Annotated in this window: 51 protein-coding genes (2 of these 51 running past the window's edge); 24 read left to right on the top strand and 27 right to left on the bottom strand. The window is 62.5% G+C overall.

The genetic code is table 11. The features are described from left to right. Together QMO80_RS16130 and QMO80_RS16135 are read right to left on the bottom strand one after the other, a co-directional pair. On the bottom strand, positions 1–376 hold the start of the coding sequence (locus tag QMO80_RS16130) for a CHAD domain-containing protein (RefSeq protein ID WP_283197453.1). 533 nt of this gene lie to the left of the window's left edge; only the first 376 of its 909 coding nucleotides appear in the window; it begins with the start codon at positions 374–376; its stop codon lies beyond the left edge, outside the window. Next, positions 354–842, bottom strand: coding sequence for a CYTH domain-containing protein (locus QMO80_RS16135; RefSeq protein ID WP_283197454.1), 489 nt, complete (start codon positions 840–842; stop codon positions 354–356). Before QMO80_RS16135 ends, QMO80_RS16130 begins: the two co-directional genes overlap by 23 nt. Before the next feature lie 165 nt (positions 843–1,007). On the opposite strand from QMO80_RS16135, the gene QMO80_RS16140 reads away from it, so the two are divergent. From QMO80_RS16140 to QMO80_RS16155, 4 genes are all read left to right on the top strand, one after another. Further along, a complete protein-coding gene (locus QMO80_RS16140; protein WP_054184188.1) occupies positions 1,008–1,646 on the top strand; it encodes a 2-dehydro-3-deoxy-phosphogluconate aldolase in 639 nt (212 codons plus the stop codon). Between the two features lie 113 nt (positions 1,647–1,759). Next, positions 1,760–2,479, top strand: a complete 720-nt coding sequence (locus tag QMO80_RS16145) for a tellurite resistance TerB family protein (protein WP_283197455.1) — start codon at positions 1,760–1,762, stop codon at positions 2,477–2,479. Positions 2,480–2,543: 64 nt separating this feature from the next. Further along, complete coding sequence (locus QMO80_RS16150; protein WP_283197456.1) at positions 2,544–3,239, top strand: GNAT family N-acetyltransferase; 696 nt, start codon at positions 2,544–2,546, stop codon at positions 3,237–3,239. Further along, entirely contained in the window at positions 3,236–3,442 is a 207-nt protein-coding gene (locus QMO80_RS16155) for a hypothetical protein (protein WP_071091066.1), read from the top strand. Before QMO80_RS16150 ends, QMO80_RS16155 begins: the two co-directional genes overlap by 4 nt. Before the next feature lies 1 nt (position 3,443). Here QMO80_RS16155 and QMO80_RS16160 read toward each other — a convergent pair whose 3' ends face one another. From QMO80_RS16160 to QMO80_RS16170, 3 genes are all read right to left on the bottom strand, one after another. After that, a complete protein-coding gene (locus QMO80_RS16160; RefSeq protein WP_283197457.1) occupies positions 3,444–4,520 on the bottom strand; it encodes a nickel/cobalt transporter in 1,077 nt (358 codons plus the stop codon). Beyond that, entirely contained in the window at positions 4,514–5,155 is a 642-nt protein-coding gene (locus tag QMO80_RS16165; protein WP_131711054.1) for a DUF1007 family protein, read from the bottom strand. Before QMO80_RS16165 ends, QMO80_RS16160 begins: the two co-directional genes overlap by 7 nt. 131 nt (positions 5,156–5,286) lie before the next feature. Then, the gene (locus tag QMO80_RS16170; protein WP_283197458.1) at positions 5,287–6,180 is read right to left on the bottom strand and encodes a LysR family transcriptional regulator; all 894 of its coding nucleotides are present in this window, start codon (positions 6,178–6,180) and stop codon (positions 5,287–5,289) included. Positions 6,181–6,709: 529 nt separating this feature from the next. Between QMO80_RS16170 and odc2 the strand changes: the two genes are divergently transcribed. From odc2 to QMO80_RS16190, 4 genes are all read left to right on the top strand, one after another. Beyond that, positions 6,710–7,843: an ornithine/lysine decarboxylase gene (gene odc2, locus QMO80_RS16175; protein ID WP_038691369.1), complete on the top strand. Its 1,134-nt coding sequence runs from the start codon at positions 6,710–6,712 to the stop codon at positions 7,841–7,843. A 94-nt stretch (positions 7,844–7,937) separates the two neighbouring features. Beyond that, entirely contained in the window at positions 7,938–8,528 is a 591-nt protein-coding gene (locus QMO80_RS16180; protein WP_283197459.1) for a GNAT family N-acetyltransferase, read from the top strand. Between the two features lie 226 nt (positions 8,529–8,754). After that, a complete protein-coding gene (locus tag QMO80_RS16185) occupies positions 8,755–9,783 on the top strand; it encodes a serine hydrolase (RefSeq protein WP_283200203.1) in 1,029 nt (342 codons plus the stop codon). 91 nt (positions 9,784–9,874) lie between these two features. After that, complete coding sequence (locus QMO80_RS16190) at positions 9,875–11,032, top strand: GGDEF domain-containing protein (RefSeq protein WP_283197460.1); 1,158 nt, start codon at positions 9,875–9,877, stop codon at positions 11,030–11,032. Positions 11,033–11,062: 30 nt separating this feature from the next. Here QMO80_RS16190 and cysE read toward each other — a convergent pair whose 3' ends face one another. The 5 genes from cysE to QMO80_RS16215 all read right to left on the bottom strand — a co-directional run bounded on the left by cysE (position 11,063) and on the right by QMO80_RS16215 (position 15,609). Then, a complete protein-coding gene (cysE, locus tag QMO80_RS16195; RefSeq protein ID WP_283197461.1) occupies positions 11,063–11,881 on the bottom strand; it encodes a serine O-acetyltransferase in 819 nt (272 codons plus the stop codon). An 86-nt stretch (positions 11,882–11,967) separates the two neighbouring features. Next, positions 11,968–12,414, bottom strand: coding sequence for a GNAT family N-acetyltransferase (locus QMO80_RS16200; protein WP_283200204.1), 447 nt, complete (start codon positions 12,412–12,414; stop codon positions 11,968–11,970). Between the two features lie 179 nt (positions 12,415–12,593). After that, on the bottom strand, positions 12,594–13,583 hold the full coding sequence (locus QMO80_RS16205; protein ID WP_283197462.1) for a WD40 repeat domain-containing protein: 990 nt from the start codon (positions 13,581–13,583) through the stop codon (positions 12,594–12,596). After that, entirely contained in the window at positions 13,583–14,674 is a 1,092-nt protein-coding gene (locus QMO80_RS16210; protein WP_283197463.1) for a GTP-binding protein, read from the bottom strand. Before QMO80_RS16210 ends, QMO80_RS16205 begins: the two co-directional genes overlap by 1 nt. A 146-nt stretch (positions 14,675–14,820) precedes the next feature. After that, complete coding sequence (locus tag QMO80_RS16215) at positions 14,821–15,609, bottom strand: creatininase family protein (protein ID WP_283197464.1); 789 nt, start codon at positions 15,607–15,609, stop codon at positions 14,821–14,823. Between the two features lie 85 nt (positions 15,610–15,694). Here QMO80_RS16215 and QMO80_RS16220 point away from each other — a divergent pair, with 85 nt between their 5' ends. From QMO80_RS16220 to QMO80_RS16230, 3 genes are all read left to right on the top strand, one after another. After that, a complete protein-coding gene (locus QMO80_RS16220; RefSeq protein ID WP_283200205.1) occupies positions 15,695–16,207 on the top strand; it encodes a MarR family winged helix-turn-helix transcriptional regulator in 513 nt (170 codons plus the stop codon). 118 nt (positions 16,208–16,325) lie between these two features. Next, positions 16,326–17,348 carry a LacI family DNA-binding transcriptional regulator gene (locus tag QMO80_RS16225; protein WP_003590238.1) on the top strand — a complete coding sequence of 341 codons (1,023 nt, stop codon included), beginning with the start codon at positions 16,326–16,328 and terminating at the stop codon, positions 17,346–17,348. 27 nt (positions 17,349–17,375) lie between these two features. Then, entirely contained in the window at positions 17,376–18,332 is a 957-nt protein-coding gene (locus QMO80_RS16230; RefSeq protein ID WP_283197465.1) for a 2-hydroxyacid dehydrogenase, read from the top strand. A gap of 35 nt (positions 18,333–18,367) precedes the next feature. Here the strand turns inward: QMO80_RS16230 and QMO80_RS16235 are convergent, their stop codons facing one another. Further along, positions 18,368–19,147 carry a gamma-glutamyl-gamma-aminobutyrate hydrolase family protein gene (locus tag QMO80_RS16235; RefSeq protein ID WP_283197466.1) on the bottom strand — a complete coding sequence of 260 codons (780 nt, stop codon included), beginning with the start codon at positions 19,145–19,147 and terminating at the stop codon, positions 18,368–18,370. Positions 19,148–19,440: 293 nt separating this feature from the next. Here QMO80_RS16235 and QMO80_RS16240 point away from each other — a divergent pair, with 293 nt between their 5' ends. Continuing rightward, positions 19,441–20,547 carry a TRAP transporter substrate-binding protein gene (locus QMO80_RS16240; protein WP_007631767.1) on the top strand — a complete coding sequence of 369 codons (1,107 nt, stop codon included), beginning with the start codon at positions 19,441–19,443 and terminating at the stop codon, positions 20,545–20,547. 88 nt (positions 20,548–20,635) lie between these two features. On the opposite strand, the gene QMO80_RS16245 is transcribed toward QMO80_RS16240, so the two are convergent. Both QMO80_RS16245 and QMO80_RS16250 read right to left on the bottom strand, forming a co-directional pair. Further along, the gene (locus QMO80_RS16245; protein ID WP_283197467.1) at positions 20,636–22,126 is read right to left on the bottom strand and encodes a TRAP transporter large permease subunit; all 1,491 of its coding nucleotides are present in this window, start codon (positions 22,124–22,126) and stop codon (positions 20,636–20,638) included. Between the two features lie 21 nt (positions 22,127–22,147). Continuing rightward, on the bottom strand, positions 22,148–22,687 hold the full coding sequence (locus QMO80_RS16250) for a TRAP transporter small permease subunit (protein ID WP_283197468.1): 540 nt from the start codon (positions 22,685–22,687) through the stop codon (positions 22,148–22,150). 327 nt (positions 22,688–23,014) lie between these two features. Here QMO80_RS16250 and QMO80_RS16255 point away from each other — a divergent pair, with 327 nt between their 5' ends. The 6 genes from QMO80_RS16255 (at position 23,015) to QMO80_RS16280 (ending at position 29,775) form a co-directional block, all read left to right on the top strand. Beyond that, on the top strand, positions 23,015–25,318 hold the full coding sequence (locus QMO80_RS16255; RefSeq protein WP_283197469.1) for a bifunctional diguanylate cyclase/phosphodiesterase: 2,304 nt from the start codon (positions 23,015–23,017) through the stop codon (positions 25,316–25,318). A 143-nt stretch (positions 25,319–25,461) separates the two neighbouring features. After that, on the top strand, positions 25,462–26,214 hold the full coding sequence (locus QMO80_RS16260; protein WP_007631761.1) for a hypothetical protein: 753 nt from the start codon (positions 25,462–25,464) through the stop codon (positions 26,212–26,214). A 181-nt stretch (positions 26,215–26,395) separates the two neighbouring features. After that, positions 26,396–26,620: an aa3-type cytochrome c oxidase subunit IV gene (locus tag QMO80_RS16265; protein ID WP_283197470.1), complete on the top strand. Its 225-nt coding sequence runs from the start codon at positions 26,396–26,398 to the stop codon at positions 26,618–26,620. 203 nt (positions 26,621–26,823) lie between these two features. Next, positions 26,824–27,972: a Re/Si-specific NAD(P)(+) transhydrogenase subunit alpha gene (locus tag QMO80_RS16270; RefSeq protein ID WP_283197471.1), complete on the top strand. Its 1,149-nt coding sequence runs from the start codon at positions 26,824–26,826 to the stop codon at positions 27,970–27,972. After that, complete coding sequence (locus QMO80_RS16275; RefSeq protein WP_007631757.1) at positions 27,972–28,370, top strand: proton-translocating transhydrogenase family protein; 399 nt, start codon at positions 27,972–27,974, stop codon at positions 28,368–28,370. The genes QMO80_RS16270 and QMO80_RS16275 overlap by 1 nt, the downstream gene beginning before the upstream one ends. Positions 28,371–28,377: 7 nt before the next feature. Next, complete coding sequence (locus tag QMO80_RS16280; protein WP_283197472.1) at positions 28,378–29,775, top strand: NAD(P)(+) transhydrogenase (Re/Si-specific) subunit beta; 1,398 nt, start codon at positions 28,378–28,380, stop codon at positions 29,773–29,775. Positions 29,776–29,832: 57 nt separating this feature from the next. Here the strand turns inward: QMO80_RS16280 and QMO80_RS16285 are convergent, their stop codons facing one another. From QMO80_RS16285 to QMO80_RS16305, 5 genes are all read right to left on the bottom strand, one after another. Continuing rightward, positions 29,833–30,315, bottom strand: a complete 483-nt coding sequence (locus QMO80_RS16285) for a DUF992 domain-containing protein (RefSeq protein WP_283197473.1) — start codon at positions 30,313–30,315, stop codon at positions 29,833–29,835. Positions 30,316–30,374: 59 nt separating this feature from the next. After that, a complete protein-coding gene (locus QMO80_RS16290; RefSeq protein WP_283197474.1) occupies positions 30,375–32,027 on the bottom strand; it encodes a sensor histidine kinase in 1,653 nt (550 codons plus the stop codon). 364 nt (positions 32,028–32,391) lie between these two features. Beyond that, entirely contained in the window at positions 32,392–33,261 is an 870-nt protein-coding gene (locus tag QMO80_RS16295) for a tetratricopeptide repeat protein (RefSeq protein ID WP_283197475.1), read from the bottom strand. Positions 33,262–33,396: 135 nt separating this feature from the next. Beyond that, positions 33,397–33,609, bottom strand: coding sequence for a 30S ribosomal protein S21 (gene rpsU, locus QMO80_RS16300; protein ID WP_003585885.1), 213 nt, complete (start codon positions 33,607–33,609; stop codon positions 33,397–33,399). A 174-nt stretch (positions 33,610–33,783) separates the two neighbouring features. After that, positions 33,784–35,403, bottom strand: coding sequence for an adenylate/guanylate cyclase domain-containing protein (locus tag QMO80_RS16305; protein ID WP_283197476.1), 1,620 nt, complete (start codon positions 35,401–35,403; stop codon positions 33,784–33,786). 219 nt (positions 35,404–35,622) lie between these two features. On the opposite strand from QMO80_RS16305, the gene QMO80_RS16310 reads away from it, so the two are divergent. Continuing rightward, positions 35,623–37,794 carry a CHASE2 domain-containing protein gene (locus QMO80_RS16310; RefSeq protein ID WP_283197477.1) on the top strand — a complete coding sequence of 724 codons (2,172 nt, stop codon included), beginning with the start codon at positions 35,623–35,625 and terminating at the stop codon, positions 37,792–37,794. Between the two features lie 6 nt (positions 37,795–37,800). Here the strand turns inward: QMO80_RS16310 and QMO80_RS16315 are convergent, their stop codons facing one another. Next, a complete protein-coding gene (locus QMO80_RS16315) occupies positions 37,801–38,796 on the bottom strand; it encodes a FecR domain-containing protein (RefSeq protein WP_283197478.1) in 996 nt (331 codons plus the stop codon). A 297-nt stretch (positions 38,797–39,093) separates the two neighbouring features. On the opposite strand from QMO80_RS16315, the gene QMO80_RS16320 reads away from it, so the two are divergent. From QMO80_RS16320 to QMO80_RS16340, 5 genes are all read left to right on the top strand, one after another. Then, positions 39,094–40,347 (top strand): sarcosine oxidase subunit beta family protein, encoded by a 1,254-nt coding sequence (locus tag QMO80_RS16320; RefSeq protein WP_049734738.1) that lies wholly within the window; start codon positions 39,094–39,096, stop codon positions 40,345–40,347. Positions 40,348–40,453: 106 nt separating this feature from the next. Next, entirely contained in the window at positions 40,454–40,795 is a 342-nt protein-coding gene (locus tag QMO80_RS16325) for a sarcosine oxidase subunit delta (RefSeq protein ID WP_049734737.1), read from the top strand. Then, the gene (locus QMO80_RS16330; protein ID WP_283197479.1) at positions 40,792–43,785 is read left to right on the top strand and encodes a sarcosine oxidase subunit alpha; all 2,994 of its coding nucleotides are present in this window, start codon (positions 40,792–40,794) and stop codon (positions 43,783–43,785) included. Before QMO80_RS16325 ends, QMO80_RS16330 begins: the two co-directional genes overlap by 4 nt. Then, the gene (locus QMO80_RS16335) at positions 43,778–44,326 is read left to right on the top strand and encodes a sarcosine oxidase subunit gamma (RefSeq protein ID WP_283197480.1); all 549 of its coding nucleotides are present in this window, start codon (positions 43,778–43,780) and stop codon (positions 44,324–44,326) included. The genes QMO80_RS16330 and QMO80_RS16335 overlap by 8 nt, the downstream gene beginning before the upstream one ends. Positions 44,327–44,373: 47 nt before the next feature. Beyond that, on the top strand, positions 44,374–44,772 hold the full coding sequence (locus QMO80_RS16340; protein WP_283197481.1) for a VOC family protein: 399 nt from the start codon (positions 44,374–44,376) through the stop codon (positions 44,770–44,772). 15 nt (positions 44,773–44,787) lie between these two features. On the opposite strand, the gene QMO80_RS16345 is transcribed toward QMO80_RS16340, so the two are convergent. The 8 genes from QMO80_RS16345 to QMO80_RS16380 all read right to left on the bottom strand — a co-directional run. Then, positions 44,788–45,276, bottom strand: coding sequence for a MaoC family dehydratase (locus QMO80_RS16345; protein WP_283197482.1), 489 nt, complete (start codon positions 45,274–45,276; stop codon positions 44,788–44,790). Between the two features lie 89 nt (positions 45,277–45,365). Next, positions 45,366–47,345, bottom strand: a complete 1,980-nt coding sequence (gene glgX / locus QMO80_RS16350) for a glycogen debranching protein GlgX (protein WP_283197483.1) — start codon at positions 47,343–47,345, stop codon at positions 45,366–45,368. 12 nt (positions 47,346–47,357) lie between these two features. Further along, positions 47,358–48,989: an alpha-D-glucose phosphate-specific phosphoglucomutase gene (locus QMO80_RS16355; protein ID WP_283197484.1), complete on the bottom strand. Its 1,632-nt coding sequence runs from the start codon at positions 48,987–48,989 to the stop codon at positions 47,358–47,360. A gap of 6 nt (positions 48,990–48,995) precedes the next feature. Further along, positions 48,996–50,438 carry a glycogen synthase GlgA gene (gene glgA, locus QMO80_RS16360; protein ID WP_283197485.1) on the bottom strand — a complete coding sequence of 481 codons (1,443 nt, stop codon included), beginning with the start codon at positions 50,436–50,438 and terminating at the stop codon, positions 48,996–48,998. 3 nt (positions 50,439–50,441) lie between these two features. After that, on the bottom strand, positions 50,442–51,704 hold the full coding sequence (gene glgC, locus QMO80_RS16365; RefSeq protein ID WP_183609494.1) for a glucose-1-phosphate adenylyltransferase: 1,263 nt from the start codon (positions 51,702–51,704) through the stop codon (positions 50,442–50,444). A gap of 18 nt (positions 51,705–51,722) precedes the next feature. Continuing rightward, positions 51,723–53,930 carry a 1,4-alpha-glucan branching protein GlgB gene (gene glgB / locus QMO80_RS16370; protein WP_049734728.1) on the bottom strand — a complete coding sequence of 736 codons (2,208 nt, stop codon included), beginning with the start codon at positions 53,928–53,930 and terminating at the stop codon, positions 51,723–51,725. Continuing rightward, positions 53,927–56,389 (bottom strand): glycogen/starch/alpha-glucan phosphorylase, encoded by a 2,463-nt coding sequence (locus QMO80_RS16375; protein ID WP_283197486.1) that lies wholly within the window; start codon positions 56,387–56,389, stop codon positions 53,927–53,929. Before QMO80_RS16375 ends, glgB begins: the two co-directional genes overlap by 4 nt. 272 nt (positions 56,390–56,661) lie before the next feature. Beyond that, positions 56,662–57,127, bottom strand: the final stretch of a protein-coding gene (locus QMO80_RS16380) for a pilus assembly protein (RefSeq protein WP_283197487.1). 737 nt of this gene lie beyond the right edge of the window; only the last 466 of its 1,203 coding nucleotides appear in the window; the start codon falls outside the window, past its right edge — the gene reads right to left on this strand; its stop codon occupies positions 56,662–56,664.

The raw sequence follows: 57,127 nt of genomic DNA on the forward strand, positions 1-57,127 counted from the left end.
CTTCCGCCATCCAGTCACGGCGGCCTTCGAGAATGGCGACGATACGTCCGAGCGCCTCGCTCTCCTCCGGGCCGCGGGCCGATTGCTGCAGATATTGCGCGGTGCCGATCAGGGCATTGGCGTCGCGGATCGCCGAAAGCGAACGTGCGACATCGCGCAGCCTGGCATTTTCGCGATCCTGGAAATCCGGCGCCTCGCGAGCCACGAGCCGGTAGAGTGAGCGCAATCGTTTCAAATTCTTGCGGAAGGAATGGATCGCCTCATGCGCGCCGTCCGGCTGCTCCTCGATCAGCGCAATGGCGTCGTCCAGCTGCTCTCTCGCGGCGCTGCGGAACTCGCTGGTGAAATCGGCCTTAGGCCGAATGCGATAGGCCATGCCTGTCGTGCCCGTATTCGGTGGCAAGGGCTTGGTTGGAGTAGCGGAAATCGCCGGTCACTTCGCGGCCCAGCCAGGCGGGCAGGGCCGGATCGTCGGTTTCCGCCGTCATCTCGACTTCGGCAATCACCAGCCCGCGATGCTCGCCGGCGAAGACGTCGACCTCCCAGACGAAACCTTCATGCGGAACACGGTAGCGCGTCTTCTCGATGACGATGCCGATCGCGTTCTGCAACAGTTCCTCGGCATCGGCGACAGGGATGTCGTATTCGAATTCGTCGCGGGTGATGGCGCTGCGGCCGATCTTGATCGTCAGTCTCGCTTTCCTGCCGTCGAGGATGCGCACCCGGACGGAACGATCGTCCATCGAGGCGATGTAGCCCTGTCTCAGGACAGACTTCGTCTCGACGGCAGAACGCCATCCATCGCTGCGTACGAGAAACTTCCGCTCGATCTCTTTCGCCATATCGGTGAACCTTTTGTGACGATCGAGGCACGGTAGCCCAATTTCCACGGATTTCCTACCCATCTTGTCATGTGAATTGGTTTTGCCTCGACAAGGTTCCGCCGGGGCGTTATTCGGGACCAATTCAATCGTTTCAAACAATCGTTTCAAGGAGGTCGCGCGACCATGGGCGAGAAAACAGAGAAGCTCCTTTCCATCCTGAAACTCCAGCCGGTCGTTCCGGTTCTGATCGTCGATGATGCCAAGTCGGCCGTGCTGCTCGCCCGTGCGCTTGTGGCGGGCGGCCTGAAGGCGATCGAGATCACCATGCGCACGCCGGCGGCGCTCGATGCCGTGCGCGCCGTCGCCGCCGAGGTCGAGGGCGCCGAAGTCGGCGCCGGCACGATCCTGAATGCCGCCCATTGGGAAGCCGCCGTCGAAGCCGGTTCGAAGTTTATCGTCAGCCCGGGCACCACGCAGGAACTGCTCGATGCCGCCGCCGATTCCGATGTGCCGCTGCTTCCCGGCGCTGCGACCGCCAGCGAAGTCATGGCTTTGCGCGAGGAAGGCTACCAGGTGCTGAAGTTTTTCCCGGCGGAGCAGGCCGGTGGCGCGGCTCTTCTCAAGGCGCTCTCCTCGCCGCTTGCCGGCACGCTGTTCTGCCCGACCGGCGGCATTTCGCTGAAAAACGCCAATGATTATCTGTCGCTGCCGAACGTCATCTGCGTCGGCGGCTCCTGGGTGGCGCCGAAGGAACTGGTCGCAGCCGGCGACTGGGCAGGGATCACCCGGCTGGCGGCGGAGGCTGCGGCGCTGAAGGCCTGAGTTTCGGCAGGGAGAGGGGTGAGCCTCACGGCACAATTCCCTCGCCCCTATTTGTATTCCAACCGTCGCAAACCTATGTACTCCTCCAGCTTCAAACAGGGAGATGACAAGGAATGTTCGACGCAAAGAAGCTTCTCGACCAGTTCTTGGGTTCGCAGGTGCCGGGTCTCGGCGGTTCGGTTCGCGACAGGGCGGGCGAGGCCATGCAGACGGCAAAGAACAATCCGATGAAGACCGGTGCGATTGCCGCCGCGCTTCTCGGTACCAAGACCGGCCGGAGTATTGCCGGCAACGCCCTGGCGATCGGCGGTCTCGCCGCCATCGCAGGTCTTGGCTACCAGGCCTACAAGAATTACCAGGCGGGGCAAGCGCCCGCCGCTCCCTCGGATGCACCCTCGGCAAACAATCCGGTTCTCCTGCCGCCGCCTGTCGAATCCGGCTTCGGGCCGGCGTCGCCGGCCGGCAGCAATGAGTTCGTGCTGGTGCTGATCCGCGCGATGATCGCCGCCGCCAAGGCCGACGGCCATATCGACGATGCCGAACGCGCGCTGATCATGGACAAGGTCAAGGCCGCCGATGTCAGCGGCGAGGCTGCGGCTTTCATCGAGCGCGAACTCGCGTCGCCGACGGATATCGATGCGCTCGTCGCCGCGGCGGTCACGGAAGAACAGCGCGTCGAACTCTACACCGCCTCGCGGCTCACCATCGAGCCGGATTCGCGCGCCGAGCGCGGTTATCTCGATCTGCTCGCCGGCAGGCTCGGCCTTGCCGACCAGCTGGTCGATCATATCGAGGCGACGGTGTCGTCCGCCAAGACGACCTTGTCACAGTAACATCTCGGCCGGTTGCCTTTGTCGGGCGGCTGGCCTATCCACTCCTCAGAACAGGGGAGTGAACATGCGCGATCTTGCAAATTTCAAGGGTTGCCCGGCGCCGAAGCCGGTGACGCTGAAGGGCCGCTTCGTCACCGTCGAACCTTATCGGCGCGCCGAACATCTCGAGGCGTTGTGGGACGGGCTCGGCGGCATGGGCATCAACCCGCTGCTGCTCTATTTCGCGCAGGACGATTTTTCCGGGATCGAGGATTTCGCCAGCTGGCTTGAGGCCGCCTACACCAAGTCCGGCTGGCTCACCCATATCTTCCGCGACAACGCCACCGGCAAGATTGTCGGCATGGCGAACTATATGCGTGCCGACCCGGCAAACGGCGTCGTCGAGATCGGCGGGGTGGCGCATGGCGCCGAGATGAAGCGGTCGCCGCTGTCGACCGAAGCGCATTATCTGATGGCCAAGCATGTCTTCGAGGCGCTCGGCTATCGCCGCTACGAGTGGAAATGCGACAATAAGAACGAGGCGAGCAAGACGACGGCTGCGCGTTACGGCTTCAGCTTCGAGGGCGTCTTTCGCCAGCACATGATTTCCAAACACCGCAACCGCGACACCGCCTGGTTCTCGATGATCGACAGTGAATGGCCTCTGCTCAACGATGCATTCGAGGCCTGGCTTTCGCCGGAGAATTTCGACGCGGCCGGCAACCAGATCCGCCGTCTGCAGGATATTCGCGCCGATCTCGAGAAGGAAAGGCTCGCGTGAGCCCCGAGAGCCGCTCGCAGGCAACAGCCGCCGCCATCATCCTGCTCGGCGCCGGACTCGTCCTCTATTTCCTGCCGACCATCGTTCTGTGGATCGGCAATTTCTCGCCGACGCTGGCGATCTTCGTCGGCGTCTGCTTGATCATGGCATTTTTCGCGGTCTTCTGGCTGCGGGCGCGTTATCAGCGCGGTAGAGAAAAATAGTCTACCCCTGCAGCGACGCCCCGAGCAGCAGGGCGCCCATCAGGATAACGAGCACGGCGCCGAGGATTTCGATGGCGTTGCCGATCCAGACCGAGGCGGCCGAGCCGCGCCCGGAGAGACGGACGGCGGCACTCTTGGCGGTGACGGCCAGTGTGGCGAGCAGGGAAACGGTGATCGCCGTGCCGAGGGACATGGCGGCGACCGACAGCACGCCGCCGAGATAGAGCCCGTTCAGCAGCGAGAAGGTCATAACAAGCAAAGCGCCGGAGCAGGGGCGAAGGCCGACCGCAACGATCGCCGACCAGGCCTCGCGGACGCTGAACCTGTCGCCGGCGAGCAGGGCGGGATCGGGCACATGGGCATTGCCGCAGGTCTCGCAGGCCATGCCGGGAACGAAGGTATGGCCGGCTTCGACGGACTGCGCCTTGCCGTTGAAGGCATAGGCCTGGCGTTCGGCGGCATTGTCCTTCCAGTCGAGCATCATGCTGACCGGACCGGCTGACGTCGCCATCAGCCGGCGGCGCGGCATGTTGCCCACCATCGTGCGCAGTTTGCGGAACAATAGCCAGCCGCCGAAGAGGATGACCATGACGAAGCTTGCGATCTCCATCGCATGGGTCGCCGCCGTCAGCGTGATGCCGGTGCCGCGCAGCACCAGCCAGGCGCCGCCGACCAGCGCCACGGCCACAACGCCCTGGATGAAAGCCGAAATGAAGGAGATCACCACGCCGCGCTTCAGCTCGACCTCGTTGGCGATCATGTAGGAGGAGATGACCGCCTTGCCGTGACCGGGGCCGGCGGCATGGAAGACGCCATAGGCGAAGGAGAGGCCGATCAGCGAGGCCAGCTGCCATGGATCCTGGCGCATCGCCTTCAAGGCATCGGTCAGCGCCCGGTAGAAGGCCTGCTGCTCATAGTTCACATAGAGCAAAAGCGGCGCGAGCGGCCCGCCGGTCGGCTGGAAGCTCGGTTCCGCCGTGCCGATGCCGAGCGGCGATTGCGCATGGGCGAGGCTTGCCGCCGCCAGAAGCGCCAAGACCGAAGCGGCAAGGATGAACGGCAGACGTTTCGTCAGCATGTGACCTCCAGCCGGGTGGCGAAGAGTTTGGACATGTTGGTGCCGGTGGGATCATTGAAGAAGGCGTCGGTCAGCGACTGCTTGTTCTGCGAGATCACCTGGTCGGCATCCGGCCGCACCACCTGATGCTTGCAGGCCTTGAAGCCGTCGCCGACGATTGCCAGTTCGTTGTCGGTGGGAAAGTCGATCGAGGTATAAAGCGTCGGGTCGTAGACGCCGAAGCTGAGCCTGCCTTTCAGCGGCATCTTTTCCACCGGCTTGACCGCGAAGAACATCAGCAACTGGCCATCCTTGTAATCGACATGGATGATGTCGGGCTTCTGAACCGTGACGTTCTTCCCGTCGATCGTCAGGTTCATGTAGTAATCATATTCGGCGAGCGACTGCTTCACCGTTTTTCCGACTTCCGCGAGCTCGTTCGGCTCCAGCTTCAGATCGGTGTTCTTGTCGAAATCCATGACGACCGAGGAGGAGAAAACCTCGTCGAAACGCCAGACATTGCGCAGTTCCTCGACGCTGCCATCCTTGCCGGCCACGACCTCGAGGCGGGCCTCCACGAAAATATGCGGATGGGCAAGAGCGGCGGCCGGCGCCAATGAAACAAGCGCGGCCATCAGTATCGTCGAATATCTCATCTATTCCGCTGCCTGTTCGGTGATCCTGACTTCTTGCCAGAAATTGGGACGGAATTGGGACCGGATTCCGTGGTGGATTCAGATAGCCGCGGGTTCGACCGGGGCGCGATGTCGCAGCCGCAGGGGCGGCGCTACGGATGTTTCTTGAACCAGCTGTTGAGGTAATCGACGAAGATCCTCACCTTGGCCGGCAGATAGCGGCGGTGCGGATAGACGGCATAGATGCCGCGGTCGGTCGGGAGGTAATCGTTGAACAGCGTCACCAGCTCGCCGCTCTCGATCGGCTTGCGGGCGATGAAGTCGGGGATGAGGGCGATGCCGATGCCGGCAAGGGCCGCGCGTAACGTCGCATGCGGGCTGTTGACTTCCATCGGGCCGGAGACGGCGACGGTGAACGAGGTGTTGTCGGGATTGTGGAAGCGGATGCTCGCCTGGGTGCGCGAATTGGTATCGACGATGAAGGGAACGTTGGTCATGTCGCTCGGATGCGCAAGATCGGGATGGCGCTCGAGAAAATCGGGGGTGGCGCAGAGATGGACGCGGAAATCGGAAATCTTGCGGGCGATCATGCCGGAATCTTCGAGCTTGCTGATGCGGATTGCCACGTCGAAGCCTTCCTCGATCAGATCGACAAACCGATCGTCGGCGGCGATCTCCAGCGAAAGATCCGGGTTCTCCCTGGAGAAATCGATCAGCGACTGGCCGACATCGGCATCGACGAAAGTGCGGGGCACGGAGATGCGCAGCCGCCCTTTCAGCTGCGCATTGTTTTCGCGCACGAGATCGGCAAGGTTGTCGATCTCCTTGAGGATATCGGAGGCGCTGCGGTAATAGGTATGGCCGGCCTCGGTCATGGAGAACTGCCGGGTGGTGCGGTTGAGCAACAGGGCGCCGAGCTCATCTTCCAATTCGCGCACATATTTGGAGAGCAGCGCCTTGGAGCGGCCGGTGCGCCTGGCGGCGGCGGAAAAGCCTTCGGCCTCGACGACATCGATGAAGGCACGTATGCGGGTCAAGGTATCCATGAATATTCCTCGGGCTGTATCGGAATGTTGAACAAATCGGCTCGTCCTGTTCAATTATTTTTTTAACCCTGAGATCAAAAAAACGCTTGATTATGAAGGCGAATATTCTTATTTCCACCTCAGCCCAAAGTCGCACGTGCCCATGGGTGTCCGCCGAACCCTCGAATTGGTGAGGAAATCGGTAAGGTACCTGGAATTAACCCCTCCAGTCGCTATTCCGGCCAACCGGAAAATGCGAGGACGCCTGAAGCAACGACGGTGCGGGCCTTTTTGTTCTCTCCCTGCTTTCCATCAGCGGGGGTTACTGAAGAGGCACACCATCATTGCCGGAAGTGCGGTTGGGATTCTCCCTCCAATCCATGGCAGACAAAGCCGAACTTACACCGCGTTCGCGGCGTTGGTTCACTATCCGCGCATCGAGCGCTTGCTATGGTTCCGGGGTCTCCACCGGCTGGTTCCAATGCGAGTTCTCGTATGCCCTTTGTCCTCCGGTTCATGCCGGAGCTCTGGAATTGGAAGAGGGAACGATATGACCACCCAGCGCATCCGCGACTTTCTCGCCACCCGACGTCCCGACGGTCCCTGCCTCGTGGTTGACCTCGACGTCGTGCGCGACAATTTCCACGCCTTCCGTCACGCCATGCCGGACAGCGCCATCTACTACGCCGTCAAGGCCAATCCGGCTCCCGAGGTGCTGAAGCTGCTCGCAGGCCTCGGCTCCAATTTCGATTGCGCATCTGTCGCCGAAATCGAAATGGCGCTCGAAGCGGGCGCGACCGCTGCCCGCATCTCCTTCGGCAACACGATCAAGAAGGAACGCGATGTCGCCCGCGCTCATGCGCTCGGCGTCAGCCTCTTTGCGGTCGACAGCCATGAGGAAGTCGAGAAGATTTCGCGTGCCGCTCCCGGCGCCCGTGTCTTCTGCCGCGTGCTCACCGATGGCGAAGGTGCTGAATGGCCGCTGTCGCGCAAGTTCGGCTGCGTTCCGCAGATGGCCGTCGACGTTCTCGTCTACGCTCATCAGCTCGGCCTGCAGTCCTACGGCGTCTCGTTCCATGTCGGCTCGCAGATGACCAAGGTCGATGCCTGGGATTCGGCTCTTGCCGATGCCAAGCGCGTCTTCGTCTCGCTTGCCAAGCAGGGCATCCACCTGCAGATGGTCAACATGGGCGGCGGCTTCCCGACCAAGTATCTGCGCGACGTTCCGTCGGCGGAAGCTTACGGCAAGTCGATCTACCAGGCGCTGCGCACGCATTTCGGCAACCAGATCCCGCAGACGATCATCGAGCCGGGCCGCGGCATGGTCGGCAATGCCGGTGTCATCAAGGCTGAGGTCGTGCTGATTTCGAAGAAGTCGGACAATGACGATGCGCGCTGGGTCTTCCTCGACATCGGAAAGTTCGGCGGTCTCGCCGAAACGATGGACGAAGCCATCCGTTATCCGATCCGCACGGAGCACGACGGCGACGAGATGGAGCCCTGCGTCATCGCCGGCCCGACCTGCGATTCGGCCGACGTGCTCTACGAGAAGAACCTGTATCCGCTGCCGATCTCCCTTTCGATTGGTGACGAGGTTCTGATCGAAGGCACCGGCGCCTATACGACGACCTATTCGGCGGTCGCTTTCAACGGTTTCGAGCCGCTGAAGGCGTACGTCATCTAAGGTCGTTTCTGCCGGCCCTGTAACCAGCCGGGGCGGCAACTTCACAATTTTCCTTCATCGCCGCTGATAACGGTATTGGGTACGGGAGGCCAAGATGGCCGCTGTTCTTGATTCTGTCCGCGCATTCTTTGCGCCCACCACCTTCGCCATCGACGCCGAGAATCCTTCGGATGTCGTTGCCCGTGAAAACCTGCTCGACCGCGTCATGGGCGCCGGCCGCCGCAAGAAGTCGTCGGAGAAGATCCGCCGCAACCGTGTTCCGGCCGAGGGCCTGGCGCTCGTCGCGCGCGATCGCGATGGCCATGTCATCGGTTCGGTGCGGCTCTGGAACATCGAGGCCGGCGTCAACGACGAGGGCACGCCGATCAATGCGCTGCTGCTCGGCCCGCTCGCCGTTGCGCCGCATCACGGCGGCAAGGGCATCGGCTCGGCGCTGATGCGCGCGGCGATCCTCGAAGCCAAGAAGCGTGGGCATGGCGCCGTCCTGCTCGTCGGCGATGCTGCCTATTACGAGCGTTTCGGTTTCTTTGCCGAAAAGGCTCGCCATCTTGTCATGCCGGGGCCGTTCGAGCGCTCGCGCTTTCTGGCGCTGGAACTCACGGAAGGCTGGCTTGACGGCGCGGCCGGCATGATCGTCCCCTCGGGACGCATGCTGGCCGGCGCGCCGGTTCGCCGCGCCGCCTGAGGCTTTGCCGATCGGCTGGCCGGGGTTGAACGTCCTTACCCCGGCCGGCAATATCCGCGCCGCTTGACCATGCAGGCAGGCGGGCCTGGCGTGGTTGCGGCGCGGATTGTTTTTTTGAGTGCCGTGGTGCGTGGTGACGCGATGCCGGGCAACCACGGCAACACAATCGCGTGAAAAGCGCCGCGGCGCCGCGAACATGCCGCCGCGATATCCTATCTTGCGCCGCATGATCCGCGCTCTCTCCCTTCTGCTTCTCTTCTGTCTGCCGCTTGCCGCGACGGCGCCGGCCGCTGCCCAGAGCACGGCGCGCAGCTTCACCGGGCTTGATTCGCGTCTCGATCAGGCGGCCGGTGATCCGGCGATGCGGCCGCTCAAGGTGGTGATCGTCGCGCGCGGCGGGCGGGTACTCGCCGAACGCGGTTTCCATGGTCATTCACCGTCGGAATCGACCAATATCAAATCCGCTTCGAAGTCGATCATTTCGGCGCTGGTCGGCATCGCCATCGGCAAAGGCCTGCTCAAGGGGCCGGATCAGAAGATCGCACCGATCCTGAAGGCTGATCTCCCGGCAAAGCCGGACCCGCGCATCAACGATATTACCATCGGTCATCTTCTCTCCATGCAGGCTGGGCTCGATCGCATGTCGGGGCCGAATTACAGCCGCTGGGTCTCCTCGCGCAATTGGGTGCGTTTTGCCCTTTCGCAGCCTTTCGCCGATCAGCCCGGCGGGGAGATGCTCTATTCCACCGCATCCACGCATCTGCTGTCGGCCATTCTCACGAGGGTCAGCCGGCAGTCGACGCTGGCCTTGGCGCATGAATGGCTCGGCCCGGTCGAGGGTTTCCGCATCGGCGCATGGGAGCGCGATCCGCAGGGCATCTATCTCGGCGGCAATCAGATGGCGATGAGCGCCCGGTCCCTGTTGGCCTTCGGTGAACTCTACCGCAACGGCGGACGCACGCGGGAAGGAGCGCAGGTGGTGCCTGCCGACTGGATCTCTCAGTCGTGGCAGCACCGCACCAACTCGCGTTTCTCAGGGGACGACTACGGCTATGGCTGGTTCACCCGGCAGATCGGCGGCGAGCCGGTGCATTTCGCCTGGGGCTATGGCGGGCAGATGCTCTATATCGTGCCGTCGCTCGATCTGACGGTCGTCATGACTTCGGAGGAAAGCGGTCCCTCGGCGCGAAACGGCTACCGGGATCTGCTGCACGGGCTGCTGGCTGATATCATCGGCGCGGTGCGGGCCGCCTGAAAAACCCGGTGATCGTTAAACTTCTAGCGAAGCCCCCAATCAAACCGCAAAACGCTTCCTGTATGTTCCGCGAGAATTTCGGGAAAGCGTCATGCTGCTGGATCTCAGGACGATCTATTTCATTGTCGCCGTCAGCTGCTTCGTGCTGGGCATTCTCCAGCTTGCAGCCTATGCGACCGGCCGCTTCGAGAGATGGCCGCTCTGGTGGGGCTTGAGCAACCTGCTCGTCGGCGTCGGGTCCTTCCTCGTCGCGCTGCGCAATATCGTTCCCTCCGCGGTCTCGATCGATGGCGGCAATATCGTGACCATCGCCGGCTACATGCTGATGTTCTTCGCGGTGCGGGTCTTTGCGGGCCGGGCCCTCGACCAGCGCTATTTCTGGCTCGCCATCCTTCTCGTCAGCGTCCCTGTCGCACTTATCGTCAGCGACCCCTCGGCAGTGTCGGCGAGGCTTTTCTATGTCTCGGTCGTCTGCTGCTTCTGCGATCTGGCCGTCGCGAGGGAAGCAATCGGTATCGCCCGGCGCGAAAAGCTGTATTCGGCCGCCCTGCTCGTCGGTCTCTATCTCTGCACTGCCATGATCTTTGCGGTGCGCAGCGTTCTTGCGGCGACCGGCGAGATCGGCGGCCCGGATCCTTTCGGCGGCAGCGTGGTCCATAGCTGGATGGCGGTATCGGCGGTCGCGTTCATCATGCTGCGCAGCATGGCCATGGTGCTGATGGCCGCCGAGCGCAGCCGAAATCAGCTGACCGAACTCGCTCACCACGATCCGCTGACCGGCGCGCTCAATCGCGGCGGTCTCGCCCAGCATCTGCCTGCTCTCGGCTCCCAGCCGGTCTCGCTGCTGATCATCGATATCGACCATTTCAAGCAGCTGAACGACCGGCATGGCCATGCGAGCGGCGACGATATCCTGCGGCTTTTCGCCAGTGTTTCCAGAGGTATCATGCGCTCCGATGATCTGCTTGCCCGGCAAGGCGGAGACGAGTTCCTGGCGGTGCTGAAGAATGTGTCCGGGCAGGATGCGGTGGCGATTGCCGAGCGCATCCGTCTCACCTTCGCTGCCGCCGTGCTGCAGCGGCAGGATCTGGCCGTCTTTCCGACGCTGAGCATCGGCGTTGCCGCGCGAGGGGAAACCGGCGGAGATTTTGAACAGCTGATGCAGAAGGCGGATGAGGCGCTCTATCGTTCGAAGCGCGAAGGCCGCAACCGGGTCGAAGCCTTCGGAGAAAATCAGCAGGCCGCTTAACGAACGGCGAGAACCCGCCGCGGAACGGTTCTAAATATTCTGATCCATCGTCTCGGCCGGGATTTCGTCGATGCGGTGGACGCGCACGAGCGTTGCCGGCACGCCGGCGACCGTGCAATGCTCGGGAACCGGCTTCAGCACGACGCTGCCGGCGGCAATCTTGCTGAAGGCGCCGATTTCGATATTGCCGAGAACCTTGGCGCCGGCGCCGATCATCACGCCATGGCGGATCTTCGGATGGCGGTCGCCGGTTTCCTTGCCGGTGCCGCCGAGCGTGACATTCTGCAGGATCGATACTTCATCCTCGATCACCGCCGTTTCGCCGATGACGATGCCCGAGCCGTGGTCGAGCATGATGGCAGCGCCGATCCGTGCGGCCGGATGGATATCCGGGCCGAAGACCAGCGAGGCGAGATTGGCGAGCCAGGTGGCGATCTCCGGCCGGCCGGCGTTCCAGAGCGCGTGGGCGATGCGGTGCGTCTGCAGCGCATGAAACCCCTTGAGGTTCAGGAGCGCGTGCAGGAATGTCGTGCAGGCCGGGTCGCGTTCGCGCACGGCGACGAGATCGGCCTCGATCCTGCGCATGATATCGTCGCTGAGGGTGGACAGGATCAGATCGAACAGATCGCCGGTTTCCACCTGCGTCGCAGCAAGCCGCGCGGCGAGCACGCGGGCGATGATCTCATTGCTGCCTGAAGTGGCCGTTATCTGCGCGGCGAGCAGCCGCTGCAGGATCGGTTCGCGCGCGGCAAGCTCGAGCGCCTCGGCGCGGATCACCGGCCAGACGAATGCCTTGTCCAAGGATTGCGGCTGGTGCGCGGCCAGACCAAGGCCGGTCGATTTCGGCATTCCCGTTTCCTCTGCCAGCGACTGCGCAGGCCAGGCCTGCGCGGATTCATGTTTTGCCCGGGCAAGGCATTTGGCAAGCCCTGATTTTAGCCGTCAGGCGGTCGCAGGCCAGGCGTCAGCTCCGGAAGCCGACGCCAGCGATAGCGCACATCGGGTTCTTTTTCCTCGTTGTCGGCGCCGTCGGTTTCTTCCTCGATGGAAAAACCGTGCCGCTCGTAGAAAGCGCGGGCGCCCGCATTGCGCTGGAACGTCCACAGCCTGATTTCATCCATCTCCTCCTGGGCGCAGCCGAGAAGCAGGGAGCCGATGCCGATGCCCTGGAAATCGGGAAGAACATAAAGCTGCTTTATCCAGTCGTCGCCATAGGCGATGACGCCGACCAGCCGGTTTCCCGTGGCTGCGCCGAGGATCGTGCAATTCGGCAGCAGATGCATGCGCCAGTACTGCTCTTCTTCATCAGGCGTGTGCAGATCCGGCAGCCAGGGCAGCCGCTGCCACAGCGCCACGCGCCTGATCCTTGCGGCCGCCTGCATGTGGTCGGCGCCGAGCGCCACGATTTCCGCTGCCGTCACGATATCTTCCTAGAGCATGATGCCGAAATGTGTGAGCGGTTGTCGGACGACATCATGCTCTAACTCCTTAAATTTAGAACAGGATTCAGATTTTAGGCCAAACGGGCCTAAAATCATCCTGTTCTAGCCGGCACTATGGCTCAAGCCGAAATATCGATGACGCCGCAATCGCCGGCTTCGGAGGCGAAGGCGAGCAGCTTGCCGTTTTTGCTCCAGCTCATCGCCGTGACCGCGCCCTTGCCGGGGCGGCGCAGCAGCGCCTCCTTGCTGTCGGCGATGCGCACGGCCAGAATCATGCCGTCGATGAAGCCGATGGCGAGGATATCTTCGAGCGGATGGAATTTCACCGCGGTCGCCATGATGTTGGCGCGGGTGCCGAGCTCGAGCGGCGCCTTGCCCATCGGCCCGTCCTTGCCCTGGAAGGGCCAGACGATGGCGGCCGGCGCGCCCGACGAGGCGAGCCATTTGCCCTTGACCGACCAGGAGAGCGATTTCACCTTGGCGGGGTAGCCGGTCATGCGCATGTGGCGGGCTTCAGCGCCGGGCTTGCTGTCGAGTTTCCAGCCGTGCAGCGCGTTTTCCTGCATCGAGGTGACGAGGAAATTGCCATCGGGCGAGAAGGTGACGCCGGTATGCGCCCCCTTCCATTCGAGGTCGATAGGCTTGGCGTTCATGCCGATCCAGTGCAGCGACACACCGTTATAGCGCGCGGCTGCGATGCGCAGGCCCTTCGGTGCGAAGGCAAGGCCCTCGACCGTGCGCTCCTCGGCAAATTCCTTGGTCGTGCCGTCGGCAAGGCGCACGAGCGAACTCTTGCCGTAGGAATAGGCGATGGCGCCTTGCGGGCCGGCCGCGACCTGCGAAATCCACTTGCGCGGCGCGCTGGCGAGCTCGCTGACGCTGCCGTCGGCGGAAATGCGCAGCACCTTGCCATCCTCGCCGCCAGAGATCAGGCTCTCGCTATAAGGGTCGCGGATGGCGGTGAGCATGCCTTGATGGGCTTCTGAAACCCGGTCGCCGCCGTCCAGCCGGTGAAACGTGCCGTTGGCGCTGGCGAAGAAGGGGACATCACCTAAAAATTCGACGGCCAGAACGTGGCCGTCGAGATCAAGCGGTGCAACTGTCGGCATCAGGCGGCTGCCTCGCAGGCCTTGAAGGAGGCTTCGAGCTTTTCGCGATCGAGATCGCGGCCGATGAAGACGAGACGGCTCTCGTGCTTTTCGCCTTCCTTCCATGGCCGCTGGTGATCGCCCTCGATGATCATATGCACGCCCTGAACGACATAACGCTCGGGATCGTCCTTGAAGGCGATGATGCCCTTGAGGCGGAGAATGTTCGGCCCCTGCGTCTGGGTGACCTTCTGGATCCAGGGGAAGAAACGCTCCGGGTTCATCTGGCCGCCGCGCAGCGACACCGACTGCACCGTCACATCGTGGATCGCCGACATGGCGCCATGGTTATGATGCTCGTGCCCATGGTGATCATGATGGTGGTGATCATGATCATGATGGTGGTGGTCGTGATCGCAGTCCGGGCCGCAGACATGGTCGTCATGACCCTGCTCCAGGAAATGCGGATCGTTTTCGAGCGCGCGCTCCAGGTTGAAGGCGCCCTGATCGAGCACGCGGGCGAGGTCGACGCCGGAACGGCTGGTCTTGTAGACGCGGGCGGCCGGGTTGATGGCGCGGACGATGTCGTCGATCACATCGAGTTCTTCCGGGGTGACGAGGTCGCTCTTGTTGATGATGACGACGTCGGCGAAGGCGATCTGGTCTTCGGCCTCGCGGCTGTCCTTCAGCCGCAGCGGCAGGTGCTTGGCGTCGACCAACGCGATGACCGCGTCGAGCTCGGTCTTGGCGCGGACGTCATCGTCCATGAAGAAGGTCTGGGCAACCGGCACCGGATCGGCAAGGCCGGTCGTTTCGACGATGATGCCGTCGAAGCGGCCGGGGCGGCGCATCAGGCCTTCGACGACGCGGATCAGGTCGCCGCGGACCGTGCAACAGACGCAGCCATTGTTCATCTCGTAGATCTCTTCGTCGGATTCGACGATCAGGTCGTTATCGATGCCGATTTCGCCGAACTCATTGACGATAACCGCATATTTCTTGCCGTGATTTTCGGAAAGGATGCGGTTGAGCAACGTCGTCTTGCCGGCGCCGAGATAACCGGTGAGCACGGTGACGGGAATGGGCTTCTGGGTGGAGATCGCGTCGGTCATGAGAACCTCTAGATTAGGCGTGCGGCCGAGCGGTTTCAGATCGGCTGCTTCAAACGGTTGGTCTCATATAATGGCATGGGCACGGCAGTTCAAAGGATTTTATAATGTTATAAGATCACATCGTCCGCCCGCTGCGGATCACCCTTTTATCGCAGTTGCGCGACGTCGAAGGCATCGACATCCTTCAGCAATTCCACCAAGCCTTTCACCGCATGCGCAATCAGCGCCTCGCCCTTTTCAGCCGTCGCCGCCGCGGCATTGCCCGCCGCGCCTTGCGGATTGAGATCGGCCATCTTCCAGCCGAAGGCATGCGGCCCGTAGGCGCGCAGATGTTTGAAACGTCCGGCAAATTCGCTCTGTCGCGAGGGAAAATCCGCCGCCTTCGCCATATCGACCTTGCCGGGATGAAGCGCCAGCATCACCGAGGTCTCGATATCGCCGCCATGGATGCCGATCGCCTTTTCCTCCGGCGCGATCACGCCGTCCGGCAGGCCGAAGCGGGTCCAGCTCGTCGCCACCGCCAGCATGGCGAAGCGGATCCGCGCTTCGGTGGCGACGATCGTCATCAGGGGTGAATTGCCGCCATGGGCGTTCAGCATCACCAATTTGCGGGTGCCCTGCTTCGCCAAGCCTTCGGCGATGCCGAGCCAGCGGTTGATCGCTTCGTCGAAGGCGAGCGTCTTCGTTCCTTCAACATCCATGTGCTCTATGGAATAGCCGACGGATTCGGCGGGCAGGAAGGTGACCGGCAGGCGGGCGGGCAGGGCCATCTTCAATCGTCCGGCGATGCCTTCGGCAATCAGGGTGTCGGTCTCGAAGGGCAGGTGCGGGCCGTGCTGTTCATGGGCGCCGAGCGGCAGCACGGCGATCGGGCGGGGCCCGCCGGGGGCAGAGGCCGGGTCGCTGTCGTCGAAGCGGGGCGAAGGCGTCATCATCCGGTCGTTGCCTCTTGTTTATGACGAGATCCTGGGCAATGTCATATCGCAGCGGCGCCGGCGCTTAAAGATCAAAGGGATGGCTATGGGAAAGAAGCACAAGGACGGCAAGAAGAACAAGTCCAAGAAGAAGGACCAGACCGAGTATACGCTCGTCGACCTCTCGCCGGCGCTCACCCAGGCGGCTCGTTCCATGCGCACCGTACTCTCGCGCAACCTGCTCGAAAGCGGCCTCTATGCCGGCCAGGACGGCGTCATTCTTTCGCTTGCCGAGAGCGACGGCATGACGGCCGGCGGTCTTGCCCAGAAGCTCGGCGTCAAGGCGCCGACGATGACGCGCACGATCGGCCGGATGGAGGCGCAGGGTTTTCTCGAGCGCAAGCCCGATGCCGAGGATGCGCGTCTCACCAAGGTCTATCTTACCGAGCTCGGGCGCGGCAGCGTGCAGGGGATCGAAATGGCGGCTTCCGCCTGCGACAGGCTGGCGACGCAGGAGTTCTCCGAAAAGGAAATCCGCAATCTCGTCCGGCTGCTGAAGGCGATCGACGGCAATCTGCAGGCCGAAGCCCTTCATATCGAAGAGCCGGATGAAGAGTGAAATTTCCCTGAAAGACGAATTGCCTCCGCCGATTAAATCTTTTAATTAAACATTTTAAGGGGCCGCGCCCGATACCGGCGGGGTCTTGCTGTCTTGCGTGCTGCCTGGAGGAGGACACGTGGTCCAGAAGATCAAGCTTTCGACGATCGCCGAAACACTCGGCATTTCAACGGCGACCGTATCGCTTGCCTTACGCGACAGTCCGCTCGTCGCCGGCAATACGCGGGAAAAGATCAAGGAACAGGCGCGCGCGCTCGGTTATATCTACAATCGCCGCGCCGCCAGCCTTCGCACCTCGCGCTCCGGCATCATCGGCGTCGTCGTGCACGACATCATGAACCCCTTCTACGGCGAGATCCTGAAGGCGATCGAAAGCGAGCTCGATCGCAGCCGCCACACCTTCATCCTTTCCAACCACTACGACAATGTCGAAAAGCAGCGCACTTTCATCGAGACGCTGCTGCAGCTCGGCGGCGACGGCGTCATCATGTCGCCGGCAATCGGCACGCCGCCTGAGGACGTGCAGTTGGCGGAAGAAAACGGCATGCCGGCGATCCTGGTCGCCCGTTCGATGGAAGGCCAGGACCTGCCAACCTATCGCGGCGACGACAGCTACGGCATCTCGCTTGCCACCAACCATCTGATCGGTCTCGGCCATCGCTCGATCGCCATGATCGGCGGCACCGACCAGACCTCCACCGGCCGCGACCGCTACCAGGGTTATGTCAATGCGCTGCGCAAGGCCGGCATCGAGGTCGATCCGAACCTGCGCATTCCCGGCCCGCGCTCGAAACAGGGCGGCTTCGAGGCCGCGGTGCATTTCCTCTCGCTGCCGCAGAAGCCGACGGCGGCCGTCTGCTGGAACGATCTCGTGGCGATCGGGTTGATGAACGGGATTGCCCGTGCCGGCCTGGTGCCCGGCCGCGACATTTCCGTCACCGGTTATGACGATCTCGAGGAGGCGTCGATCGCCACGCCGGCGCTGACGACCGTCTGGAACGGCCAGACCGAGGTCGGCCGGCTGGCGGCGCGGGCGCTGCTCGATCGGCTTGCCGGCAGCCACGAGCCCGACGGCATGCATCTGATCAAACCGGAAATGCGCATCCGCCAGTCCACCAGTCCCCATCGGCCCCGCGCCTGAACCAAGACCGCATCCAAGAGGAAAAGCATGTCCCGCATCGCCATTCTCGTTCCCGGGAAGATACACGAGCGCGTTCTCGAAAGGCTGAAGGATCGTTTTGAGATCATCGCGGTCGCGCGCGAGGAAAGGCTTGCGCTCGACGCCGAGACTGCCGGCCGCATCCGCGGCGTCGCCGTCTCCGGCGCCTTCCCGGGTGCGTGGATGGATCAGCTGCCTGGCGTCGAGGTGATTGCCAGTTTCGGCGTCGGCTATGACGGGATGGATGTGAAGCGGGCCGCCGAAAAGGGCATCGTCGTCACCAATACGCCCGATGTGCTGAACGACGAAGTCGCCGATACGGCGATCGGCCTGCTGCTGAACACCGTCCGCGAATTGCCGCGGGCCGAAGCCTGGCTGCGGGCGGGCAACTGGAAGCCGGGCACGGCCTATCCGCTGTCGCGCTTCTCGCTCAAGGGCCGCCATGTCGGGCTTTATGGCCTTGGCCGTATCGGGCTTGAGATCGCCAAGCGGCTGGAGCCGTTCAAGGTGAAGATCAGCTATCACACCCGGTCGCGCCATGCCGATGCGCCCTATGATTATCACCCGACGCTGAAGGGGCTGGCGGAAGCGGTGGATACGCTGATCGCCATCGTTCCGAAGACGCCGCAGACGCATAAGACGATCGATGCCGATATTCTGGCAGCCCTCGGTCCGAACGGCATTCTCGTCAATGTCGGCCGCGGCTGGACGGTGGACGAGGAGGCACTGGGCGCGGCGCTTGCCTCCGGCGCGCTCGGAGCGGCGGGCCTCGATGTCTTCTATGACGAGCCGACCGTGCCGGCCGGCCTGCTGGAACCGGCCAATGCGGTGCTCCTGCCGCATGTCGCCTCGGCTTCGGTGCCGACCCGCAACGCGATGGCCGATCTCGTCGCCGACAATCTTATCGCCTGGTTCGAGAAAGGTGCTGCACTGACGCCGGTGCCGGAGACGCCGCAGAGGCGTTGAAACGGCATGATTTCATCTTCGTCGGCGTCGCAGCGTCAGGCGATCGCCTGCGCGGGGGTGACCGGCAGCTTGCCGGCGGCGTAGGCGCGGACGGCGTCGCCGAAAGCTTCAAATAGCTGGTTCGAAGGCTTGTCGGTTTCGGCCCAGTATTCCGGATGCCATTGCACGCCGATGGCGAAGGCCTTGGCGTCGATGACGGAGACCGCCTCCACCGTGCCGTCTTCGGCGATCGCTTCCACCTGCAGGCGCGGCGCGGTCCTGGCGATCGCTTGGCGATGCAGGGAATTCACGCGAACCTCGCCGGGGCCGAGAATACTTGCGATGCAGGAGCCCTCCTTGACGTGGACGCTCTGGCGGATGGCATACATGCCGTCGCGGTCGACGCCCTCAGGCCGCCGGTGGTCCGAGATGCCGGGCTGCTCCTGGATCTCGCTTGCCAGCGAACCGCCGAGCGCGACGTTCAGTTCCTGGATGCCGCGGCAGATGGCGAGGAGCGGGATCGCCCGATCGATGGCGCGGCGGATGAGCGGCAGGCTGGTGGCGTCGCGGGCAGGGTCGAAGGGACCGTCCCTGTCGCTCGCCTCGGCACCGTAGAGCGAGGGATGCACGTTGCTGGCCGAGCCGGAAACCAGGAGGCCGTCGACGCGGTCGAGGATCGCGTCGCTATCGTAGCCCTCCTCGAAGGCGGGGATGATGAAGGCCGTGACGCCGGCCGCGTTCAAGGCGGCACGCAGATATTGATGCTGCACGGCATGCCAGGTCGCGCCGTCGAAGCTGCGGATATCGGCAGGAATGGCAACGATCGGTTTCGTCATGGCAACCCCGGTAAAAATCTCTGTGCTTGCTGTTTCTGGCGCCAGAACGGCCCTTAAGTCAACGATTGGCTGTATCCGGTGGCCAAAATACGGCCGAAGCAGCCCCGCGGTTTCGGGCTCGCCGCTAAGCCGCTGATTTTGAATAGGTGCGCCCGCATTCCCTTGTTGCCGTCTTGATGCCAAAGGCTAATAGACTAAAGCTTGAATCGCGGCCCCCGCCATGCTTAGGTTTGCGCCGGCTGCGGGTGGGGTGAAGATTGGCCGCGCAGTGCCATCCATACGGGAGGTTTTTGATGGATCGTCGTTCGTTTTTCAAGAAGGCGGGAACCGCCAGCGCCGGCGCGGTCGCCGCAACGGCATTGGCAGCGCCTGCGATCGCGCAGGAGAATCCGAAGATCGCGTGGCGCATGACGTCGTCGTTTCCGAAGAGCTTGGATACGATCTATGGCGGCGCCGAGGATATCGCCAAGCATGTCGCCGCGGCGACGGACGGCAATTTCACGATCCAGCCTTTTGCTGCCGGTGAAATCGTCCCCGGCTTGCAGGCCGTCGATGCGGTGGCCGCCGGCACGGTCGAGGCAGCCCATACGACCTCCTATTATTTCGTCGGCAAGGACCCGACCTATGCCATCGGAACGGCCATTCCGTTTGGCCTGAACAGCCGCCTGACCAATGCCTGGTATTACGAGGGCAACGGCAATAAGCTGATGAATGAATTTTATGCCACGCAGGGCATGTATGCGCTGCCTGCCGGCAATACCGGCGCGCAGATGGGCGGCTGGTTTCGCAAGGAAATCAATACGCTCGACGACCTCAAGGGCGTCAAGATGCGCATTGCCGGCCTGGCCGGCCGCGTCATGGAGAAGGTCGGCGTCATCCCGCAGCAGATCGCCGGCGGCGACATCTATCCGGCTCTGGAAAAAGGCACGATCGATGCGGCGGAATTCGTCGGCCCCTATGACGATCTGAAGCTCGGCTTCCACAAGGTGGCGAAGTACTACTATTATCCGGGCTGGTGGGAAGGCGGCCCGACGGTGCATGGTTTCTTCAACCTCGAGAAATGGAGCAACCTGCCGAAGCATTATCAGGCAGCGCTGACCGATGCCTGCGCCTTCGCCAACACCAACATGCTGGCGAAGTACGATACGAAAAACCCGACGGCGCTGAAGCAGCTCGTTGCGGAAGGTGCGACGCTGCGCCCGTTCAGCCAGGAGATCATGGAAGCCTGCTTCCAGGCGGCGACCGGCATTTACAGCGAAATCTCGGGCACCAACCAGTATTTCAAGAAGATCTACGACGACCAGACCGCCTTCAAGCGGGACGCCTATCTCTGGATGCAGCTTTCGGAATACACTTTCGATACGTTCATGATGATCCAGCAGCGGGCCGGAAAGCTCTGAGGGCTTCCATCGGCGCATGACACCAACGCATGACAAAACCCCGGATCGCTGATCCGGGGTTTTGTTTTGGCCCTGTTATTTGACGGGGTTATTTGGCGGGAGGCGGCGGTGCTCCCGGCAGGCCGAGCGGCGGCAGGGTCAGGCCGGGGATCTGCGGCGAGCCGTTGCCGCCGCCGCCCAGCGGCGGCAGGCCGAGCTGGCCGCCGAAGCCCGGGACTTCGATCTTGATCGAGTTCGGGTCGACCTTCGGGCCGTGATCCAGCCAATAGGTCACCGATTGCGGCCAGAAGATCACGATCGCCACCAGGATCAGCTGCATGCCGACCCAGGGGAGGGCACCCATGTAGATATCGGATGTCTTGACGTCCTTGCCGGCGATCGAGCGCAGATAGAACAGCGCGAAGCCGAAGGGCGGATGCATGAAGCTCGTCTGCATGTTGACGCAGATCAGGACGCCGAACCAGATCAGGTCGATGCCGAGATGGGAGGCGACGGGGGCAAGCATCGGGATGACGATGAAAGCGATCTCGAAGAAATCGAGGAAGAAGGCGAGCACGAAGATGAAGATATTGACGAAGATCAGGAAGCCGACCGGGCCGCCGGGAAGGCCAGACAGCATGTGCTCGATCCAGCGCGAGCCGTCCATGCCCTGGAAGACCAGGCTGAAACAGGTGGAGCCGATCAGGATCATCACCACCATGGAGGTGATGTGGGTGGTCGACGTCATCGCCTCGCGGATCAGCGGCCAGGTGAGGCGGCGATTGAGGGCCGCGAGCGCCATGGCGCCGACGACGCCCAGTGCCCCGGCTTCGGTCGGGGTTGCAAGGCCCATGAAGATCGTGCCGAGCACCAGGAAGATCAGCACGATCGAGGGCACCATGCCCATCAGCACCTTGGCGAGCAGCGCCCAGTTGAAGTCGCCGCGCACTTCCTTCGGCAGCGGCGGCATCGATTTCGGCCGGATGACCGACATCACCAGGATGAAGAGCACGAAGATCGTCACCTGCAGGATCGAGGGGCCGATCGCGCCGAGATACATGTCACCGACCGACCTGCCGAGCTGGTCGGCGAGAACGACGAGCACGAGCGAGGGCGGGATCACCTGGGTGATGGTGCCCGAGGCGGCGATGACGCCGGTGGCAAGGCGCGGGCTGTAGCCGTAGCGCAGCATGATCGGCAGGGAGATCACGCCCATGGTGATGACGGAGGCAGCCACGGTGCCGGTGATCGCGCCGAGAACCGCGCCGACGAGGATGACGGCATAGGCAAGGCCGCCCGGTATGCCACCGAAGAGTTTGCCGGTGCCTTCGAGCAGGTCTTCGGCCAGCCCGCAGCGCTCCAGCACCGCGCCCATGAAGGTGAAGAAGGGGATGGCGAGCAGCAGGTCGTTGGAAAGGATGCCGAAGAAGCGCAGTGGCAGCGCCTGCAGGAAGACTTCGCCGAAATGGCCGGTGGCGATGCCGATGATGCCGAAAAACAGGCCGACGGCGGCCAGCGAAAAGGCGACCGGAAAGCCGTAGAGCATGAAGATGACCATGCCCAGAAACATCGCCGGCGGGATGATACCGAAATCAAACAAATCCGTTTCTCCCCGGGAGCGCTATTGCAGCGGCTTTTCGTATGTGGTGTCGATCTTGATGTGGCCGGTCAGGGCGGCGATCCGCTTGATCAGCTCGGAAACACCCTGAAGGGAGAGCAATGCGAAACCGGCGACGAGGACCAGCTTGACGGGCCAGCGGATCAGCCCGCCGGCATTGCCCGATATTTCGCCCTGCTGATAGGACAGCGTGAAGAAGGGCCAGCAGATCCAGGTGAGGAAGATGCAAACCGGGATGAGAAAGACGATGAGGCCGACGATGTCGATCCAGATCTTCGCTTTGTCGGAAACCGCACCATAGATCAGGTCGACGCGGACATGCTCGTTGTTGCGTAGCGCATGCGAGGCGCCGAGCATGACGACGAAGGCGAAGAGATACCACTGGATCTCGAGCCAGCCGTTCGAACTGTAATTGAAGGCGTAGCGGACGATGGCGTTTCCGGCGCTGATCAGACAGCAGAACAGCACCATATATTCGGAAAGTTTGCCCATGATCCGACTGACCGAATCGATCAGCCGGCTTGCCGCCAGAAATCCCGACATTCGTTTCCCTTGTTCTTGCTCTGCCGTTTTTCCGGCAGCTTTCCCTCTTGCAATCGATGTAGACCACGGCCTTCGAAATTGGAAGGATAAATGCCTCGGCTTGGAGTATAGTCTTAGATGGCGTGACCCGGCCGCGTGGCCGTGTAATAAATCAACAACCCAGGCGTGGATAAAAAATTTCAATAATCTCGCCAAGAGGATGCATTAACGCGCGTAAGCTGTGCGGTTCATCCTCTGGTTTTAGAAAATTTGACCAAATGTTTGATTCCATTGAAATCAATTTTTAAAGGGTTGGGCTTAGAATTCCCGCGCACAGGGAAAGTGTGGATGAAGCCAGATAACCCGAACAGGGTCCCTTTAGATGTGTATCTGTCGTTTGTGAGTTCCCTTTCCGGGAACCGCATGACGCTTCTTGCCGGCGTCATCGTGCATGTCGCGACGTGCCTTGCCGTTGCCGCCAAGACCCAGTCCTTCGTCTACATCCTGCTGGCCGCTGCCTTCCTCCTGGTCTTCTGCATTCGCATGTTCATCTTCCGGCAGTTCGATCGGGTCGACAAGGAGAGCCTGTCGCACGCCGGAATTGAGCGTTGGGAGCGGATCCTGGTTGCCGGTGCGGCCTGCACCACGGCGCTGCTCGGCCTTGCCAGCGGCTACGCCATCTTCGTCGTGCACGATTCCTTTGCCGAACTTGCCTGCATCGCCGTCACCATGGCGACCATGGTTTCCGTCGTCGGCCGCAATTACGGTTCGCGGCTGGCGGTCGACCTGCAGACCTTCTCCTGCTGTCTGCCGATGATCGTCTGCAGCCTGATGGCGCTGGATTTCTATCGCGGCCTGCTGTCGATCTTCCTCATTCCCTTCTGGCTGACGACGCGGGCGATGGCGAACGGCGTGCGCGAGTTCCTCTATGAGAATGTCATCGCGCGCCGGGAAATCACCATCATCGCCGACCGCTTCGATACGGCGCTGAACAACATGCCGCATGGCCTGGTCATGGTCGATGCCGAAAACCGTATCCAGGTCGTCAATCGCAAGGCCTGCGAGCTTCTGAAGATCGGTGCGCCGGAGCGGCTGAAAGACCGCGATCTCGGCGCCGTGCTGCGCTACGGCGCGCGCTACAGCTTCATGGACGCCTCGCAGCCGGAGCTCATCCTGCGCCAGCTCACCCAGGTCGCCGAAGGCAACCTGTCGCGCACGCTCGTTCATTTTCCCGAGGGTCTGTCGCTGGAATTCTCCGCCAGCCGAAGGGCCGATGGCGGCGCCGTGCTGATCTTCGAGGACGTGTCGAGCCGGGTGAAGGCGGAGCAGAAGATCATGCACATGGTCCGCTTCGATGCGCTGACCGGCCTGCCGAACCGGGAATATTTCGGGCAGCTGGTGCAGGAGTATCTCGCCAAACATCCGAGAAAGAACGGACCGCTCGGCTTCATGGTGCTCGATATCGACGAATTCAAACATGTCAACGACATGCGCGGCCATGTCACCGGCGATCATCTGCTCTGCGCTATCGCCGCCCGCATCAAGCAGGCCTCCGGCAACGCCATTCTCGGCCGGCTGATGGGCGACCAGTTCATCCTGTTCTTCCCGCATGCGAGGGAGCCGGCCTCGCTCGACATCGAGATCCGCCGCGTGCACGCCGCGATCCAGGGTCACTACGAGGTCGATGAACTGACCTTCCTCGTTTCGCTCAGCGCCGGCTACGCCATCCTCGAAAGCACCGCCTTCGCCATGGACGAATGGAGCGTCAAGGCGGATCTTGCCCTGTTCGAAAGCAAGTCGCGCTTCAAGGGCGGCATCTCCGGCTTCGAGCGGGAGATGGACGGCCGCTACATCGAGCAGCAGAAGCTGAAGGCGGATCTGCGCGAGGCGGTTTCGGCCAAGGCGCTGCATCTGGTCTTCCAGCCGATGTTCCGGGCCGACGGTTCGCGGATCGAATGCGCCGAGGCCTTAGCGCGCTGGGTGCATCCGGAGAAGGGCTCGATCCCGCCCGATGTCTTCATCCGGCTCGCCGAGGATATGGGCATCATTTCCGATATCACCCGCTTCGTCCTGTTCAAGGCCTGCAGCGAATGCATGAACTGGCCGGACCATATCGCCGTCTCGGTCAACCTCTCGGCGCGGGATCTCAGGGATGCCGACATTCTTCAGGTGGTCGCCGATGCGCTTGCCAATTCCGGGCTCGACGCGGCGCGGCTGCATCTCGAAGTCACGGAAAGCTGCCTGATCGACGAGCCGGCGGCCGTGCGCGCCATCCTGGCCGAACTCAGGGCCCGCGGCATCACCATCGCTATCGACGATTTCGGGACCGGCTTCTCCAGCCTCAGCTATCTCGACACGCTGCCGCTTGATATCGTCAAGATCGATCGCTCCTTCGTCCGCAATATCGTCGAGGACACCCGCCGCCTCAAACTCCTGCGCGGCACGGTCCACCTCGCCCGCGAACTGGGGCTGAAGATCGTCATCGAGGGTGTCGAGACCGAGGAGCAGCTCGCTCTGCTCAATAAACACCGCAGCACCGATCTCGTGCAAGGCTATGTTTTCTCGCAGCCGGTGCCTTCCCTGAATATCCCGCTGTTGCAGCAAGGCATCGGCCGCCGTCCCGTTCAGCGCCGGCGCAACAAGGTCGCCTGAGCGCTCCGCATCGGCCGCCTCTCCTCTGACAATTCTCCCCGGCGTTAACCTTAATACTTTATAAACGGCCCGAATTATCGGATTTCCTTGCCTAAATTGCGCCGGCATATGATTAATGATCCGTTAACGAGCGGATCGAGAAAATGTCAGAGACACTGTTCAAGCGTAGCGATTTCAGCGCGAAAATTTTGGAAGTTTTGGATCATGTCGAGTATCGCCGCGTCGAAAGCAGCGAAGACATGGAGCAGGTGGAACGCCTGCGCTACAAGGCCTACAAGGCCCACGACGTGCTCGCGCTCGCCCCGAAGGGACTGCTTGACGACAGCGATTTCGACAGTCACGCCTATATCTTCGGCCTGTATTATTATGGGGAACTGGTCAGCACCATCCGGGTTCATTATGTGACACCGGAGCATCGCCTCAGCCAATCCGGCGGCGCCTTTCCCGAGGCGATGGACGAGCTTCTGGATGCGGGGCTGACGCTGATCGATCCGGCGCGTTTCGCGGCCGACCCCGAACTCACCGCCGATCTGCCCTGGGTTCCCTATCTGACGCTGCGGCCGACCATCGTGGCGGCGGCCTATTTCCGCGCGGACCGCGTTCTCCAGTTCGTTCGGCCGCCGCATGCGGCCTTCTACAAGCGGGTCTTTTATGCCGACACGGTCGTGCCCGGCCGGCTGGCGAAGAATTACGGGATCGACATGACGCTGATGGCGACGAATGTGATCGAGGTCGGGCGCAAGCTGCTGACGCGTTATCCCTTTTTCATCTCCAGCGCCAGCGAGCAGCGGATGATGTTTTCGCGCAATCCCAACGATACATTGCCGCCGCTCACCATCATTCCGACGGCGCGCTTCGTGCCGCAAGGCGAACTCGGCACCGACCTGCCGCTGTGATCGCGCTGCCGCGCGCTTGAGGCCTGTTCCAGCCCCCGGACATGGCGGTTATCAAGCGCGTCTGCGGCATTCTCATGCATTGCGCTTTCGCCTGTCATTGTGTAATCCCTGCAGGCAGGGACTTCCCGCGCCTGAGCGCGGGAATCAAGCAGCGCAGAGGCATTTCAGGGAGACGATATTTATGGCCGAACATCATACCGGACCGGTCGAGACCGGGGCACCGATGGATTACAAGGAACATGAAAAGACCTACGACATGTTCATCGCCGCCACGAAATACGGCTCGATGCTTCTCGTCGTCCTCCTGCTTGCGATGACCGCCGGTTTCTTCGGCGGGGCCGGCCTTCTCGGCGGCCTGTTCGTCTTCATCATTCTTCTTGCTGCCGGCGTCTTCCTCGTCCGCTGATCGCGGCCGAGGGGAAGGGCTTCGCCGGAGCTTTGTGACTGAAGCGCGTCGCGATCGTTCAGATCCGCTGCTCGCGCTTCAGGACTTATTTTCTCGCAGATCGTTATCGCAGGACCGCCGGACAGTTTTGCGCGACATGCTTTAGGTGCTTGGCCTGCGCAGGGAAGCCTGCGGCGGTCTGGCTGACCCGGAGGAGGGGGCAGTTGGGCAATATCGTTTTCGTTGCTAGGGAAATTGCGGGCGAGGAGACGCGCGTCGCGGCCTCCGCCGAGACTGTGAAAAAAATGAAAAGTTTCGGCTTCGACGTCGTCGTCGAAGCCGGTGCCGGTGCGGCGTCGCGCGTTCCGGACAGCGAGTTCGAGGCAGCCGGCGCCAGGATCGGCACTTCTGCCGATGCAGCCTCGGCCGACGTGGTGCTGAAGGTGCGCCGCCCGACCGGACAGGAAATTTCAGGCTATAAGAGCGGCGCCGTGGTCATCGCCATCATGGATCCCTATGGCAATGACGAAGCGATCGCGGCTCTTGCCAGCGCCGGCCTGTCGGCTTTTGCGATGGAACTGATGCCGCGCATTACCCGCGCCCAGTCCATGGACGTGCTTTCGTCCCAGGCCAATCTCGCCGGCTATCAGGCCGTCATCGAGGCGGCGGCGGTCTATGATCGCGCCATGCCGATGATGATGACGGCGGCCGGCACCGTGCCGGCCGCCAAGGTTTTCGTCATGGGCGCCGGCGTCGCCGGTCTTCAGGCGATCGCCACGGCGCGGCGTCTGGGCGCTGCGGTCTCGGCCACCGACGTGCGCCCGGCCGCCAAGGAGCAGGTCGCCTCGCTCGGGGCCAAGTTCATCGCCGTCGAGGACGAGGAGTTCAAGGCGGCGGAAACGGCCGGCGGCTATGCCAAGGAAATGTCCGCCGACTATCAGAGCAAGCAGGCCGCACTCGTGGCCGAACATATCGCCAAGCAGGACATCGTCATCACCACCGCGCTGATCCCCGGCCGCGCGGCGCCGCGGCTCGTTTCGCGCGCCATGCTCGCCGCGATGAAACCGGGCGCGGTCGCCGTCGACCTTGCGGTCGAGCGCGGCGGCAATATCGAGGGCGTCGTCGCCGGCGAGATCGCCGATGTCGACGGCGTCAAGGTGATCGGTTTCGCCAATATGCCGGGCCGGGTCGCGGCCAGCGCCTCGGCGCTCTACGCCAAGAACCTCGTCACCTTCCTGGAGACCATGGTCAACAAGGAAAGCCGGAGCGTCGTCGTCAACCTCGACGACGAGCTCGTCAAGGCGACGATGCTGACCTATGCCGGCGACGTGGTTCATCCCGCCTTCGGCGGTGCGAAGAAGGGAGATCTGTGATGGCCAGTGAAGCAATGGACAGAGCGCTGGAACAGCTCGACCAGGCGGTGACCGCCGTTGTCACCGCGGCGGCCCACGCACCTGAGGCGGCCAGTGCTGCGACCGGCGGGGCGATCGATCCCTTCGTCTTCCAGCTGGCGATCTTCGTGTTGTCGATCTTCGTCGGTTATTACGTCGTTTGGTCGGTGACGCCGGCGCTGCACACGCCGCTGATGGCCGTCACCAATGCGATCTCCTCCGTCATCGTCGTCGGCGCCCTTCTGGCAGTCGGCATCTCGACAAGCGGGCTTGCGACCGGCTTCGGTTTCGTCGCGCTCGTGCTCGTCTCGGTGAACATTTTCGGCGGCTTCCTCGTGACGCAGCGGATGCTCTCGATGTACCGCAAGAAGGACCGGTGAGGAACCGATGACCAATATCGCAGCCTTCCTCTACCTCGTCTCCGGCGTTCTTTTCATCCTGGCACTGCGGGGTCTCTCGCATCCGGCCACCAGCCGCAAGGGCAATCTCTACGGCATGATCGGCATGGGGATTGCGATCCTGACGACGCTGGTGCTGGCGACGCCTGACTTCGGCGGCTTCGTGCTGATCATCCTCGGCCTTGCCATCGGCGGCAGCGTCGGCGCCTATGTCGCCCGCACCATCGCCATGACCTCGATGCCGCAGCTCGTCGCCGGCTTTCATTCGCTGGTCGGCCTTGCCGCCGTCTTGGTCGCGGCCTCGGCGCTCTATACCCCCGCCTCCTTCGGCATCGGCGAGATCGGCCACATCCACACCGAGGCGCGCGTTGAGATGGCGCTCGGCGTGGCGATCGGTGCGCTGACCTTCACCGGCTCGATCATCGCCTTCCTGAAGCTCGATGGGCGCATGTCCGGCAAGCCGATCCTGCTGCCTTACCGGCATATGATCAATGCGGCCCTGCTGGTGCTGATCGTGCTGTTCATCATCGGGCTTGCCGCCACCGAAAGTCATTTCGACTTCTGGGCCGTGGTGGCGCTGTCGCTGGCGCTCGGCGTTCTGCTGATCGTGCCGATCGGCGGCGCCGATATGCCGGTCGTCGTCTCGATGCTGAATTCCTATTCCGGATGGGCTGCGGCCGGCATCGGCTTCACGCTCGGCAATCTGGCGTTGATCATCACCGGCGCCCTCGTCGGTTCTTCCGGCGCCATTCTTTCCTACATCATGTGCAAGGGCATGAACCGCTCCTTCGTCTCCGTCATCCTCGGCGGTTTCGGCGGCGAGGCGGCATCCGGCGGGCCCGACACTTCAGACAAGACGGTCAAGCTCGGCTCGGCCGAGGATGCGGCCTATCTGATGGCCAACGCTTCGAAGGTCATCATCGTGCCGGGATACGGCATGGCGGTTGCCCAGGCCCAGCATGCGCTGCGCGAACTCGCCGACAATCTGAAGAAGAACGGCGTTGAAGTGAAATATGCGATCCACCCGGTCGCCGGCCGCATGCCCGGCCACATGAACGTGCTGCTCGCCGAAGCCAATGTTCCCTATGACGAGGTCTTCGAGCTCGAGGATATCAATTCGGAATTCGCCCAGGCCGACGTCGCCTATGTCATCGGCGCCAACGACGTCACCAATCCGGCGGCGCGTGACGACAAGACCTCACCGATCTACGGCATGCCGATCCTCGACGTCGACCGGGCAAAGACCTGCCTCTTCGTCAAACGATCGCTCGGCTCGGGCTATGCCGGCATCGACAATACGCTGTTCTACAAGGACGGCACGATGATGTTGCTCGGCGACGCGAAGAAAATGACCGAGGATATCAACAAGGCGATCGCGCACGGATGACGCCGATACAGCCGCCCTTCGGGCGGCTGTTCGACTGACGCCGGATGGTCTGTGCCGTCATACCTCGCCCGGCACGAGCGTCATCTTCTCGACTCCGATCGCGAGGTTCAGCCCTTCCTGGGCCTGGACATTCAGCGGCTGCAGCATGAACGCCTTGTTCGTGCCGCCGGCGATCACCTTGGCGCCGGCGCCTGCGCCGATGCTCGCATCCGCCCCGACGCCGTAATATTCGCCGGCCAGTGCGAATTGCGGCATATCCGTGCCGGTTTTTGCCAGCACCTGCCAGATCATCACGCTCTTGCCGGTCTGACCGATGTCGAGGCCGAATTTCTCGATCTTGCCGGCATATACAGCCTTGGCGCCGCCTGATGCCGGCGTGTAGGTGCAGATCAGGTTCTTCTGCGAGGTGATGATCAGACCCTGGCCGCCATCCGATCCGCAGACCAGGCGGCCAAGCGTGACATAATTTTCCGCGCCGGCCGGATTTGCCCAGGCAGCGGCCGCCAGAGCCGCGGCTGCGATCATCGTTTGCTTGAACATGGTCTTTCTCCTTGGGAACGACCTGTTCGAAACGGGTAGGGGTGGCGATTGTTCCTGATTTAGTCGCGTTCCAGCGTGGCGCGCTGCGCCGTCAGCACCCACAACAGGCCCTCGGGCCGGAAATCGACCTGCACCGTGCCGCGGAAAGCGGAGGCGGCATGGGCCTTGATGACGGTTGTGCCGAAGCCGGATCGGGTCGGCTCTGCCACCGGCGGGCCGCCGCGCTCCTCCCAGGTGAAGCGGAGCAGGGCATCCGGCTTGTCTTCTTCCCTGACATCATGCCATTCGAAGCGGACACGGCCTTGCGGGACGGAGAGCGCACCGTATTTCACCGAATTGGTGGCGAGTTCATGCAGGGCAAGCCCGAGATTCTGCACCGCATCCGGCTTCAGCACGAAATCTTTGCCTGTGATTTCGATCTGTTCGCGAGATTGCGGGAAGGCCTGCAGGTGGATGTCGACGACCCGCCGCAGCGACACGCCTCCCCATTGCTCGCTGGTCAGAAGCTCGATCGAACGCCCCAGCCCTTCGAGACGATCGGCGACGGCGGCCTGGAAGGTCTCGACGCTGTCGGCCTGTTTGGCGAGCTGGCGCATCATGGCCTGGGCCAGCGTCAGAAGGTTTTTGGTGCGGTGGACGAGCTCGTGCATGACGAAGCGCAGCCGGTCCTCGGTCTGGCTGCGATCGAAGGAGGCATTCGAAAGGGCGATCGCCACCTGGTTCGCCTCGATGACGCTGGTCTCGACCGGCGAGACGATATGGCCTTCGCCCATGCGGTTGGCCATTTCGGCGATATCGCGGATGGTGGTGCGCACCTGTCTTGCGACGGCATAGGCGCCGAGCACGGCGACGAGCACCAGGGCCACGCCGCCGATGATGAGGAAACGCCAGGTGCTGAGGATCGATGCCTGGGCGATCGGTCCCCAGATCACCGTCTTCCACGACCAACCGGGAATCCTGGAATAACCGAGCAGCATGTGCGGCAGGATCGTCTCGTCCTGGAAGACGCCGCGTGACGCGGTGAATGCCGGCAGGATGCGCGGATCGAAGGGCGTACCGGGTTCGAGATTGGCGGGGCCGGTGGAGGCGACGACGTGGCCGCTCTGATCGATGACGGCGGCAGACCAGCCGGGAGCAAGGCCTTCGGTTGTCACGAGTTTGCCGAGATCCTTGGCGTCCTGGGTAATGATCAGGGCGGCGACGGGGTCATTCTTCCGCGGCAGGGTGACGTTATAGACCCAGTCGCCGCTGGTGCGGCCGCGAAAGACGTCGGAGGCCTCGATGCGACCGGAGGCCATGACTTCCTGGAGGGCCGGGATGTTCGCTATCTCACCGAGCGGAGTGCCGAACGCCCGGCGCGTATTCAAGAGTTGCCGGCCGGCGCCGTCGACGGCGATGACGAACAGCGTATTGTCTCTGAGGGCCGTTTCCGTGCGCTGATGGAAGGCGGCGAGATTGCCGTCTTCGAGTTCCGGTGAACTCGAAAGCAGCCGCAGCGTCGTCGCCATGTCCTGAAGCTGGCGGTCGATGATGCGCGAGAGCGCAAGCGCATCCTGGGCCGTCTCGCGCTTCAGCGTCGAGCGCTGATTGTCCTCAAGCTGCAGCAGAAGCAGCGCCACGAAGGCGAAGATCGGCACTGCGATCGCCACCGCCATGGCGACGAGATAGGTGCCGATCGAGGCCTTGGGAAAGAACAGTGCGACGATTTTCATTTATTGCGCCACATTGCATGCAGCGGGCAACGGTTTTCGCGAGCGGTCAGGAAAGCAACGATCCGCATCTTTCGCAAGCCGCCCTCAATATGGTTCGAACGCCCGATAGCAGGCTATCGAAGCACTGCCATGTTAGGGGGAGCAGGATCAGGTTGCAACATACTATAATATGTCACCGGGGACGATGGCAGTTTTTCGGCGTCTCGTTTCGAGGTCGTGCGGCGGCCGATGTTTCGGCCGGCCGACTGATGTCCCCAGAATAGGATCCGGATTTTAGGCCCGACTGGCCTAAAATCTGAATCCTATTCTAAATTAAAGAGTTAGAGCATGTCCGAAAACCGCTGACACTTTTCGGCGTCATGCTCTAGCCGGCTGGGGCGACGCCGACGCGGGCAAGGCCGTCGCGGGCCGGCTGGTATTTGGGATCGAGGCCAACGGCGTGGCGATAGGACCGGGCGGCCTTCGCCTTGTCGCCGCGCCGCTCGTAGACGAGCGCCTGGTTGGCCCAGGATTCGGCGATGTTGCCATTTAGTTCGATCGCATGGTTGAAATCGGCAAAGGCGTTGTCGTTGTCGTTCAGCGCGATATAGGAAATGCCGCGGCCATTATAGGGCTCGGGCGAATTCGGCGCGAGCGAGATCGCCTTCGAGAAATCGTCGATCGCCTTGTCCTGCTGATTGCGCTTCTGGTAGATCAGGCCACGATTGTGATAGGCGCGGCCATCGGTGGTGCCGAGCTGGATCGCCCTGTCGAAATCGTTGAAGGCCTGGTCGTCCTGGCCGGCCATGCGATAGACGTTGCCGCGGCCGATATAGGCGACGTCATAGCTCGGATTGATCTGCAGCGCGGCATTGTAATCGCTGATCGCCTGGGCCTGCTGGCCCATGTTGCGATAGACCAGGGCGCGGTTGGCATAGGCCTGGAAAAACCGCGGATTGATCTGCAACGCGGTGTTGAAATCGTTCAGCGCCTGACGGAACTGGCCGCCGCGGCCATAGGCGGAACCGCGGACGTTGTAGCCCTCGGGATCCTTGGGATTGGCGTTGATGACAGCCGTCAGCGAGGCGATATTTTCTTCCGAACCCTGCGCCTTGTCGATGCGGATCACGGCATCCGTTGTGTTTGTCGTCTCACAGCCGGCAAGGCCGAACATTGCCGCCAGCGCCAAAGCGGGCAGGAATGCGGTTTTCTGCAGGCGCCAGGCGCGGGACGGATTCAAGGTGTTGACAGCCATTCGGGCTCGCTTTCCCCATGCGGCATATCCGATACCGGGATATGCGCTCTTCAGCGGCAAACTAAAAAAGGCGGTGGCGAACCCATCGCCCCCGCCACAATGCATCTGAAAACGTCGAAAAAACGACGGCAACGCTCAGCGTGCGACCAGACCTTCGCGCTGGGCGCGCTTGCGGGCCAGCTTGCGAACGCGGCGAACAGCCTCAGCCTTTTCGCGCGCACGCTTCTGCGACGGCTTCTCGTAATAGTCGCGCATCTTCATTTCGCGGAAAATGCCTTCGCGCTGCATCTTCTTCTTGAGAGCGCGGAGAGCCTGATCGACATTGTTATCGCGGACAAGTACCTGCACGAGAATCACGTTCCTTTGGTTGGTGATGCCTGCGGCGGCGCAGCGCCAGGGGCAAAAATATAACGTTCGCGCGGCCGCAGCCTTGCGATTGGTGATGCGGGATAGCAGATCGGGTATAGGAAGTCCAGATGGATATGGGAAGCGGGCGGAAAAATCACGCTTGCCCTTATCCGGTCACGATCCGGCCGCCTCGGGCGCGGTTTCATCCAGTGCGGCGATCGCCTCCTTGAGAGCCGTCCTGACCCGCAGGCGATCGGCCGGCTCCAGCCGGCTCATATCCAGGTGCAGGTCGAGGCCCGATAGGTGCTCACTGAGCACGCGGCTCTTATGGTCGGCGCCGAGCGTCAGCCCATCCACCGCATAGGGCACGATCTCGCGCTGTATGCCCTTCATCGTGATCGGCGGCAGCGGGTGGGCATCGACGATTTCGGTCACCAGCGCATAGGTTTCGTAGCTGATGACGATCTCGCCTCCCTGGGCGATCGATTGCAGCCGGGCTGCGAGATTGGCCTCCGCCCCGATGATCGTATAGTCCATGCGGTCGCTGCTGCCGAAATTGCCGACGTTGCAATAACCGCTGTTGATTCCCATGCGGACGACGAAAGGCTCTTCGGTGCCGTTTCTGCGCCATCTGTCCTTGAGTTCGCCGAGACGGCGCTGCATGTCTACGGCCATGCGCAGGCAGGCTTTGGCGTCCTCCTCCGGACCTTTGGTTTCCGGGTCGCCGAAAAACACCAGCATCGCGTCGCCGATGAACTTGTCCACCGTGCCGCCATGTTCCAGGGCAATGTTCGACATCTCCGTCAGATATTCGTTGAGCATCTCCGTCAGCGCTTCCGGCTGCAGCCGCTCGGTGGTCGCGGTGAAATCCTTGATGTCGGAGAAGAAGATCGTCAGGCGCTTGCGCTCGGTATGGACGACGACGTCCTTCTGTCCGGAGAAGATGCTCTTGTAGATCTGCGGCGAGAGATAGCGCGAAATCTTCAGGGAAACGCTGGCCAGAAACTCGTTCGCCGCTTCCAGATCCAGGTTGGCACTATGGATCGCGCGCGTCTGCTGCCGCTGGAGCAGAATGAAGCTGATGCCGATGAGAGCGACGAACAGGAAATAACAGAGCAGGTATTTGAAGGCGAAGACGTTACTCGCATAGGGCTGCCGGATGATGACTTCCTGAATGCCGCGCACATCGCCGACTTTCCAATCGGTCTTCGGGCTTTCGGGATGGGTATTGTGGCAGGCAACGCAGGCCTGGCCCATGACGACGGGGGTGATGAGGCGCAAAGTGTCGGTGAATCCGACACGGGTGAGATCGTTCAGCGTCTGCTGCGGATTGGCGCGCAGCGCGGCGAGGGCTTTGTTCTCGAATTCGTCGAGTTCGTGGGAGGCCCGGCTCTTGAACGGCAGGTCGGAGACGAAACGATAGGTGATATTGGCCTGCTGCTCCTTGATGACGTCGCCGAGTTCCAGGGAAAGGGTGGCCGGCAGCGGAACGGCGCCTGGTATATTCGCATAATTGTGCGAGACGACGGTGCCTTCGGTCGCACCGCTGGCGTGGGCGGCGAGAACACGGCCGACGACGTTGGCGGAATAATAGGATCGGATGCTCGATATCAGCGAGCTCATGTCGCGCGCCTGACGCCGCAGGGTATTTCCCGAGAGATCGCTGATATCGAGCCAAACGGCCAGCGGCAGTCCCGCGAGCATTGCCAGCACGACGACGATCAGCCAATAGCCGCTCCGGCGCGCGGCGGTTTCGGAAATCACGGTGACCCCTCGTTCTTCTCTGGAAGGCATTCGATTTTCGACTGCTACAAGAACATTTCGCCGGCTGCCCGGCAAGATCGAAGCCCTGCCATATAGCCAAAAGCAGACCTAATCCGGATGTGTAGCGCGGCCCATTGAAAGAGAGGACCGCCACGGCATGTCCGAATGGCGTTCGGACCGAAAGCGGCGTAGCCTGCCGGCAGGTGCGGACCGTTTCTGCGGGCCGTGGAGGGGACACCCGGTGAGATCATGACGCGCGTCCAGCAAATCGGTGTCGTTATCGGCCTGGCGATTGTTGCCCTGCTCACGATCCTGCGGGCAGAAGATCCCGGGATTTTCAAGCTGATCCGCGGTGTGACCTTCGACGAATATCAGCGGCTGGTTCCGAGGACCTTCGAGCCGATGCCGGTCCGCGTCATCGATATCGACGAGGCCTCGCTGCGCGAGTTCGGACAATGGCCCTGGCCGCGGGACCGGCTCGCCCTGCTGGTGGACCGGCTTTCGCAAATGGGTGCTTCCGCCATCGCCTTCGATGTTCTGTTCTCCGAGCCGGACCGGCTGTCGCCGCGCAACGTCGTGCGTGAGGCCGCCGGGGTCGATCCTTCGCTTGCCGAGAAGCTGCCCGATAATGACGAGATATTCGCCCGCTCGATTGCCGAGAAGCCCGTCGTGCTCGGCTTCGGCCTTTCCAACGAGGGCAATTACCGGCCGTCGGTGAAGGCGGGTTTTGCTTTCACCGGCGAAAGCCCGGTCTCGGCTCCTCCCTATCTCGGCGCCTCGACACCGCTCAGGCCGCAATTGGAGGCGAATGCGGCGGGGCTCGGCCATATCAGCCTCAATCCCGGCAATCCCTCGCCGGTGGTGCGGGCGGTGCCGCTATTTTTGACTGACGGCCAACAGCTCTATCCCAATCTCGCGATCGAGGCGCTGCGTGTCGCGCAGGGGGTCTCGACCTATGTTCTGTCGGGCGCGCCCGACCGCGCCGGCATCATGACATCGGCAAAGATCGGCGATTTTATCGTGCCGCTGACGGCGGCGGGCGAACTCTGGCTCTATGTCAGCCCCGACCGGGCCGAGCGCTACATATCCGCCCGGCAGGTGCTTGCGGCCGATGGGGCCTCTCCCGAGGTCGCGGCCGCCATCGACGGCAGCATCGTCTTCGTCGGCACGTCGGCGGCCGGCCTGCAGGACATCCGCGTCACGGCGCTCGGCGAGAACGTTCCCGGCGTTTCGCTGCATGCACAGGCGGTCGAGCAGATCCTGTCAGGCCAGTTCCTGTCGCGGCCCGACTGGGCGGACGGGCTGGAAATCCTGACGATCGCCGTGCTCGGCTGCCTGCTCGTCGTGGTGACGACCTTCGTCAGTCCCGCCGTCGCGCTGATTTGCGGCCTGCTGATCACGGCCATGGCGCTCGTGGCCTCCTGGCTGTCCTTTCTCTATGCCGGGCTTCTTTTCGATCCGCTGGCGCCGATCGTCAGCGGATCGATCATCCATTTTGCCGCGACCTCGTTCAAGATCCTGGTGATCGACCGGGAGCGGCGTGAGGTGCGGCGCGCCTTCGGGCATTATCTTTCGCCGTCGCTGCTTCATCGTATCGAGCATACCCGCGATGCCTTGCGCCTCGGCGGCGACGACCGCGAACTGACGGTCATGTTCGTCGATGTCCGGAATTTCACCGAGATCAGCGAGCGGCTGGCGCCGGCCGATGTCGTCGCCTTCCTGAATACGCTGCTCGATGCGCTGAGCCGCCATGTCGTGGCCAATGAAGGCACGCTCGACAAATTCATCGGCGATTCGATCATGGCGTTCTGGAATGCGCCCGTCGATGTGGCCGATCATGAAACCAAGGCTGTCCGCGCAGCGCTTGCCATGCGCGAGACGCTCGCCGAATTGAACGCCGGCGACGCCTTCGGCTTCGGGCCCGGGCAACCGGTCGGGATCGGCATCGGCATCCATACCGGCCTTGCCTGCGTCGGCAATATGGGCGCCAAGACCCGCTTCAACTATTCGGCGGTCGGCGATGCCGTCAATGTCGCGGCGCGCATCGAGTCATGCTGCAAGGAGGTCGGCTTCGATATCCTCATCTCCGACAGCACGGCGCGGTCCGTGCAGGGAATGGCGCTGATCGAAGCCGGCGCCCTACCGCTCAAGGGAAAGAGCAGCCGGACGCAGATCCTTGCCGTCGTCGGCGATGAGCGGGTCGCGGCGTCTCAGGAATTCGCCGCTCTAGAGGTCGTTCACAGGCAGTTGATGGAGGCCCTGCAATCACATTCGCGGAACAGCCGGAAGCTGATCGGTGCCGTCAAGCTCAGGGCGGCGCAGGTGACCGGCGCTCTGGCGGAATTCTACCAGCGCATATCCGGCAGGACCGATCATTTTCGCGAGGCGCCGGAGGGGAGCGAAAAGAGCGCCGCCGACTGAGGGACTTCAGCGGCCGCGATTGAAATTCCGGCCCCTGTCGTTGGTCCGATCTCTGTCATGATCGCGATCGCGGTTTCCGCCATGATCACGGTCGTGGTCTCGATGATCCTCGCCGTGATTTCCCGGCTTGCCGTCGGTGTCATGCCGGCCATGGCCATCATGCTTGCTGGGCTTGTCCGGCTTGTCGTGATGCGGCCTGTCATGATGCGGTTTGTCGGGCTTGTTCGGCCGCTCCTTCTGCGGCTCGGCCTGTCTCTGCGGCGGATCCTGCTTTTGCGGCGCGGGCGCTATTGCCGGCGGAGGCCGTGTCCGATCTTTTCTTTCCGGCGCGACCGAGGCCATATTGCAGCCGCCGAGCATGCCGATGCCGCCGGAAAGCCGTTGATTGCCGGAGAGGAAGGGGAGCGCGCGGGGATTTCCGAGCGTATCGAGAATGCTGGGATCGACCCGGCGTGCCGCCGACATATTGCCGTTCGGCTTGGCCACCACGCAATCGCAGCGCTGCTGCAACTGCCGGCAGCCGCCCGGGCCGCAAAACCGGGCAGCGCCATTCAACAACACGACGGCGGTCGTGCCATCGGGGCCGACGTAGAAGTCGAAAGCGGTGCCGCGCACGCCGATCGTGCCGGCGGGCGTCAGGATCTGGTAGGCGGAGGAGTTGGAGCTGCCGCTCACCCAGCGGAACGTGCCCTTTGCCGCCCTAATGGTGAGTTTCTTCACCGATTGGGAATCATCGAAGACATATTTGTCGATCACGACCGACGAGCCCCAGCCCACCGCGAGCTTCGTGCCGTCACGAAACAGGAACTGGCCAAGTCCCGATGGGGATGTCCTGATGCGTTCGTTGCGATGGACGCTGGCATCGACTTCGATCGGGCCGCTCTGTCCCGTCACCTCCGTCTTGATGACGACGGCCTGGCCGACCGGCTCGGCGGCGAGTGCCGGCTGCGCGATGGCAACCATAATGCAAAGTGCCTGGAGTAATGAACGCCGACCCCACATGATACAGGAACCCCGGGAACATGGGGTGAATTAGCATTTTAGTAACTGCTTGTCTTCTCGCCCACTTGGGCTAGAGCCGGGTGGCTGCCCTGGGGAAGGTTGGTTTGGCTTATTCTGCCGGACGGCTTTCGCAAGCAGCGCACGATGTCGTCTAAAAACCGCGCCGTTTTCGGCATCATGTCGCTTAGTGTCAAAAGCAAAGCGTTCGGCTGTCGCAAAAGAACCGTTGTGCCGCATTTGGATTTGCGATTTGTATGGGCGCGGAGAACAGCCCTTTCCTGAAGGAGAAGAAGGCGGATGCGGAAATATTCGGTTTTTGCCGTGGCGAGGGAGGCCCTTCGTGGCCATAAGGGCTGGGAGAAGCAGTGGACTTCGCCGGAGCCGCGCGCCGAATACGACGTCGTCATTATCGGCGCTGGCGGTCACGGGCTGGGTGCGGCCTATTACCTCGCCAAGGAGCACGGCATCACCAATGTAGCGGTGATCGAAAAGGGCTGGCTCGGCGGCGGCAATACCGGGCGCAACACCACCATCATCCGCTCGAACTATCTCTATGAAGAGAGCATGCACATCTACGAGCATTCGATGAAGCTCTGGGAAGGGCTTTCTCAGGAGCTCAACTACAATGTGATGTATTCGCCGCGCGGCGTGATGATGCTCTCGCACAATATTCACGACCAGCAGTCGTTCAAGCGGCATATCCATGCCAACCGGCTCTACGGCATCGACAATGAATGGCTGACGCCGGAGCAGGCCAAGGCCTATTGCCCGCCGCTGGATATCTCGGCGAGCGCCCGCTACCCGATCAACGGCGCGGCGCTGCAGCGGCGCGGCGGCACGGCACGCCACGACGCGGTCGCCTGGGGTTATGCGCGTGCGGCCTCGGACCGCGGCGTGCACATCATTCAGAATTGCGAAGTGACCGGCATCCGCCGCGGCCCCGATGGACGCGTGACCGGGGTCGAGACCTCGCGCGGCTTCATCGGCGCCAAAAAGGTCGCCGTGTCGGCGGCTGGTCACACATCGACGATCATGAAGATGGCCGATGTGCGCGTGCCGCTGCAATCGAGCCCGCTGCAGGCGCTGGTCTCCGAGCCGCTGAAGCCGATCTTTCCGTGCGTCGTCATGTCGAACACGGTGCATGCCTATATCTCCCAGTCCGACAAGGGCGAGCTCGTCATCGGTGCCGGCACCGACCAGTATAATTCCTATTCGCAGACCGGCGGGCTGCAGATCATCACCCATACGCTCGACGCCATCTGCGAGCTCTTCCCGATGTTCCGGCGCGTCAAGATGATGCGGCAATGGGGCGGCATCGTCGACAATACGCCGGACCGTTCGGCGATCCAGTCGAAGACGCCGGTTCCCGGGCTCTACGTCAATTGCGGCTGGGGCACCGGCGGCTTCAAGGCGACGCCTGGCTCGGCCAATCTCTTCGCGCATCTGATCGCCCGCGACGAGCCGCACAAGTTCAATGCCGGGCTGACGCTGGAGCGTTTCCGCAGTGGCCGGCTGATCGACGAGGCGGCGGCGGCGGCGGTGGCGCACTGATGATGAGTGCTTTCCCAACGCTCGCTCCTTTCGTCGCTCACCCCCTCATCCGCCTTGCAGGCACCTTCTCTCCGCTGGGGAGAAGTGGAGGAGAAGGAAATTCTACATGCTGCTGATCCATTGCCCTTACTGTCAGGAAGAGCGCTCGGAGCTTGAATTCCGTGGCGCGGGTGACGCGCATATCGTGCGGCCCGCCGATATCGCCTCCGTCTCGGACGAGGAATTCGAGGCCTATTTCTTTCTGCGCGACAATCCGAAAGGCCTGATCTTCGAACGCTGGCGGCACATTCACGGCTGCGGGCGCTTCTTCAACGCGGCGCGCGATACGGTGAGCGACAAGTTCATCGTGACCTACAAGGCCGGTGAGCCGAAGCCTGAGATCGGCGCTGCTGCCGAGAAGCATGCGCCTGTCGAGACATATGAAGCCGTGGAAGGAGAGGCGCAATGAGCGGCGTGAACCGTATCGTCGGCAAGGGGCGCCTGACGCCGGCCAAAACCGCGCGCTTCAGCTTCGACGGCGAGACCTATGCCGCGCTCGAAGGCGATACCGTCGCCTCGGCGCTGATCGCCCACGGTGTGCATCTCATCGGCCGTTCGTTTAAATATCACCGGGCTCGCGGCATTCTGTCGGCCGGCGCCGAGGAGCCGAACGCGCTGATCGACGTCGCCCGCGATAAGGCGCGCAAGCAGCCGAACGTGCGCGCCACGGTGCAGGAAGTCTTCGACGGCATGATCGTCAACTCGCAGAATCGCTGGCCCTCGCTCGCCTTCGATGTCGGCGCGGTCAACAATCTGATGTCGCCGTTCTTCGCCGCCGGCTTCTACTACAAGACCTTCATGTGGCCGCGCGCCGCCTGGAAAAGCGTCTACGAACCGCTCATCCGTCGTGCCGCCGGCCTTGGTGTCGCGCCAACGGAAGAGGATCCGGATCATTATGCCAGCCGTTATGCTCATTGCGACGTGCTGGTAGTCGGCGCCGGCGTTGCCGGACTTTCGGCGGCCCTGGCCGCGGCCGCGGCGGGTGCCAAGGTGATCCTCTGCGACGAGCAGGCGGAAGTCGGCGGCGCCTTGCGCTACGATGCCGGCGTGACGATCGACGGCCAGGAAGGTTATGCCTGGGCGCAGAAGGCCGTGGCGCGGCTGAAGGCGATGGACAATGTCGAAGTGCTGGTGCGCACTACCGCCTTCGGCTACTACAACCACAATTTCGTCGCTCTCGCCGAGCGCGTGACGGATCATATCGCCAAGCCTTCTCAGGATCTGCCGCGCGAGCGGCTCTGGCAGGTGCGGGCCAAGCGAGTGATCCTCGCCAACGGCGCGATCGAGCGGCACATGGTATTTCCGAACAACGACCGGCCGGGCATCATGCTGGCTTCGGCAGGGCGGATGTATCTCAATCACTACGGCGTCGCGGTCGGAACCAAGGTCGGCATCTATACGGCGCATGACTCGGCCTATGAGGCCGCTTTCGATCTGAAACGCGCCGGTGTTTCGATCGCCGCTATCGTCGATTGCAGGCAGGCGCCGGGAGCGGCAGTGCTGGAGGAGGCGCGTGCGCTCGGCATCGACGTCCTGACCGGGCAGTCGGTGATCAACACGGCGGGGCGGCTGCGCATCTCGTCGATGACGGTGGCGCGCAACGGCGGCGGTTCGCCGCGTAAGATCGCGGTCGATGCGTTGCTGGTTTCGGCCGGCTGGACGCCGTCGGTGCATCTGTTCTCGCAGTCGCGGGGCAAAGTGGCCTTTGATGCCGAAAGCCAGCGTTTCCTGCCCGGCACTTACGCGCAGGACTGCCTTTCGGTCGGCGCCTGCAACGGCACGGACGATTTGCAGCGGACGATCGAGGAATCGCTTGCCGCCGGCGAGCTGATGGCGCAGGCCACCGGCAGAAGCAGCGGCGAGAAGATCGCAATTTCGGCCGAGCAGGCCTATGAATGGACGGGCGGCATGATCGGCGCTGCCGAAGGCGCCGGCCCGAAGACCAACGCCAAGGCCTTCATCGATTTCCAGCACGACGTCTGCGCCAAGGATATCCGCCTTGCCGTGCGCGAGGGCATGCATTCGATCGAGCATATCAAGCGCTTCACGACCAACGGCATGGCCTCCGACCAGGGCAAGCTTTCCAACATGCACGGCCTGGCGATCGCCGCCGAAATGCTCGGCAAGGAAATCCCGCAGGTCGGTCTCACCACTTTCCGTGCGCCCTATACGCCGGTTACCTACGGTACGCTGATCGGCCATTCGCGCGGAGAGCTGTTCGATCCGACGCGCAAGACGCCGCTGCACAACTGGGAAGAAGCGCATGGCGCCGTCTTCGAAGATGTCGGCAACTGGAAGCGTGCCTGGTTCTATCCGCAGGCGGGTGAGAACATGCACCAGGCGGTCGCCCGCGAATGCCGCACAGCCCGAGAGTCGGCCGGTATTTTCGACGCTTCGACGCTTGGCAAGATCGAGGTGGTCGGGCCGGATGCGGCGAAGTTCCTCAACCTCATCTACACCAATGCCTGGGACACGCTGAAGCCGGGCAAGGCCCGCTACGGCATCATGACCCGCGAAGACGGCTTCGTTTATGACGACGGTGTCGTCGGGCGACTGGCCGAGGACCGTTTCCATGTGACGACGACGACCGGCGGCGCGCCGCGTGTTCTTCACCACATGGAAGATTACCTGCAGACGGAATTCCCGGATCTGAAGGTATGGCTGACCTCGGTGACCGAGCAATGGGCGGTGATTGCCGTGCAGGGGCCGAAGGCGCGCGCGATCGTCGAGCCGCTGGTCGAGGGGCTCGACCTTTCGAACGAGGCCTTCCCGCATATGAGCGTTGCGGAATGCACCGTCTGCGGCGTGCCGGCGCGGCTCTTCCGCGTCTCCTTCACCGGCGAAATCGGTTTCGAAATCAACGTGCCGGCCGATTACGGCCAGTCGGTGCTCGAAGCTGTCTGGGCCAATGCCGAGCCGCTTGGCGCCTGCGTCTATGGCACTGAGACGATGCACGTTCTGCGCGCCGAGAAGGGCTACATCATCGTCGGCCAGGATACTGACGGGACGGTGACCCCGGATGACGCGGGCGTTGCCTGGGCCGTTTCGAAGAAGAAGAAGGACTTTGTCGGCATTCGCGGCCTGCAGCGTCCTGATCTCGTCAAGGAAGGGCGCAAGCAGCTCGTCGGCCTTGTCACCAAGGATCCGAAGCTGGTGCTCGAGGAAGGCGCGCAGGTCGTCGCGAACCCGAACGAGCCGAAGCCGATGACCATGCTCGGCCACGTCACCTCGTCCTACTGGTCGGAAAACTGCGGCCGGTCGATCGCCTTCGCGCTCGTCGCCGGCGGCCGGGCGCGGATGGGCGAGACGCTCTACGTGCCGATGCCGGACCGGACGATCGCCGTCGAGGTGACGGATCTGGTGTTCTTTGACAAGGAAGGAGGCCGCATCCATGGCTGATGTCGCAATTCGCAAGCCTGTGCTTGCCGGCCGTCTCGGCGGCTCCGCCACAGTTCGGTTGACCATCGCACCCACTGCAAGCCGGGTGGCGCTGCGCGCGCCGGCGGGTTCGCTTGCCGCGCTTTCCAAAGCGCTCGGCCTGTCCGTTCCGACCGTCCCGAAAACATCGGGGCGGGCCGGCGCCCGATCGGTGCTCTGGATCGGGCCGGACGAATGGCTTGTCATCGACGAGGACGGGGCCGATCTGATGACGGTGCTTTCGGGGGTTAGCGCCGTGCATTCGGCGACCGACGTTTCGCACCGCAATCTCGCGATCATCGTCTCGGGACCGGGTGCGGAAAAAACGCTTGCCGCCGGCTGCCCGCAGGATCTGTCCTTGTCTTCCTTTCCGGTCGGAGCCGCGTCGCGGACGATCCTCGGCAAGGCGGAGATCGTGCTTCTGCGCACGGATAAAGACACGTTCCGGGTGGAGTGCTGGCGCTCGTTTTCCGATTTCGTCTTCGGGCTGCTCGACGAGGCGGCGCATGATGCCGGCCATTGAGGCCGGAGCGATCCCGGCTGCGTAAGCCTCATTCAAGGGATAGGTAAATGCTGCACCATGCCTCTCTCGGCGTTTCCGATATAGAACGGTCGGCGGCATTTTACGATGCCGCCCTCGGCGCGCTCGGCTATGTCAGGGTCTGGAATGACATCAGGCCGGGGCAGGCGGGACAGGCGGTCGGCTACGGCCTTCCCGGCGGCGGAGACAAACTGGCGATCAAACATCGACCGGATGGCCAGCGTCCGGCCGGCCCGGGTTTCCATCTGGCCTTTGCCGCTCCGAGCCGCCAGGCGGTCGATCGATTTCACGCGGCGGCAATCGCCCATGGCGGCGATGACAACGGTGGCCCGGGCTTACGCCCCCACTACGGCGAACATTATTATGCGGCGTTCGTGATGGATCCGGACGGGCACGCACTCGAGGCCGTCTTCAATTCGGTCGAGTGACAAGCGGCGTTCGGCTCAAACGTCCTCGGGACGGTCCTTCGGGTCGAACTGGATAATCGTGATCCATCTTGCCGTCAGCGCCGGCTTCTTCTCGTTTTCGATCTCGATCGAGGCGTCATAAGTGGTCATCAGCATGCCGCCGCCGCGGAAGCGGGCGTCGGAGAGCAGGAAGCGGCCGCGGACGCGGGCGCCGCTCTTCACCGGCGTCATGAAGCGGACGCGATCGAAGCCGTAATTGATGCCCATGGTCTGCTCGCGCACTTTCGGCAAGCAGTTGTAATTCATCGTCGACAGCAGCGACAGCGTCAGGAAGCCATGGGCGATGGTGCCGCCGAAGGGGCTTTCTGCCGCCGCGCGCTTGGGGTCGACATGAATGAACTGATGGTCGTCGGTTGCCCCTGCAAAGGCGTCGATCATCGTCTGGTCGACGGTGATCCAGTCCGAAAGGCCTGTTTCCATGCCGATCAGTCCCCGCACGTCGGAGAGTGAAATTTCCGTGACCATGAATTCCTCGTGAGATAGGCCGCCGGCTCAAGCCTTATCGTGCATTTATGACGATTGCGACAAGGATTTGCCCAGGTGGACCGAGGGGGTCAGTTTTCGACGAAAAAGGCGACGGAGCGTGGCTCGACGGTAACGCTGGCACCGGCTTTTTTCGTTCCCTCCGGCGTCAGCTGCCGCCAGCCCGCCTCGCCTTCCGAGGGAAGCGTGAAGATCTGGCGGCGGTCCGACCGGTTGAAGAGCACGGCAAGCCGGGTCTGCCTGCCGCGCGCGGAGCGGTCACCTGTGGAAAGCAGCATGCCGAGGGTGGAAAGCGACGGCGTCTCCCATTCGGCGACGGTCATCGGTTCACCCGAAAGCGAAATCCATTCGACATCGCCGTTTCCTGACAGGAAGCCTGTTTCGGAGAAGACCGTGAAGCGGCGGCGCAGCCCTGAGACAAAGGCGGTATGGGCGACGAGATCCTCGTCCAGCGCCTTCCAGTCCAGCCAGGTGATCTCGTTGTCCTGGCAATAGGCATTGTTGTTGCCATGCTGGCTGCGGCCGCCCTCATCGCCCGCCGTCAGCATGATGCTGCCGCGGGTGGCAAAGAGCGTCGATATCAGCGCCATCACATCGTCCCGGCGACGCTTGCGGATCGAGGGATAGAGGGTTTCCCCTTCGACGCCGTTGTTCCAGGAGTGGTTCTCGTTATGGCCGTCACGATTGTGCTCGCCATTGGCGTCATTGTGCTTGCCGGCGTAGGAGACGAGATCGGTCAGCGTGAAGCCGTCATGGGCGGCGAGGAAATTGACGCTGCGCGTTCCCTTGCCGTCGTTGCAGGAGAAGATGTCGGAGGAACCGGCAAGCGCGGTCGCGAGCGCCCCGGTCTTCCAATCGTCGCCGCGCCAGTAGCAGCGCAGATCGTCACGAACCCGGTCGTTCCATTCCAGGAAGGGCGGCGGAAAATTGCCGAGCTGATAACCGCCCGGGCCGATATCCCAGGGCTCGGCAATCATGATCCGGTCGGCAAGCACATTGTCGGAAAGGATTGCTGCAAGCGTTCCGCCGTCGCGTTCGAAGCCTGTCGCGGTGCGTCCGAGCACCGGGGCGAGATCGAAGCGAAAACCGTCGACGCCTGAATTGAGCACGAAATGGCGCAGGCTGTCGATGACGAGACGGCGAACCTCGGGATGATCGCAGGCGAGTGTGTTGCCGGTGCCGGTGTCGTTGACGAGTTCGCCCGGCCAATTCTGGGCGTGGCGATAATAATGCAGGTTGTCGAGGCCGCGCAGCGACAGTGTCGTGCCGTAACGGTCGCTCTCGCCGGTATGGTTGAAGACGAGGTCGAGGATGACCGCGATGCCTTCGGCATGCAAGGCCGCGACCGTCTCGCGCAGTTCTGTCATGCCGCCCGGCGCCAGCCGCGGATCGAGCGCCATGAAGGCGACCGGATTATAGCCCCAGCCGTTGGTAAGGCCGAGCGGCGGCAGGTGGCGCTCGTCGATCCAGGCGGTGATCGGCATCAGTTCGACGGCGTCGACACCGATCCGCTTCAGATGCGCTACGACCGAGGGATGGGCAAGAGCGGCAACCGTGCCGCGCTGAGCCTCCGGCACATCGGGATGGAGTATGGTGAAGGGCCGCACCGCCACTTCATAGATAAAGCCGCCCGGTTTGAAGAGCGGCTTGGCGATTGCGGCGCGTGTATCGGTGGTGACGATCGCCTTCGGCATCAGGTCCTGGCTGTCCTCGCCATAGATGCCGAGGCGGGGATCGTAGCGGAACGGCCGATCGATCTCCTTGGCATAGGGGTCGATCAGCAGTTTGGAGGGATCAAACCAGAGGCCGCCGTCGGGGGCGTAGATGCCGTCAGCGCGGTATCCGTAGCGCGCGCCCGCCTTCAGCCCGTCGACGAACAGACGATGGACGTGATTGCTGTCGCGCGCCATCGGCAGGCGCGCGAATTCCCTGTTGCCGTCATCCTCGAAGAGGCAGAGTTCGATCTGTGCGGCATGATGCGACCACACGGCAAATTCGACGCCGGTCTCGAAGACGATCGCGCCGCTTTGCGCCGAACTCTCTCCCCGCATATTCCCCCCGGATCAGGTGATCACGGTTGGCGCATCGCGTCCCGTGCGTTCACGAATGCTGGCAATGCTTTCGGCGGCGGCGATCAGATCGGCGAGCGCTTCCTGCGTTTCGATGTTGTGGCGAGTCGAATCCGGCTCGTAGCGCTCGATATAGACACGCAAGGTTGCGCCAGACGTGCCGGTGCCGGACAGGCGGAAGACGACGCGGGAGCCGCCCGCAAAGAGCACGCGGACACCCTGATGCTCGCTCACCGATTTGTCGATCGGATCGTGATAGGCGAAGTCGTCGGCCTTTTCGACCTTCAGGCTGCCGAAGCTCTTGCCGGGCAGGGTGGAAAGCTGGCTGCGCAGATTGTCGACCAGGCCGTTCGCCGCATCGGTGTCGAGGCCTTCATAGTCATGGCGCGAATAATAGTTGCGGCCGTAGGTCTGCCAGTGCTGGGTGACGATATCGGCGACGCTCTCGCCGCGCACGGCAAGGATGTTCAGCCACAGCAGCACGGCCCAGAGGCCGTCCTTTTCGCGGACGTGACTGGAGCCGGTGCCGGAGCTTTCCTCACCGCAGATTGTCGCCATGCCGGCGTCGAGCAGATTGCCGAAGAACTTCCAGCCGGTCGGCGTTTCGTACATGCCGATGCCGCGCTTTTCGGCAACGCGGTCGGCCGCACCCGATGTCGGCATCGAACGGGCGATACCGGCAAGGCCGCCGGAATAGCCGGGGGCGAGATTGGCGTTGGCGGCCAGGATCGCCAGGCTGTCGGAAGGCGTGACGAAGATGCCGCGGCCGATGATCAGGTTGCGGTCGCCGTCGCCGTCGGAAGCAGCGCCGAAATCGGGCGCGTCATCGCCCATCATCTCATCGAAGAGTTCCTTGCAGTGAACCGGGTTCGGGTCCGGGTGATGACCGCCGAAATCCGGCAGCGGCATGAAATTGCGCACCGAGCCCAGGGGAGCGCCGAGACGATTTTCGAAGATTTCCTTGGCATAGGGACCGGTGACGGCGCTCATCCCGTCGAAGGCAATGCGGAAGCCGAGGCTGATCAGATTGCGGATGGCGCCGAAATCGAACAGCTCTTCCATTAGCGCGGCATAGTCCTCGACCGGGTCGATGACCGAGAGGATCATGCCGCCGGGAAGCTCGTCCTTGCCGATGCGGTCGAGATTGACGTCGGCGAAATCGGCGATCTTGTAGTTGTCGATCGTCTTCGAGCGCGCATACATCGCGTCGGTGATCTTCTCAGGGGCCGGGCCGCCATTGTTGATGTTGTATTTGATGCCGAAGTCTTCGGTCGGGCCGCCGGGATTGTGGCTGGCGGAGAGGATGATGCCGCCGAAGGCCTTGTATTTGCGGATGATGTGGGAGGCGGCCGGCGTCGACAGGATGCCGCCCTTGCCGACCATGACCTTGCCGAAGCCGTTGGCGGCGGCCATCTTGATCGCCTTCTGGATGACTTCGCGATTGTAGTAGCGTCCGTCGCCGCCGATGACGAGGCACTTGCCCTGAAAGCCTTCCAGCGAATCGAAGATCGACTGGATGAAGTTCTCCGCGTAGTTCGGCTGCTGGAAGACCGGAACCTTCTTGCGCAGTCCCGACGTGCCGGGTTTCTGGTCCAGATAGGGCGTGGTGGGTACGGACTTGTTCATTTTAGTTCACATGCCTTTCGAGACGAGGCTTGAATAGAGGGCAGCGTAGCGTTCGGCGCTCTTCTCCCAGGAGACATCCGATTTCATGCCTTGCTTTTGCAATTGGGTCCAGAGTTTTCGGTCCGCGTAAAAATGCATCGCACGGCGGATTGCCTGTAGCATGCCGGTTTCCGTCACGGGTGAGAATTGTATGCCGGTTGCCACTTTCGCCGCAAGTGCGGCGTGATTGGCGTCGATCACCGTATCGTTCAGCCCGCCGGTGCGGGCGACGATCGGCACGCAGCCATACCGCAGGCCGTAAAGCTGGGTCAGGCCGCAGGGTTCGAAACGCGAGGGGATGATGATGGCGTCGCAGCCGGCCTGCATCAGATGCGACATCGGCTCGTTATAGCCGATCGAGACGCCGATGCGGCCGGGATGGCGGCTTGCCGAGGCGAGCAGTGCGCCTTCGAGTGCCGCTTCGCCGGAGCCGAGCACGACGAGCTTGCCGCCCATGGCGACGATTTCGTCGGCGACGTTGGCGACGATATCCATGCCCTTCTGCCAGGTGAGCCGGCTGATGACGCAGAAGATCGGGGCGTCGTCATTGTCGAGACGGAAGAATTCGGCGATCGAGCGCCGGTTCTCCTCACGGTTCTTCAGCGTCGTCGGGCCATAATGGGTGTGGACGACGGGATCGGTCGCCGGGTTCCAGATATCGGTGTCGATGCCGTTGACGATGCCGTGAAGATCATCGATGCGGCTGGCGATGACACCGTCGAGCCCCATGCCGAACTCCGGCGTCAGAATCTCGTCGGCATAGGTCGGGCTCACCGTGGTGATCGCGTGGGCGGTCTGCAGGCCGCCCTTGAGGTAGCCGACCGTGCCGTAATATTCGATGCTGTCGGTGGCGAAGGCATGGGCGGGCAGGCGCAGGCCGGGAAAGATTTCGGGGCCGAACTGGCCCTGGAAGGCGATGTTGTGGATGGTCAACACGCTCGGCAGTTCCGGCGTCGGATAGTAGCGCATATAGACCGAGGTCAGCGCCGCCTGCCAATCATGCGTGTGGACGAGGTCCGGCCGCCAGCCGGGCAGCAGGCCGGCGGCGATTTCGGAGGCTGCGAGCGACAAAGCGGCGAAACGCCGCCAGTTATCCGGATAGTCCTTGCCGAGCGGATCGACATAGGGGCCGCCCGGCCTGTCGTAATAGGCCGGCGCATCGAGAATGAGCAGATCGAGGCCCTCGTGCTCAACCTCCAGCACGGTCGCCGGCTCGCCGAGCAGGTCGGCGAATTCGAGCCTGACGACCGGGTCGCGAATGACTTTCATGACGGCTGGATAGCCGGGCAGAAGGGTCTTGGTCTCGACCCCGAAGGCTTTGAGAGCGATTGGCAGGGCGCCTGACACATCGGCCAGGCCCCCTGTCTTGATCAAAGGGAAGACTTCGGATGAAACCGAAAGAACTTTCATAAGTCAGATATCCAGCTTGTCGATCATCGGTTGGGTGATCAGGCAGATGCCGCTTTCCGTCCGCCGGAAGCGCTTGGCGTCGAGCTCGGCGTCCTCGCCGACGACCAGGCCTTCCGGAATGACGACGCCATGGTCGATCACCACATTCTTGAGCTGTGCCCGCCGCCCGATCTTGACGTTCGGCAGGATGACCGCGCCTTCCAATTTGGAGAAGGAGTTGGCCCTGACGCCGGTGAAGAGCAGGCTGTTGTTGAGGCTGGCGCCGGAGATGATGCAGTCGCCCGAGACGACGGAGGAGGTGGCCGAGCCGCGGCGATCCTCATCGTCATGGACGAATTTCGCCGGCGGGGTGATCTCGGCATAGGTCCAGATCGGCCAGGACTTGTCGTAGATGTCGAGCTCGGGAACGATCGCCGTCAGGTCGATATTGGCCTGCCAATAGGCGTCGATCGTGCCGACGTCGCGCCAGTAGGGCTCATGTTCGAAATCGGAGCGGACGCAGGACTTGGCGAAGCGGTGGGCGACCGCCTTACCGTGCTCGACGATATAGGGGATGATGTCCTTGCCGAAGTCGCGGCTCGAGGTCGGGTCGGCGGCGTCGCGGCGCAGCGCATCGAGCAGGAACTTGGTGTGGAAGACGTAGATGCCCATCGAGGCGAGGGCGAAATCCGGCTTGTCGGGAATGGGCGGCGGATCGGCCGGCTTCTCGACGAAGGCGATGATCTCGTCCTTGTCGTTGACATGCATGACGCCGAAACCGGTCGCCTCCATGCGCGGCACTTCCAGGCAGCCGATGGTGACGTCGGCGCCGGAATCGACGTGCTGCTGCAGCATCCATTCATAGTCCATCTTGTAGACGTGGTCGCCGGCGAGAATGACCATGTATTCGACACCGTAATCCTCGATGATGTCGATGTTCTGATAGACGGCGTCGGCGGTGCCTTCATACCACTGCGTTTCCGAAACGCGCTGGCTGGCCGGGAGGATGTCGAAGCTCTCGTTGCGCTCGGGGCGGAAGAAGTTCCAGCCGCGCTGCATGTGGCGGATCAGCGAATGCGCCTTGTATTGCGTCGCGACGCCGATGCGGCGGATGCCTGAGTTCAGGGCGTTCGACAGGGCGAAATCGATGATGCGGGCCTTGCCGCCGAAATAGACGGCGGGCTTGGCGCGCCGGTCGGTGAGTTCCTTGAGACGGCTCCCCCTGCCGCCGGCCAGAACATAAGCCATTGCATCGCGGGCAAGTGGCTGAACACGCTTTTCTACCATTTTCTCCTCCCACCAGTACTAATTTTCAGGTTCAAGCATGATTGTCGCCAAGGGCGGCAAGGTGATCGAGCAGGTGATGTCACCGCCGGCATCGACGGCCTGCACGCGCCCGCCATTGCCCTTGCCGCTGCCGCCGTAGATGTCGGCATCGGTGTTGAGGATTTCCCGCCAGCGGCCTGCGGACGGCAGGCGGATCGTGTAGTTCTCGCGGTAGACGGGGGTGAAATTGGTGATGACGGCGACCGGCTTCTGGCCCGGCGCCTTGCGCAGCCACGCAAAGACGGAATTCTGGTGGTCGTCGGCGACCAGCCATTCGAAACCTTCGCCCTCGCAGTCACGCTCATGCAGCGCCGGCTTGCTGCGATAGGTGAAGTTGAGGTCGCGCACCAGGCGCCGCATGCCCTCGTGCATGCGGTATTGCAGCAGGTTCCAGTCGAGCGATTTCGCCTCGCTCCACTCGCTCCACTGGGCGAATTCCTGGCCCATGAACAACAGCTTCTTGCCGGGATAGCCCCACATATAGGCGTAGTAGGCGCGCAGATTGGCGAATTTCTGCCAGTCGTCGCCCGGCATCTTGGCGATCAGCGAGCCTTTGCCGTGGACGACCTCGTCATGCGAGAGCGGCAGGACGAAATTTTCGGAATAGGCGTAGAGCAGGCCGAAGGTGAGCTCGTTGTGATGGTGCCTGCGGTGTATCGGATCGCGGCTCATATAGCTCAGCGTGTCGTGCATGAAGCCCATGTTCCACTTGAAGCCAAAGCCGAGGCCGCCTTCATGCACGGGCTGGGAGACTTTCGGCCAGGAGGTCGATTCCTCGGCGATCGTCATGACGTTGGAATGATTGCCGTAGATGCGGGTGTTGAGATCCTGCAGGAAACGGACCGCTTCGAGGTTCTCGTTGCCGCCATATTCGTTCGGAATCCATTCGCCGTGTTTGCGGGAATAGTCGAGGTAGAGCATCGAGGCGACGGCATCGACGCGCAGACCGTCGAGATGGAATTTCTCGGCCCAGTAGAGCGCGTTGTTGACGAGATAGGAAACGACCTCGGTGCGGCCGAAATTGTAGATCGCCGTGCTCCAGTCCGGGTGGAAGCCCTTGCGCGGGTCTTCGTGCTCGTAGAGCGCCGTGCCGTCGAACCAGCCGAGGCCGTGCTCGTCGGTCGGGAAATGCGCCGGCACCCAGTCGAGGATGACGCCGATGCCGACCTTGTGGCAGCCGTTGACGAAACGGGCGAAACCCTCCGGCTCGCCGAAACGGGCGGTCGGTGCGTAGAGGCCCGTCGTCTGGTAACCCCAGGAGGGGTCATAGGGATGCTCGGTGATCGGCAGGAATTCGATATGGGTGAAGCCCATGTCGGCGCAATAGGGGATGAGGCTGGAGGCGAGCTCGTCCCAGGACAGCATCGTGCCATCGTCCCGGCGCCGCCAGGAGGCGGCATGCACCTCGTAGATCGAGATCGGCTGGCGGCGCTTGTCCGTCTCGCGCCAGTGCTTCAGATGGGCTTCGTCTTCCCACTCCTGCTCCAGATCGGCGGCGGTGATCGAGGCGGTCTTCGGCCGGAGTTCGCTGCGGCGGGCGAAGGGATCGGCCTTCAGGGGCAGCAGCACGCCGTCCTGGCCGCGGATTTCGAATTTGTAGGCAACGCCGATCGGGACGTCAGGGGCAAAGATCTCCCAGATGCCGCTATCGGAGCGGAAGCGCATGACGTGGCGGCGGCCGTCCCAATTGTTGAAGTCGCCGACGACGGAAACGCGCTGCGCATTCGGGGCCCAGACGGCGAAATGTATGCCCTGGGCGCCATCATGCTTGATGAGGTGGGCGCCCATCTTGTCGAACAGGCGCAGATGCGAGCCCTGGCGGGCGAAATAATCGTCCATCGGCCCGAGCACCGGACCGAAACTGTAAGGATCGGTGACGGCCCATTCGGCATCGCCGCGCCGGGCGCGGTAGCGCACCGGCTGGAGCTTGGTGAGGGAAACCGGGCCGGCGAAGAAACCGTCGGCATGGAGCTGTTTCAGTTCGCCGACGGCGCTGCCGTCGAGCGCCATGGCGGTCACTTCCTCAGCACCCGGGATGAAACACCTGGCGACGAAGGCGTCGCCTGCCTGGTGCACCCCTAGGACGGCAAAGGGATTGGAATGCGAGCCGGCAAGGATCGCCGCGATTTCATCTGCCGAAATTTCCCAGGAAAGCTTTACTTCAGGGACGTTTTTCGGCGTTTTCATCCGGCTCTCCAGATTTCGTCTGCATATTGCCTGATCGTACGGTCGGACGAGAACCAGCCCATCCGCGCCGTGTTGTTGATCGTCTTGGTGTACCAGGCGGACTGGTTCGTCCAGATCTGGTCGACTTCGCGCTGGGCCTGGGCGTAGGCGTCGAAATCGGCCGCGACCATGAACCAGTCGTGCGAATAGATGCCGTCGATCAGCGAGGTGTAGCGGTTGCGGTCGTCGGGCGAAAAGACGCCGGAGCCGATGGCTGAGAGCGCCTGGGCGAGTTCGCGCGACCCCTCGATGATGGCGCGCGGATTGTGGCCGTCGCTGCGGACCTTCGAGACCTCGTCGGCCGTGAGGCCGAAGATGACGATATTGTCTTCACCGACATTGTCGCGCATCTCGACATTGGCGCCGTCGAGCGTGCCGATGGTCAGCGCGCCGTTGAGGCCGAACTTCATATTGCCGGTGCCGGATGCTTCCATGCCGGCGGTCGAGATCTGTTCGGAAAGGTCGGCGGCCGGGACCATGACTTCGGCGAGCGAGACATTGTAATTCGGCACGAAGACGACCTTCAGCAGGCCGCGCACCGACGGGTCGTTGTTGATCGTGCGGGCGACGTCGTTGATCAGCTTGATGATCAGCTTGGCGTTGTAATAACTCGGCGCCGCCTTGCCGGCGAAGAGTTTTACGCGCGGCACCCAGTCGAGCTCGGGATGCGAGCGGATCTGGTCGTAGAGCGCGACGGCCTCGATGATGTTCAGAAGCTGGCGCTTGTATTCGTGGATGCGCTTGATCTGGATGTCGAACATCGCCGACGGATCGAGCTTCACACCCATGCGGCTGGCGACGAGGTTGGAAAGCGCCACCTTGTTGGCGCGCTTCACGGCTGCGAACTTCTGCTGGAAGGTCGGGTCGGAAGCGTGCGCCTCGAGCGGGCGCAGCTTCTCGGCGTCGTCGAGGAATTCGTCGCCGATCGCCTCGCGGATCAGGCCGGTGAGGCCGGGATTGCACTGCTGCAGCCAGCGGCGCGGCGTGATGCCGTTGGTCTTGTTGTTGATGCGATCGGGATAGAGCTTGTGCAAGTCGGCAAAGACCGTGACCTTCATCAGGTCGGTGTGCAGGGCCGAGACGCCGTTGATCGAATGCGAGCCGACGAAGGCAAGGTTGCCCATGCGCACGCGGCGGTCGCCGCTTTCATCGATCAGCGAGATCGAGCGGATTTCCCCGTCGGAGAAATTTTTGCCCTTGCGCGCGTCGAGCAGGATCTTGGCGTTGATCGCATAGATGATCTGCATGTGGCGCGGCAGCAGACGCTCGAACAACGGCACCGCCCAGCTTTCCAGCGCTTCCGGCAGAAGCGTGTGGTTGGTGTAGGAGAAGGTATGGCGGGTGATTTCCCAGGCCTGGTCGAAATCCATCCCGTGGACGTCGCAGAGCAGGCGCACGAGTTCGGCCACCGAGACGGCGGGATGGGTGTCGTTCAGCTGGATCGCCACCTTATCCGGCAGCGAGGTGAAATCGTCATATTGCTGCAGATGGCGGCGCAGGATGTCCTGCAACGAAGCGGACGAGAAGAAGAACTCCTGGCGCAGGCGCAGTTCCTGGCCGGCCGGCGTGGCGTCGGCCGGATAGAGAACCCGGGTCAGGCTTTCGGCCTTGTTGCTTTCGCGCAGCGCCCCGATGTGGTCGCCGGCATTGAAGGCATCGAGCAGGATCGGATCGATCGGCTGCGCCGACCAGAGGCGCAGCGTGTTGACGCGCTTGCCGCGCCAGCCGACGGCCGGCGTGTCGAAGGCGGCGGCGATGACGCGCTCGGCCGGCTTCCAGACGTAGCGCGGCTGGTCGTCATGCGTGGTGATGAATTCGACGGCGCCGCCGAAGCCGATTTCATAGGCGCTCTCGCGGCGCTCGAACTCCCAGGGATTGCCATGGGCGAGCCAGTTCTCCGGCAGCTCCACCTGCCAGCCATCGGCCAGCTGCTGGCGGAAGAGGCCGTGCACATAGCGGATGCCGTAGCCATAGGCGGGTACATCGACCGTTGCCATGCTCTCCATGAAACAGGCGGCGAGACGCCCGAGGCCGCCATTGCCGAGGGCGGCATCGGGCTCCAGGCCGGCAATGACGTTGACGTCGACGCCGAGCGAGGAAAGCGCATCGCGCACCTCTTCCATCAGGCCGAGATTCGAGACCGCATCGCGCATCAGGCGGCCGATCAGGAATTCGAGAGACAGATAATAGACGCGCTTGGCGCCGGTCGCATAAACCTCGCGGGTGGAGGCCATCCACTTGTCGATGATGCGGTCGCGCACCACCAGGATCGTCGCCGTCAGCCAGTCATGCGGCTTTGCCACCTTGGCGTCCTTGCCGATGCGGTAGGTCAGGCGTTCGATGATTTCTTCGGCGAGAATTTCCGGCTTCGAGCTGCGCGGGGCGGGGGAAGGGATAACCGGCTTGGAAACGGTGTTCATTGTCAGATCTCGCCAATTTTAATTTGGTTTCAGGGTGTTATGCCTGATCTAATCGATTTGTCGCTTGCGTTGCCCCCAGTTTATGCATCGTTAGGAAGCACTTGCAACAAGGGATTTGGACAAACGAAAAATTTGCGAAACCTTCATATTCACAGGACGCGAGGGGATTGATTTCAAACGCTTTTCCCGATCAGATGGATGGGTAGCGATAACGAAAAACCGCGCCGGTTTGTTCCGGCGCGGCTTTCCGTTGGACATCTTATCGTGGGATTTCAGTTGGTCAGCAACGTCGCGGCCTTGGTTGCCGTTTGAGCAATGCTTTCGAAGTCGGCCACCAATTTCTCCATGGTTTCAGCTTCATAGTAGTTACCGCCCGGCGAGGCGCAGTACTGCAGAAGGCTCTTGCCCTTGTCTGGCGCCATGAAGGCAACTGTGAAGAGGATGATTCCATCGCTCTTCGCGGCATCGCATTTGTCGCGAACGTTTTGATCCTTTTGCTGGTTCCAAGTGTCGCTGTTGCCGGTCATTTCGCCATCGGTCATGAGTATAATGAACCTGTCGACCTTGGAGTTGCCCTTTTTCTGATGTGCGACGCTTTCAGCGTCGGTGTTGTTCGCGTTCTTTCTGATCGTGTCGTCAGCCAGCTGCATCGGTTCGGTGGCGTCTGTGCCGCCGTCTGGTAAGAGCGTTGTCACGTAGTCGCGAGATTTGGTTGTTCCCCAGTCAATTGCGCTAACG

It is taken from the genome of Rhizobium sp. BT03 (assembly GCF_030053155.1).
Lineage (GTDB): Bacteria > Pseudomonadota > Alphaproteobacteria > Rhizobiales > Rhizobiaceae > Rhizobium.

Excerpts from the sequence above, each read along its gene's own strand:
- QMO80_RS16135 (WP_283197454.1), bottom strand. The coding sequence starts at position 842 with ATGGCGAAAGAGATCGAGCGGAAGTTTCTCGTACGCAGCGATGGATGG.
- QMO80_RS16140 (WP_054184188.1), top strand. The coding sequence starts at position 1,008 with ATGGGCGAGAAAACAGAGAAGCTCCTTTCCATCCTGAAACTCCAGCCG.
- QMO80_RS16145 (WP_283197455.1), top strand. The coding sequence starts at position 1,760 with ATGTTCGACGCAAAGAAGCTTCTCGACCAGTTCTTGGGTTCGCAGGTG.
- QMO80_RS16150 (WP_283197456.1), top strand. The coding sequence starts at position 2,544 with ATGCGCGATCTTGCAAATTTCAAGGGTTGCCCGGCGCCGAAGCCGGTG.
- QMO80_RS16160 (WP_283197457.1), bottom strand. The coding sequence starts at position 4,520 with ATGCTGACGAAACGTCTGCCGTTCATCCTTGCCGCTTCGGTCTTGGCG.
- QMO80_RS16165 (WP_131711054.1), bottom strand. The coding sequence starts at position 5,155 with ATGAGATATTCGACGATACTGATGGCCGCGCTTGTTTCATTGGCGCCG.
- QMO80_RS16170 (WP_283197458.1), bottom strand. The coding sequence starts at position 6,180 with ATGGATACCTTGACCCGCATACGTGCCTTCATCGATGTCGTCGAGGCC.
- odc2 (WP_038691369.1), top strand. The coding sequence starts at position 6,710 with ATGACCACCCAGCGCATCCGCGACTTTCTCGCCACCCGACGTCCCGAC.
- QMO80_RS16180 (WP_283197459.1), top strand. The coding sequence starts at position 7,938 with ATGGCCGCTGTTCTTGATTCTGTCCGCGCATTCTTTGCGCCCACCACC.
- QMO80_RS16185 (WP_283200203.1), top strand. The coding sequence starts at position 8,755 with ATGATCCGCGCTCTCTCCCTTCTGCTTCTCTTCTGTCTGCCGCTTGCC.
- QMO80_RS16190 (WP_283197460.1), top strand. The coding sequence starts at position 9,875 with ATGCTGCTGGATCTCAGGACGATCTATTTCATTGTCGCCGTCAGCTGC.
- cysE (WP_283197461.1), bottom strand. The coding sequence starts at position 11,881 with ATGCCGAAATCGACCGGCCTTGGTCTGGCCGCGCACCAGCCGCAATCC.
- QMO80_RS16200 (WP_283200204.1), bottom strand. The coding sequence starts at position 12,414 with ATGCAGGCGGCCGCAAGGATCAGGCGCGTGGCGCTGTGGCAGCGGCTG.
- QMO80_RS16205 (WP_283197462.1), bottom strand. The coding sequence starts at position 13,583 with ATGCCGACAGTTGCACCGCTTGATCTCGACGGCCACGTTCTGGCCGTC.
- QMO80_RS16210 (WP_283197463.1), bottom strand. The coding sequence starts at position 14,674 with ATGACCGACGCGATCTCCACCCAGAAGCCCATTCCCGTCACCGTGCTC.
- QMO80_RS16215 (WP_283197464.1), bottom strand. The coding sequence starts at position 15,609 with ATGATGACGCCTTCGCCCCGCTTCGACGACAGCGACCCGGCCTCTGCC.
- QMO80_RS16220 (WP_283200205.1), top strand. The coding sequence starts at position 15,695 with ATGGGAAAGAAGCACAAGGACGGCAAGAAGAACAAGTCCAAGAAGAAG.
- QMO80_RS16230 (WP_283197465.1), top strand. The coding sequence starts at position 17,376 with ATGTCCCGCATCGCCATTCTCGTTCCCGGGAAGATACACGAGCGCGTT.
- QMO80_RS16235 (WP_283197466.1), bottom strand. The coding sequence starts at position 19,147 with ATGACGAAACCGATCGTTGCCATTCCTGCCGATATCCGCAGCTTCGAC.
- QMO80_RS16240 (WP_007631767.1), top strand. The coding sequence starts at position 19,441 with ATGGATCGTCGTTCGTTTTTCAAGAAGGCGGGAACCGCCAGCGCCGGC.
- QMO80_RS16250 (WP_283197468.1), bottom strand. The coding sequence starts at position 22,687 with ATGTCGGGATTTCTGGCGGCAAGCCGGCTGATCGATTCGGTCAGTCGG.
- QMO80_RS16255 (WP_283197469.1), top strand. The coding sequence starts at position 23,015 with ATGAAGCCAGATAACCCGAACAGGGTCCCTTTAGATGTGTATCTGTCG.
- QMO80_RS16260 (WP_007631761.1), top strand. The coding sequence starts at position 25,462 with ATGTCAGAGACACTGTTCAAGCGTAGCGATTTCAGCGCGAAAATTTTG.
- QMO80_RS16265 (WP_283197470.1), top strand. The coding sequence starts at position 26,396 with ATGGCCGAACATCATACCGGACCGGTCGAGACCGGGGCACCGATGGAT.
- QMO80_RS16275 (WP_007631757.1), top strand. The coding sequence starts at position 27,972 with ATGGCCAGTGAAGCAATGGACAGAGCGCTGGAACAGCTCGACCAGGCG.
- QMO80_RS16280 (WP_283197472.1), top strand. The coding sequence starts at position 28,378 with ATGACCAATATCGCAGCCTTCCTCTACCTCGTCTCCGGCGTTCTTTTC.
- QMO80_RS16285 (WP_283197473.1), bottom strand. The coding sequence starts at position 30,315 with ATGTTCAAGCAAACGATGATCGCAGCCGCGGCTCTGGCGGCCGCTGCC.
- QMO80_RS16290 (WP_283197474.1), bottom strand. The coding sequence starts at position 32,027 with ATGAAAATCGTCGCACTGTTCTTTCCCAAGGCCTCGATCGGCACCTAT.
- QMO80_RS16295 (WP_283197475.1), bottom strand. The coding sequence starts at position 33,261 with ATGGCTGTCAACACCTTGAATCCGTCCCGCGCCTGGCGCCTGCAGAAA.
- QMO80_RS16305 (WP_283197476.1), bottom strand. The coding sequence starts at position 35,403 with ATGCCTTCCAGAGAAGAACGAGGGGTCACCGTGATTTCCGAAACCGCC.
- QMO80_RS16310 (WP_283197477.1), top strand. The coding sequence starts at position 35,623 with ATGACGCGCGTCCAGCAAATCGGTGTCGTTATCGGCCTGGCGATTGTT.
- QMO80_RS16315 (WP_283197478.1), bottom strand. The coding sequence starts at position 38,796 with ATGTGGGGTCGGCGTTCATTACTCCAGGCACTTTGCATTATGGTTGCC.
- QMO80_RS16320 (WP_049734738.1), top strand. The coding sequence starts at position 39,094 with ATGCGGAAATATTCGGTTTTTGCCGTGGCGAGGGAGGCCCTTCGTGGC.
- QMO80_RS16325 (WP_049734737.1), top strand. The coding sequence starts at position 40,454 with ATGCTGCTGATCCATTGCCCTTACTGTCAGGAAGAGCGCTCGGAGCTT.
- QMO80_RS16330 (WP_283197479.1), top strand. The coding sequence starts at position 40,792 with ATGAGCGGCGTGAACCGTATCGTCGGCAAGGGGCGCCTGACGCCGGCC.
- QMO80_RS16335 (WP_283197480.1), top strand. The coding sequence starts at position 43,778 with ATGGCTGATGTCGCAATTCGCAAGCCTGTGCTTGCCGGCCGTCTCGGC.
- QMO80_RS16340 (WP_283197481.1), top strand. The coding sequence starts at position 44,374 with ATGCTGCACCATGCCTCTCTCGGCGTTTCCGATATAGAACGGTCGGCG.
- QMO80_RS16345 (WP_283197482.1), bottom strand. The coding sequence starts at position 45,276 with ATGGTCACGGAAATTTCACTCTCCGACGTGCGGGGACTGATCGGCATG.
- glgX (WP_283197483.1), bottom strand. The coding sequence starts at position 47,345 with ATGCGGGGAGAGAGTTCGGCGCAAAGCGGCGCGATCGTCTTCGAGACC.
- QMO80_RS16355 (WP_283197484.1), bottom strand. The coding sequence starts at position 48,989 with ATGAACAAGTCCGTACCCACCACGCCCTATCTGGACCAGAAACCCGGC.
- glgA (WP_283197485.1), bottom strand. The coding sequence starts at position 50,438 with ATGAAAGTTCTTTCGGTTTCATCCGAAGTCTTCCCTTTGATCAAGACA.
- glgC (WP_183609494.1), bottom strand. The coding sequence starts at position 51,704 with ATGGTAGAAAAGCGTGTTCAGCCACTTGCCCGCGATGCAATGGCTTAT.
- glgB (WP_049734728.1), bottom strand. The coding sequence starts at position 53,930 with ATGAAAACGCCGAAAAACGTCCCTGAAGTAAAGCTTTCCTGGGAAATT.
- QMO80_RS16375 (WP_283197486.1), bottom strand. The coding sequence starts at position 56,389 with ATGAACACCGTTTCCAAGCCGGTTATCCCTTCCCCCGCCCCGCGCAGC.